The following is a 56,652-nucleotide window of genomic DNA, read 5'->3' on the forward strand; positions in this document are numbered from 1 at the left end:
ATGAAGCTGCGATTAAGGCTGTGTTGAGCTGGACATTTGATCCTGCCAAGCGCGGTAAAACACCGATCGATGGTGTGGTCTCAGTGCCGATTATTTTTAAGATTTAATTTCACAAATTTCCTATTTTATTTTTTACAGAAAGACGCAATAACATGAACGAACATATTCAAAAACTGATCGTCGATGGCACGCTGTATGGCCTGGTATTTTTTTCCGTGATCACCTGGATTTTAATTATCGCTAAAGGCGTCCAGCACTTTCGTCTTGGTCGCCAAAATAGGGTTTTTACCAAACAATTTTGGGGTGCTAGCAATCTCGACGCTGCTGCCAATTTGTCTGATACCACGGGCGCGAAAGCGCGTCTGGCTGCTTCGGGTTTTAGCGCGTTATATGTGGTCGATGGTGAGAGTCCAGATCTTGAACATAGTTGGGATAGGCAAGAGTTGTTGGAGCGTCACCTACGTCAACAGATTCAAAAGGAATACGAGTCTTTGGAATCGGGTCTAGCAGTCTTGGCCTCAATCGGCAGTACTTCGCCATTTGTGGGTTTATTCGGTACCGTGTTCGGTATTATTCACGCCTTAACTGCATTAAGCAAAGCGGCTTCACCAAGTATTGATATTGTAGCTGGACCACTAGGGGAAGCATTGATTGCAACGGGTGTCGGGATTGCAGTTGCGGTTCCTGCTGTGCTTGCCTATAACTTTTATTTACGTCGCTTAAAACTGGCATCGGCTGACTTGGATAGCTATGCGACTGACTTCGTGAATCTGGCGCAGAAAAGTGGTTTCCGCGTAAGCAAACCTGTCGCCAAAGTTAGCGCGACACAAAGTCAAGGTGGTAGTGCCGTTCATGTCAATAATCAAGTCATAGGAGTGGCAGCATAATGGGCTTCTCAACTGGAAAAAGCGCGGGCGATTTGAACAGCGAAATCAACGTCACTCCCATGGTTGATGTGATGTTGGTGCTTTTGGTCGCCTTTATCATTACGATTCCGGCGGTACAAAATGCAGTAAAAATTAATTTGCCAAAAACTGCAGCCACGGCACCTCTCACTGAGATTAAACCGATTACTGTCAGTGTCGATGCCGATGCTAAGGTCTATATCAATAAGCAAGAAGTCACGGTAGAAGGTTTGGAAAGTGATTTGAAATCACGCGTGACGGCGACCCCTGATATTCCGGTTAATTTCCAAGCAGACGAGGGAGTTCCCTATCGTTCGGTAGCAAAGGCGATTGCCAGCATACAGCGTTCAGGTGTCACAAAATTGTCTGTTGTGACTTCACCGACGGGATCGTAATCGCAGTCACAAACTAGCAAGCACAACACACCACCTTGTCGTAGAAAAAGCCAGCTGTCGAGCTGGCTTTTTCTACTTTGAATTTGGACATATTCATTTTTCAATGATCGTTCATCAATTTAATTCGTTTTATGTTGTGATGTATTTCGATACATTGGCACACATTGCTTATGTTGCAGATCACCATCTGCTTAGTTCGAAAGATTTTTATGACGACCTCACAACTTGAACGCCCTAAATCCGATTTTCATCACACGGAAATTATTGTGCCTTTGGGCGTGGAAGACACTACCGTGTTACAAGCACGACAGTTAGCAAAACAACTGGCTTTACCATTTGCTGGCAGTTTGCCGCCTATCGATGCATGGCGTTTGTTTCATGATCAGCAAGCGATCCTTATTGATGTTCGTACCATAGAAGAACGCAAGTTTGTCGGTTACATACCCGATACTTTGCACGTAGCGTGGGCGACCGGTACGGCGATGAATCGTAACCCACGCTTTGTCAAAGAAGTCGAAGCCAAAGTCAAAGATAAGAATGCCTTGATTCTCTTGCTATGTCGTAGCGGTAAGCGTTCTTATCTGGCAGCCGAGGCCTTAAGCAAGGCAGGCTATAGCAATGTCTTTAATATCGACGAAGGCTTTGAAGGTGATTTAAATGACGCGCAACAACGTGGATCTTTAGGTGGATGGCGAGCCCGTTCCTTGCCTTGGATACAGGATTAGGGACATTTCATGAATTCCAGATTTCAATCCATCTCCCCATCGGTGTTAACGCATTCAGCTAAACCATCTCGTACGTCGATTTTTGCCATCGATGAGGTTGTCGAACAATTGTCTCAGGTGCGTCAACAGTGGCGCAGCGCGCAGCAACGTTCGAATGAACCGGGTGGTCGTGAATTGCCCTCACGGGATGCCTTAGGAAAGATCATTACTGATCTGCGCGGTGCCTTGTTTCCTATGCGTTTGGGGCCACCAGAACTCAGGCAAGAGAGCGAAGATTTTTATGTTGGTCATACGCTCGATACGGTCTTACATTCTTTGTTAGCGCAGGTACGTTTGGAGCTCAGTTATGTTGCACGATTTAAGAAATCCGACAAGCTAGAGCATGAACTTCATTTGGAAGACAGCGCAGTTGAAATTGTCCAACAGTTTTCTCGTGCATTACCATCGATACGGCGTTTGCTGGATAGTGACGTGATCGCTGCTTATCAAGGCGATCCGGCGGCGCGTAGCGTTGACGAAGTTTTATTGTGTTATCCCGGCGTGCTGGCGATGATACATCATCGGATTGCCCATCAACTGTATTGCCTAGGAGTGCCTTTGCTGGCGCGCATAGTCGCTGAGATCGCACATGCTCAGACTGGTATCGACATCCATCCGGGTGCAAGTATCGGTGCTGGTTTCTTTATCGATCACGGTACTGGGGTCGTGATTGGAGAAACGACGATTATCGGTGAACGGGTCAGAATTTACCAAGCCGTGACCTTGGGCGCCAAGCGTTTTCCAGCTGATCAAGAGGGCAATTTACATAAGGGCTTGGCACGTCATCCTATCGTCGAAGATGAGGTCGTGATTTATGCTGGTGCCACGGTTTTGGGACGTATTACCTTGGGACGTGGTGCTGTCATTGGCGGTAATGTTTGGATCACGCAAGATGTGGCTGCGGGTAGTCATGTGAGTCAAGCCAATCTCAAGCACGATCAAGCGCAAGCTGAACATGAGGCGAATCGATAATGCAGATTATTTGTGACAGCTTTGGCATCGCGGTTCGGCAGCTCAGAATGTATCAAGCGATTTCTCAAGAAGAGTTAGCAGAAAAAGCCGATCTCAATCGTTCGTACATTAGTGAAATTGAATGCGGCAAAGTCGTTCCATCGATTATCACCATGGACAAACTAGCCGTCGCCTTAGAAACCAATCTCAGTGATCTGATACTTCTTTATGAAAAACTCAGACGCAGACATGGTGCGCATACGAGTTTGATTGCCCTAGCAGCCTAATTTTTAAATTTTATTTTCTTGTCAGGAACTTCGATTTTGATCGAGGTGGGGCGAGCTTTTGCCTAGATTTTTTAACCGCAGTATAAACAGGAGCAACTATGTCAGATTTACCGATTCCGAATCAAGCGCTCAGCGATAACGCCGCGCGTCAACTAGCCAATGCAACTAAGACCGTTGCCCAGCTTTCCACCATTTCGCCACGCTGGCTGGTACATCTTTTGCAGTGGTTGCCAGTAGAGGCTGGTATTTACCGTCTAAATAAAGTGAAGAATCCACGTGATGTAAGAGTGGCTTGCTCACAACGTGATGAATCGGAATTACCGCAAACTTTCGTCGATTACGACGAGCAACCGCGTGAATATTTCCTGAACGCGGTGTCAACCGTGCTCGATGTTCATACCCGAATTTCTGATCTGTATAGCAGCCCACATGATCAGATTAAAGAGCAATTGCGTCTGACTGTCGAGACCATCAAAGAGCGGCAAGAAAGTGAGCTGATCAATAATCCGGATTACGGCTTGTTAGCGAATGTCGCCGATGAACAGCGCATCTCAACTTTGACAGGCGCACCGACGCCTGACGACTTTGATGATTTGATTACTAAAGTGTGGAAAGAGCCAGGTTTCTTCCTTGCGCATCCATTGGCGATTGCCGCATTTGGTCGTGAATGTACGCGTCGTGGTGTGCCACCGCCAACCGTCAGTTTGTTCGGTTCGCAATTTTTGACATGGCGCGGTATTCCTCTAGTGCCTTCCGATAAATTGCCGATCGAAGACGGCAAGACCAAGATCATTTTATTGCGCGTAGGTGAAAAACGTCAGGGCGTGGTCGGTTTGTTCCAACCAGGTTTGGCAGGCGAACAAAGTCCAGGTTTGTCTGTGCGTTTCATGGGCATTAATCGCAATGCGATTTCATCTTATTTGATTTCCTTGTATTGCTCATTAGCGATTTTGACAGACGATGCGATTGCAGTTTTGGATGACGTAGAGATCGGTAAATACCATGACTATCCTGACACCTACAAGTAATCGTAGTGATCACCAAACTGGTGATATAGGCGGGTCGCCGATTGATGAGGCGACCTTGAATCGATTGGCGGGTGAGTTCTTTGCGAATATTCCCGGCGCGGCACAAATGGCGAGTCACTTTATTGGCGGCTCGGCGGCCAGTTCTAGCCCAACTACTCCACGCAGTCATGCTGCCAGTGTTCCCCTTATCGAACCACAGCTAGCTCAATCGGGAACGCCGGCATCTGTCACTACAGCCGCGATTGCGCAAGGCGTACCTGTCGATTTTGCTGCTGCTTTACCACATCACGGACTTGCTGCACACCCCAGCGAGCAGGCCTACTATTTTCTGTCAGCGGACAATCAATACGGTAGCAGCGATCACCAATTAGATACGCTGGCGGGTTTGGCAACAGGGAAAGCTGATCAATCTGTGGTGGCACAAAGTTTTGGTTTGCCTGGGCAGCTTCATTTGCAAGGACAGCCGAGATCAAGGGACGAGTCATCTACACTGGCGCAAACAGCTTATACCCCAACTCTAGTGTCCTTGAAACAAAATCCAGCATCCAGTTTCTATTTTGAGCAGGCTAATCAGTTTTATTGGGATCAAGCACCTGCCATTCGTCTGCAACACAGTGGCGTACAAGCACCGTTTGACATCAATGCGGTACGTAGTGATTTTCCGATTTTAGCGGAACGTGTGAATGGCAAACCATTGGTCTGGTTCGACAATGCGGCGACGACGCAAAAGCCGCAAAGTGTGATTGATCGTATTAGCTATTTTTACGAACATGAAAACTCGAATATTCATCGAGCAGCACACGAATTAGCGGCACGTGCGACCGATGCCTATGAAGCGGCACGTCAAAAGGTCGCGAATTTTCTTGGTGCGGCTTCGACCAATGAAATTATCTTTGTACGTGGAGCAACCGAAGCAATCAATCTGGTCGCACAAACTTTTGGGAAGAAGTTTATTGGCGCTGGCGATGAAATTATCGTTTCACATTTAGAGCATCATGCCAACATCGTGCCGTGGCAACAATTAGCGGCTGAAAAAGGCGCGGTGATTCGGGTGATTCCTGTTGATGATAGTGGACAAATTTTGTTGGACGAGTATCGTAAGTTACTCAACCATCGCACCAAGTTAGTCGCTGTTACGCAAGTATCTAATGCATTGGGTACGGTAACGCCGGTTCAAGAAATTATCGCCATCGCACATAGGGCTGGCGCGAAAGTCTTGATTGATGGTGCGCAAGCCGTGTCGCATTTGGCGGTCAATGTGCAAGCACTCGATGCGGATTTTTATGTGTTCTCCGGCCATAAAGTATTTGGTCCAACAGGCATCGGTGTGGTGTATGGTAAGCAGGCCTTGCTCGATCAATTGCCACCATGGCAGGGTGGCGGCAATATGATTGTCGATGTGACTTTCGAACGCACGCAGTATCACGCTGCACCAGCGCGTTTCGAAGCGGGTACTGGGAATATCGCTGATGCTGTCGGTTTAGGCGCAGCGATTGATTATGTGCAAAAACTGGGATTAGAGAAAATCGCCTTGTATGAGCATGCTTTACTTGAGTATGCGACCCAAGGACTGAAAACGATTCCTGGCGTGCGCCTAATCGGTACAGCGCACGAGAAAGCGAGTGTAGCGTCGTTTGTGTTGGCTGGGTATTCTACCGAAGAGGTAGGTAAGGCTTTGAATGAAGAGGGCATTGCAGTACGTTCTGGACATCATTGCGCGCAACCAATTTTGCGTCGATTTGGGGTGGAGGCGACAGTACGGCCTTCGTTTGCTTTTTATAATACTTGTGAGGAGATTGATCGTTTGATTGCTGTGGTGCGGCGATTGGCTAATGCTCGGAAGTAGGTGGTGTGTTTTTTTGGGGAATCCTTCCAGTTTTTTTGGAGGGATTTTTTTGCATTTGTGGGTTTACAATATTCTTTGAATGTATTTTGTGAAACCAGCGTTTTGGGAGGTATAAGCGTGGACAATTTTTCTGACTATGACTTCATCATACAACCCGGGTGGAAAAACTCGGGTAGCGATCATTGGCAAACGCATTGGGAACGTGTGCTCGATGCCAAACGCGTTGCCAATAAAGATTGGGAAGAGCCAGCACTAAAAGACTGGCTTGATGGTTTGGATACGGCGATTGGGCAATGCGCTAAACCTGTGGTGGTGATCGCTCATAGTCTGGGTTGCGCTACCGTCGCTCATTACGCGGCAAACTTCCCGCAGAAGATTCATGCAGCCTTACTCGTTGCGCCTGCTGATGTCGAAAGAGAGAATGCGCCGAGCACCCTAGGCAGTTTTGCTCCATTACCACAACTGGCATTACCATTTTCAAGCCGTGTGATCGCGAGCACCAATGATCCATTTTGTGATCGAATACGTGCCGAGAAATTTTCGGCTACCTGGGGTTCTAGCGTGGTGTATCTGGTCGCCGCTGGTCACATTAATACGGCATCAGGTCATACTGAATGGAATTCTGGTTTGGAAGAGTTACGTAGCCTCTTGGAGATCGCAGGTCGATCAAAACAGATGGACGCTGCTTAATGAGTTTTTCTAGTAAAGTTATTTTATTGTGCTGATTCTCGTTGCATCAATTCCGCCTTATCAATCCCGGCTTGAATTGAGCGTGCGATATCGGAATCTGGCTCAGCATTTTTAAGAATGTTCTTCCAAGTCGTGATTGCCACGGCATAGTCTTTATGCTCAAATGCAGCACTGCCATAGAGCGCCAAAGCTTGTACATAATTTGGATCGATACGCAAAGCGCGTGCGATTAATTGTTCTGGTTCGCCGACTAGGGTTTGCGAACTAGCCATTGCTAAAGTCACCGCATAATCCGTCCAAATCTCTGCATCATTGGGCTGAATACGCACTAGATTTTTATATGCTTCTATCGCTTGAGGAAAACGGCGCAAGGTCTCATACGAACGCGCCAGCATGCGCCAGCCTTTGGCATCGTCGGGATTGCTTTCCATTTTTTTAGCTAAACCCGCTACCATTGCTTCAATCTTTTCTGGCGTCATTTGTGCGTCGGCTGCCAAGCTGGTGAACGGTGCAATTGCCTCGGTGTCTTTCGCTTTTGCAGCGTCGATAGCTTTCGGATTGCCAACGATGGCGTATAGAAAACTCGCAAGAAAAATCACGCTGATAGTCAGAAGTAAGCAGAGACTTTGTGTTTTGCTGGAAGTGGATTCGTTTGCTACCGTGTCGTCCTCAGAAAAAATGGATTGACCGTTTTCGGCGCGACGTAAGCCAAACACAATAAAGCTCAGGGCTATCAGTAACAGAAATAAAGCGCTTAAGGAAAATAAGGTCATGATCTTTGCTCCTCTGAATTGATGTCTAAGTCACTAACTGAGTCATTCATTGTGTCTTCATCTGATTCAGTTCGCAAACGATGTTGCGCTTGTCTGAACTTGTTCATCAAGACACTAGCAGCAATCAAAAGAAATAGGGCGGGGCCAAACCACAATAGCCAGGTTGAGCTTTGCACCGGTGGTCGATACAGTACGAAATCGCCATAGCGTTGCACCATATAGTCGCGTACTTCCGTGTCGCTACGACCTTGTTTTAGCTGTTCACGCACTTGAGATTTTAATTGCACTGCGAGTTCTGCATGCGAATCTGCAATGCTTTGATTTTGACAAACCAGGCAGCGTAGTTCTTCCGTGATACTTAGCACACGCTGTTCAAGCTTGGATGGTTGTTGTGCAAAAACAGGGCTAGCAACAATGATCAAACTGCATGTTAGAGCACATAGTTGCTTCATGAATGGAGCGAATTTATTCATTTTCTAGCTTCGCAATCAAAGGCAGAAGTTTGTTATTTACAACCGAGTCCGTTAGCACACCGACGTGCTTAAGCCGTATCACACCACGCTTATCAATCACAAAGCTTTCTGGTACGCCATACACACCATAGTCGATGCCGACACGTCCGTCCGCGTCGATGACAGACCACAGATAAGGATTGCCAAATTGATTGAGCCATGCTTCTGCCGCATCCACTTTGTCTTTGTAATTTAGACCAATTAAGGGAACTTGATGCTGCCTAGCGAAGCGCAATAACACTGGGTGCTCTTCACGGCAAGAAACGCACCAAGAAGCCCAGACATTGAGTAGCCAAACTTGACCGGCCAAGTCTTGCGGTGTTGCGATTTTCTCTAGTTGGTCTAAGCGTGGTAATGAAAAGTGAGGTGATGCTTTGCCAATCAACGGAGAAGGCAGTTCTTGCGCATTGTCGCGTGATGAGCTGATCAAACCTAAACCAAGAAAAAAGGCGAGGGATAAAAATATCAGCAAAGGCCAGAGAAAACGTTTCATTTCGTGGTCTCCTTCGCTGATTGCGAGCGACGATAACGTCGATCAGCAGCGGCGATAAAGCCACCAAGTGCAATCAGAATACAGCCCGCCCAAATCCAGCTAATGAAAGGTTTGATCTGTATCTTCACGACCCAACGATCATCTTTCGTCGCTTCGCCCAAAGAGACATACAGATCGCGGAAGAATCCACGATCTATCGCTGCTTCTGTCATCGGCATGTTTTGCACCGTGTAGATGCGTCGTTCAGGTTTCAATGTCGTAATCGATTTCCCTTCCTGCATTACTTTAAAACTGGCACGTACAGCGACGAAGTTCGGTCCGTTCACTTTGCGCAGATCGTCAAAATTAAAACGCAGTCCGGCTATCTCTACGTGCTCGCCAACGCCTAAGCTGAATTCGCGACCTTGTTCCAAACCTTTGACTAAACTAACGCCAGTTAGAAATACCGCAATGCCCAAATGCGCGATGATCATGCCCCAATAGCTAGCGCCGAAACTTTGGCATCGCCGCCATAAGGGCGAATCTGTTTGTGATTGCCGCAGGCGTTGAAGTACATGGTTTAAGGTCGCTAAGCTTATCCAGACCGCCAGACTCAAACTTAGTACAAGGAGCGGTGAATATTTAAGTATCGACCAAATCAAAACTGCAAATATGAGGCTCAGAACAATCATCCACTGTAAAGCCGAAAAGATTTTTCTAATACTCGTTTGCTTCCATGACAAATAGGGTCCCACCCCCAGCAAAAACAAAATCGGTAACATCAATGGCACAAACACGGCATCGAAGTAGGGCGGTCCTACAGACATCTTCCCTAGGTTCAAAGCGTCTAAGAATAGCGGATACAAAGTCCCTAACAAGATTGCCGCTGCGGCTACAAACAGAAACAAGTTATTCAACAATAAACCAGCATCACGCGAGAACCAATGAAAACCTTTGCCACCACCCAGCTGCGGCGCACGCCAAGCATATAGGCTCAGTGAACCACCAACTACTAGCACCAAAAAAACTAAAATGAAAAGACCACGTCGTGGATCTGACGCGAACGCATGCACTGAGGTCAAGACGCCGGAGCGAACCAAGAAGGTGCCCAGCAAAGACAGTGAAAAACATAGTATGGCTAGTAACACAGTCCAGCTTTTGAAGCTGGCACGCTTTTCACTAACCGCTAAACTGTGTATCAACGCGGTGCCTAATAGCCAAGGCATAAACGACGCATTCTCTACGGCATCCCAAAACCACCAACCGCCCCAACCGAGTTCGTAGTAAGCCCAGAAGCTGCCAAGGAAAATGCCTAATGTGAGAAATGCCCATGCCACCAAAGTCCAAGGACGTGACCAGCGTGCCCAAGTTTCATCCAACTGACCACGCAATAAACCAGCGATGGCAAAAGCGAAAGCAACGGAGAAACCAACATAGCCCATGTATAGCAAAGGTGGGTGAAAGATCATGCCAAAGTCTTGCAGCAATGGATTCAGATCGCGCCCATCGAAAGCAGCAGGTATCGTCCGTGAAAAAGGATTGGAGGTGAACAAGGTAAAGCTCAGAAACCCGATGTTAATCCAACCCATCACCGCCAACACACGCGCTACCAAATCTTCACTCAATTGACGACTATAGTGAGCAACTGCCGCCGTCCATGATGTCAGAATTAATATCCACAATAAGAGTGATCCTTCATGTCCACCCCAACTCGCAGCGACACGAAAATACACAGGTAAACGCGAGTTGGAATTGTGTGCGACGTAGCTGACCGAAAAATCATTTTGTATAAAGGCGGTCACCAAAAAAACAAAGGCGAATACGGAAAATAGCCACTGGCCCCATGCCAACGGCCGCGCCAAAGCAAGCAAGTGAGCATCTCCACGCCAAACGCCAATCAAGGGTGCGACGGCTAAAACACTGGCGAGGCAGAGAGCCAAAATTAAAGAGAAATTACCTAGTTCTGGCAGCATATGTTTTTGAATTGAAGGCTAGATTGAGTGAAACTGTTTTGCGGTATTGGATCGATTCAGAAAATTTGTATTGCAATTTCTTAGACTATTTGGTGTCATACAGGACTTGATCTCAATGCTGTCCGGAATAATTTTCTTGACAGTTTTAGTTTGAAACTCCCTTCTCCCGCAAGCGGGAGAAGGGACGGGGATGAGGGAGCTTAAGGTTTGAACAAAATCATTAGAAGGCACCATTTTTTGTCGACGCTTTACATGCTTCAATCTTACAAATACATCGCAGCAGCCGAACCACCCTCACCCTAGCCCTCTCCCGCTAGCGGGAGAGGGGATGTTTAAACACCCAGTTGGTCGCGAATTATTAATTCTTATTCTTTTGAGCCTGCTCAGCCTGATCCAAGGCATATTTAGCTTCCGGCGGCATATAGTTTTCATCGTGTTTTGCTAACACCAAGTCGGCGACGAATATCGATTTCGCATCCAGTTTTCCTTGCGCTACCACGCCCTTACCTTCCTTAAACAAGTCCGGCAAAATGCCACGATACCGTGCCTCGATTTTTTGTACTTTATCGGTAATCACAAATTGCACGGTCACGCCATCCGCCGAGCGCTGCAAACTACCTTGTTCCACCATGCCGCCAATCCGAAACGAACTCTGCTGAGGTGCTTCACCATTGATCACCTGACTTGGCGTAAAAAAGAACACCAAATTTTTTCGAAACGCCGACAAAACAAACCATGCCGCCAATCCCAATAAGCTCAAACCAGCGACCACTAGCAACAGACGTTTATGACGTGTCTTGAGAGGCTTTTTTACCAGATCATTCATCGCAGTTGGCTCGCTTGGTTCTGACTGAGGACATCGTAATGAGTCAAAACTGTTCTTGATTTTTCTGCAGTTGCTGCGACGACTCGCTCAAACGCTTGGTCTTGTTCTAAGGCGCGTTGCGGCGACAATTTTTGCTGTGCGCAATGTAATTTTATGGCTGCCCGATTGCGGGAAAAAACATAGAGTACTTCCCAGATGATGAAGCTAAAGAAGACACTGTACGAGCCCCAAACATAAAGTCCATACCCGCCCATCGCAAAAAAGTCTTGGTAGCTAAGCCAGCTCATGATGTGATCCTTCTGTTCGATATGTACACGAACAAGTTTGCTGTAATGTCTGTGTCAACCAGGGCGCTTGATTTTCTCGCTCTAGAATAATTGCCCGTAATCGCCACAAACTAATGGCAATCGCATAGGCCCATATCGACACAGTCATTACTAACATTCCAGTTAACATACTGGCTGCCATGGTCGGTGCGCTCTTCAAACTTACCGAAGCACCTTGATGCAAGGTGTTCCACCACACTACGGAAAAATAAATAACAGGTACATTCACCACGCCAACGATCGCTAATATGGCGCTAGCCTTATCCGCTCGTCGCTTATCATCAATCGCAGCATGCAAAGCGATGAATCCTAAATACAAAAATAGAAGAATTAATTCTGACGTCAAACGTGCGTCCCAAACCCACCAAGCACCCCAAGTGGGGCGTCCCCACAGAGCACCAGTCCATAAGGCAAGAACCGTCATGAGCGCGCCGGTCGGCGCTAAAGCTTGTGCCATCATGCTAGATAGGCGGGTATTGAGTACCAAGCCCAAGATCGCCCAGAAACACATCGCAAGATAAATCAGCATCGACAGCCATGCCGTTGGCACATGAATGAAAATAATTCGATATACCTGACCCTGTTGGTGATCTTCAGGCGCGACAAAAAAGCCGATATATAAACCGACTATGCCAGCGACCATGGCGATCAAAAAACTGCTAATCACTAAAGGATACAGCCACGGGAAAACAGCTTGTGGTGCAGCAAAGCGTAACCACAAATTGATTTTCGTTGAAGCTGATGGCAATGCTGTTGTCATGACAAATTGAATCCATTCAAAATCGATATATTCATGTACGTTTTTCGCATAAAAATCAGAGCAAAAAAAATAGCCCACGTCCGAAGACATGGGCAAAAACCAATTCTTGGGGAGAACTGGGGGAGACGAAAGAACTATAGCGAAGCGATGAAAAAAAGTATGCGAATTTATTCAAATATGCTTATGCATCAACTTTCGAATATCTGTTCGATAGACATATCATCCATTGAGGTTGTCCTATTAATAGATTCCTGTTGTTTTGATTTGAACAGAGTTAAATTCGCGAAAGCGCAAAAATCAACAGCGCATCCATTTTGGTGCACGGAATTGAACGACATATATTGGAAAAAGATGAAATAGCTTGGTATGGTTTTTGCAGTTTGCAGAGAGGAAAACTTTTTTTACCTCTTTCAACAGTAAGGAACTTCATGAAAAATGCCAAACTCTCTACGCTAGTTGCTGCCGTAACTATTGCACTCTCTAGTCAAATTGTATCCGCCGCTGATCTGCAAACCGCAGCATCGCAACTCAACGCTACTAATACCAAAAACATAGAATTTTCTGGCACAGGCTATTGGTATCAATTCGGTCAGGCACCGCATCCAAAATTAGCTTGGCCACAATTTGATTTAAGTAGTTACAAAGCCAGTATCAATTTCGATGATGCTGCGGCACGCGTGCAAATCGTGCGTAAGCAAAGCATAGAAAAAGGCCGTGATCGCCCGACGCCGGTTGAGCAACGTCCAGATCAATACGTACAAGGCAATTACGCATGGAGTTTGGCGACACCTGTGAACGCGAGTGCGCCAACGGCTAGCGCACAACCTGCAGCTGTAGAAGAACGTACTGCCGAAATTTGGTCAACGCCACAAGGTTTTTTGAAAGCCGCGTTGGTCAATAATGCGACTAGTAAAAATCTCAAATCCGGGGTTGAAGTGTCTTTCAAAGTGAATGAAAAATATCGCTATGTCGGCATCATCAACGCCAAGAATCAAGTCGAAAGTATCAAGACTTGGATCGATAATCCTGTACTCGGTGACACTTTGATCGAGACCAAATTTAGTGCTTACAAAGATTTTTCTGGTGTCTCTTTCCCAAGTCAGATTGTACGTCTGCAAGGTGGATTCCCAGTCCTTAAACTCAATATCGACGAGGTGAAAGCGAACACTGACTTCAATCTCAGTGCGCCGCAGAATGTTGTTGATTTCAAAGCGCCTGCTATCACAGTGAATGCTGTCAAGCTTGCTGACGGTGTGTTTCACTTGACTGGTGGCACCCACAATAGTGTGGCGATTGAACAGACTGATCATATCGTTGTGGTCGAAGCACCATTGAATGAAGCTCGCTCGTTGGCGGTGATCGCAAAGGTGAAAGAAGCCATACCCGGTAAACCAATCAAGTTCTTAGTCAACTCACATGCGCACTTTGATCACGCTGGTGGTTTGCGCACCTACGTCGATGAAGGCAGTATTATTTTGACGGAAGAGCAGAATCTCTCTTACTACCAAAGGATCTGGGCCGCGCCACATAGCATTAATCCAGACAATTTAGATCGCTCTAAGAAAGCTGCACTGTTTAAAACCTTCAAAGGCAAATTGGTGTTGAATGACGGTAAGCGCAAGATTGAAGTGCATTCAATTGCTGGCAACAGTCACAACGATGCTTTCGCTTTAGTTTATCTTCCAGCTGAAAAAATATTGATTCAAGCGGATGCCTTTAATCCACCAGCAGCTGGTACGCCGATTCCGGTTCCAGCGAATCCTTTCTCTGTGAATTTGTACAGTAACATCAAGAAACTGCGTTTAGATGTTGAGACAATTGCTGGCTTACATGGAGCAAAGGCGGTTGGTCTTGCTGATTTACAGGCTTATATCGGGCAACAATAGTAGCTTACAATGTCGTACAGCCTTCGGCATCAATTCGTTTGAGCCGGAGGTTTTTTATTTTTTGAGAGTAGTTACTGTCGGATGATGGAACAATTAATTGTGGTTGAGCATTAGCATAATCATCTAGCTGATATCAACATCCCTAGGATTAGTAGACGAAAGAGTTTGCTGGATTCTATGGTAAATAGTCAGCATCATTCATAATGAATCCGCAATGCTAAAGCAATCAGCCACGGACTGAGCACCAAAGAACCCGTAAATATCGCTGCCAATAAATACAAATACGGTTCGGCTGACAGCCCAATTAAATCCGCATGCACTGCGCCGCTACCAAAAATTAAGACAGGAATAAACAAGGGCAAGATCAAAAGAGAAATCAATATACCACCGCCGCGTAAGCCTAAGGTTAATGCCGCACCTATGCCACCCAAGAGACTAAGGCTGGGCGTACCGAGTAACAAAGCTAGTAGCAGATGCGTGATCGCAATCCCAGGCAAATCAAACAATAAGGCCAACACAGGTGCGATCAAAAGCAAGGGGAGACCTGCAATCAACCAGTGTGCCAATAATTTTCCCAAGACTAGCACGACCAAAGGCTCAGACGATAACAATAAATATTCCAGGCTGCCATCTTCCGCATCTTGGACGAATAAGCGATGCAGTGACAACATCGATGCCAATAATGCCGCCACCCAAATAATGCCGGGTGCGATACCGCGCAATATAGCGATTTCAGAGCCGATGCCTAGTGGGAATAATGTACACACGATTACAAAGAAAAATAGTGATGTCAGCACATCCGAACGTCGTCGGTACGCTAATAGCAGGTCTCTATTTACGATGCTGATAAAGCTTTTCCACATGACTTAGCTTCCCAAATGCAGGCGCTTGCTGGCAACCGATGCGTACTGGTGAAAGTTGAATTCTTGATGACTGGTGTACACCACGATACCGCCTTGATCTACATGTTGAGCCAAGCGCGTCAATAATAAAGTGATGCTGGCATTGTCTAAGGCGCTAAATGGTTCATCTAAAATGAGTAGTGTTGGTAAGTCTGGTAAAAACAAACGGGCTAACGCGACACGTTTTTGCTGGCCTTGCGATAAGACCCGCGCTGGCAAATTGACTTGCGCTGATAGGCCGATCGCAAGCAGCGCGTTGATGATCTGCGCTTGCGTGTCATGACGCGCATTTAGTTGTGAGATGTGGTGTAAATTTTCGAAAGCGTTTAAATCAGCTTTAATACCGTATTGGTGACCGATATACAGTAATTCAGAATGAAAAAAATATCTGTCTTCGTTTATCAAGCGCCCTTTCCACAATATTCCATCAGCCCGCGCTGAACTTAATCCGCATAAGAGGCGCAGTAAACTGGTCTTGCCAGCACCGTTGCTTCCGGTTACCCATAGGCTTTCGCCTGCTTGCAAATCGAAGGAAATATCGGAAAAAAGTTGTCGCTCGCCGCGCGAGTAAGTTAGGTTGTGGACGGTTAAAGCCATAAGTCACTGTCAGTAAACAAAGTGCTAGTGTAAAACGATGATTTTCTGAAGCAAAGGAAGTTAATCATCTATGTTTATCTGCTTGTTGATGAAAGCAGTTTCGTGTTTGTCGATTATCTTTATGCGTTTTCTATCTATGTAAAGAATAAAAAATTCGTTTTCCTAATAAGAGAATCCTAGCAATATGGCAGCTTCATTCTTGAGGAGTCCATTTATGCTTGATCGTCACGCTTTAGCAAAATCTGTCATACAGAAAAATCAAAGTTTACGCCGAGTTAGTTTGATCGCAGCTCTATTAGTCGGGGCTGGCTTGGCTTGGACCACACCTAGTATGGCGCAGGGCAATGGTAATATTTTGAATGCTTCATATGACGTGACCCGTGAATTATTCAAGGATATCAATCCGGCATTTGTCGCTGAATGGAAAAAGAAGACCGGCGAAACCATCGTGATCAATCAATCGCATGGCGGTTCCAGTAAACAAGCGCGTTCGGTGATCGATGGTCTTGACGCTGGTGTGGTAACGATGAATCAGGCTAGTGATATTGATATTCTGGCGGAAAAAGGCTTGGTGCCAGCCACATGGAATAAAGCATTTCCGAATAATTCTTCGCCATTTTATTCGACCATGGTGTTCTTAACGCGTAAAGGAAATCCTAAGAAAATCGCGTCGTGGGAAGATCTGGGTAAGGCCGATTTAAAAATCATTATTCCCAATCCAAAAACTTCTGGCAATGGACGCTATTCTTATTTGGGCGCATGGGGCTCGGTGATTAAAGCCGGCGGTAACGAAGCGCAAGCTCGTCAATTGACGGAACGTATTTTTAAAAATGTTCCTGTGTTAGATGGCGGTGGTCGCGGTGCAACAACCACATTTACGCAACGTGAAATTGGCGATGTACTGGTCACTTTTGAAAACGAAGTGCAATTGATTAAACAAGAATTTGGCGATAACTTTGATGTGGTCTATCCAAAGATTTCCATCCTTGCAGAATCGCCTGTTGCGGTGGTTGATAAAGTCGTTGATAAACTTGGCAACCGTAAGCAGGCGACAGCTTATTTGCAATTTCTGTATTCAGAAGCCGGGCAAGAAATTATCGCAAAACATTACCTGCGCCCACGCTCTGAGCTGGCTGCAAAAAAATATGCGGCCAATTTTAAGCCGGTGAGCTTATTTACGATTGAGGATGTGTTTGGTGGGTGGAAGCAAATTCAGAAGAAGTTTTTTGATGATGGGGCTGAGTTTGATAAGATTTATCAGAGTAAAAAATAGTGTAATTGTTTGCTTGGGGTGAGTTGTCACCTTACTTGAAAACGCAGAGTCTCGTGGGGGTGGCTCTGCGTTTTTTGTTTTTGGTTTTCTGCATTTTTGGGGTCTTTGGTTTTGAATACTTTCTTTGTTTCTTTAAGTTCTGAGGTCGGGTGTGGCCCGACAGCCACTCACTTTCTTTGCTTCGCCAAAGAAAGTGAGCAAAGAAAGGCGACCACGCTGCCACTGCCCTTCGGGTTCCCAATTGTGCAGGACAAAAAATGGGAAAGTGTTGAAACTCGCTTCGCTCAAACAGCAACACTTTCTTTATCCATTTTCTGCCCTGCACAATTGGCAGTGTCAGATGTGGATGAAAGTCAAAAACAACGACCTACAACAGCTGATAGGAAATTGACTGCCCGTTGATACCGATTGTTTTGATGTTGGGGTTGTTTTTGAATTCGCTTTTGACCTACCTCCGTTTGAGACGATGTAATTTGTGCGTCACAGAAAATGGATAAGAAAGTGTTGTTGTTTGAGCCGAAGGCGAGTTTCAACACTTTCCCATTTTTTGTGATGCACAAATTATGCTGGAGCGTAGCGTAAGCACCCCGTAGGGGCGAGTCTACGGTCGCCTTTTTTGGATTACCTTTTTTGGCGAAGCAAAAAAGGTAATTGGCTGTCGGGCCACACCCGACCTGTGAACGATGAGATCGGGAGAAGTTAAAACAAACTCTAAAATTTAGAGGAAGAAAAGTGTCTTAATCCTTAGTCTTAAAATCATCATGACAAGCCTTACAAGTCTTGCCCAAAGCCCCAAACTGCGCCTTCACAGCAGCCTGATCACTATTAGCTGCAACCTTCGCCAATTCATTGGCTTCTTTAATAAAGTTACCCGCCAATTCACCAAAACGCTTATCCGTAAAAGCTTCTGGTTTGGTCGATGTATCATGCCAGCCCTTACCCTTATCACTGCCAGGTGCAAATAAAGAACCTAAACCAGCATTCGCCACCGCAGCAATCGTGTTAGCAGCTTTTACCACTTCCTCTTTGTTATAAGTACCTTCGACGTTTGCCTTAACGCGCCCATTATTCCAAGCAATAACTTGAAACGCTGACTGCCGCCATTTAATTAATTGCTCTGGTTTTGGTGCGTTTTGTGCCACCGCGACAGCCGATCCTGAAAGTATCGCGATCGTCAGCAAAGGTGCGAGGATTTTTTTTAGTTGCGGCATAAGTTCTCCTAATTTGAAATTAAAAAGTGATGAAGCTTGAAAAACACGCCGCGTCTCCACAGCACGACGTGATGGTGAAAATGAGTAAGTGAAGTAGCGATTACTTTGCACGACCACTAAAGCCTGTCGTCAAAGTCTGAATCCGATAAGCAGAGCCGCGACCAACGGCGTACAGAGCATCTTTATTCTTACCAGCGAAGGCGATGTTTTGTGGACTCTTAGGTAGCACGATGACACCCTGCGCTTCACCATGTGGACTGAAGACTTCGATGCCAGCATTCGTCGCGACATACAAGCGACCTGCGCCATCGATAGCCAAACCATCGGCACCGCTGCTAAAGCCATTGTCGGTTCTACGCCAGCCTGCGAGTTTGGCAAAATGGCGGCGTTCGCCTATGCTGCCATCGCTATTGAGTGTATAGGCCAAGACATGTTCACCTAGCGTATTGGCAACGTAGAGTGTTTTTTCATCTGGGCTCAGTTGTATGCCGTTCGGACGCTCAATGTCGCTGGCGATGCGGCTCAATTGTCCTTTCGCATCGATCTTATATACCGCGGGTTTCGCGGTTATCGTTGGGTCTGGCTTGACTGGTCCATTGGCACCAGAATCTGTGAAATAGACAACGCCTTTACTGCTGACCACCAGATCATTTGGGCGGCCAAATTTTAAACCCTCGTAGTTGTCGGCCAAGGTGCGAGCACGCTCTGGCGGATAAACGATACCAACACGTGTTTCCAGAACTTGAACTGCGTACAAATCGCCATTCGCGGTGAATCCTAAACCATTGGATCCATTCGTATTGCTGAGAAAATTACTGGTGCTGCCGTCTTCTGCAATGCGCGTGATGCGATTGTCCTGCGTTTCAGTGAATAAGAAACTGCCATCGGGATGACGCACCGGGCCTTCGGTACCTTTGAAGCCTTCTTTGATCAATTCGATTTTGGTACCTGCATGGACGACGCCTGTGATGGCTGGCGTGACTTCTTGTGCATGGATAGGCGCACCAGCGGCGATGCTAGAAATGACGAAGGCGAGTGCTGCGCGGTTTTTCCAATTGTGAGTATGCATGTCGGGTTTCCTTAAGATTTTTTGGCAGCGATTTTTTGCACAATGGCTAAGCTTTTTTCGACGTTTTCAAATGGCGACACACCACCGACCGTGGCATTAATCTTGCCATCGGGTGTGATGATGAAGGTCGTGCGTTCGGCGAATCCATGGTCTAAATCTTTACCACGACTATCCTTGCGGCCCGCTTGTGCTTCACGAATGGTCAGCTCATAGGATTTAGCGATCTTGCCATCAGCGTCTGAAGCGACGGAGATTTTTCCTGCGCAAAAATCTGGATCAGCCGAGAAATCATTTAAGCGTTCTATGCTGTCTAAGGACACGCCAACGATGCTGGCACCAGCTGCTTTAAATTTCTCGGCACTCTCTGCGAAACTATGTGCCTGAATATTGCAACCGTTGGTGTAGGCCGATGGATAGAAGTAAACGACGACCGTGCCTTTCTTTAATTGCTCTTTTAAGGAATAGCTAAATGCCTTACCTGCGAAGGATGCCTTTGTCGTGAAGTCGGGTGCAGTCTGGCCTTCTTTGAGTGCGGCGATGGCTGAACTAGCGATTGCTAAGCCGACGAGAGTGCTGGTCGCGGTTTTATAGAATAGGGATTTCATCATGTGCTCTTTTTAAAAATGTGGTGAGAATTTCGCTTGTTTTTTCGCTTAACGATTTATCGGGCATTCGCTAAATAACTCGCCAAACTATCAATTTCATGGTCTTTCAGTGCTTGCAGTGATTTATTCATGACACCGCTGTGGTCATTGCGACGTTGACCACTACGCCAGTCCAACATCTGTTTTTGCAGATAGCGCCATTCTTGTCCGTGTAAAAGCGGCGCGCTGCGTCCTGCTGCTTTGCTGTGACAACTGATACAGGCGACGATGCTGCGCTGACTGTCACCTTGTTCAAATAGCTGTTGACCTAGGTTCTGGGACGACTCTTGATTCGCCTCGCCTCGCATGGGTTTTTGTGCAGAGAAGTAAGCAAGAATATCGATGGCATCGTCGTCGCTGATGCTAGTGGCCATCATCTTCATAAAATCATCTTTTCTGGCACCGCTGCGAAAGTCTTGAAGCTGCTTAAACATATACGCGACATCTTGCCCAGCTAGCTTGGCAAATTTAACGATCTTGCCAGCACCGTCTACATGACCGTGGCCTTGTCCATCGACACCATGACATTCCATGCAGCGTTCATTGTCAGCTTTTGCGAAACCTGCCTCTGCATTGCCAACACGTAAGTTTGGTGTGCTAGCCGATGCTTTCGCTTTTGGCGTTGCGTATTTTTTTTGTGCGAGTACGATTTGCGGAAGTAGAACAAGAATCCCGACGATAAAAGAAAAGGCCTGCCATTGCCTGACGATACGCAAGCCCATGTTTATTCTTTCTTGTAAAAAGTGTGGCAGGTGCGGCAAGTTCGCGACAAGTTGGTGGCTGAATCGGTGGCAGCATCAAACTTATTCGCGCTGACCGCCGTGAGAATTTCTACGGTTAAGTCCTTACTTTTCTTGGATAAATCCACGGCATTCTGCGCATCACCGCGTTTGATAAAGTGTTCTTCAACCGTAATAAAAAGGCGATTGAGCTCCTTGGCATCGGCGGTCGATGCTTTAGCATCTTTTAAGGACAAATTGGAAGACAAGCTTTTATTCAAGTCTTCAATGTTTTGCATCAAATCCATGTCTAGATCACCGTCGGCAAAGCAGACACCAGCAAATAAACTACTCACTACAACGAAGCAAACTAAAACTTTACGCATAAATTAATCACAAATTTGAATCATGGTCACAGACCAAAATAACAACGGGCGTTCCTAATCAGGTTCGCCCGATTTTTTATACTTGTCAGGCAAGAATGTCAGTAATGACTTTGCCGTAGACCACCGTTGGACGTTCAGAGCGCCCGTTATTGAGGAAGGTGGTTTTCAAATGATCGAGCCCCATTAATTGCAAAATAGTGGCGTGGAGATCATAGGTATCAACAGCTTTTTCTTTATCCGCTACTTGCAGACCGATGGCATCGGTTTCGCCATAGGTGAAGCCTGCTTTCAAGCCGCCACCTGCCATCCACTGTGTATAGCCCCAAGGATTATGGTCACGACCATTGCCACTTTGACCGTAAGAAGTGCGGGCAAATTCGGAGGTCCAGACGACCAAAGTCGTGTCAAGTAAACCGCGTTGTTTCAAATCTTCCAGCAAGGCACCGATAGGTTTGTCGACCGCTTTCGCCATGATGCCGTGATTCTTTTCCAGATTGTCATGCGCGTCCCAAACGTTTTGTCCCGTGACTTCGGATTGACCTGAAGGTACACCAGTGACCACGTGGACAAAACGCACACCACGTTCGACTAAGCGACGGGCACGCAGTAAGGTGGTTCCGTAGCCGGAAGTGATTTCTTCATTCAAACCGTAAGCGGCGCGCGTGGTTTCTGATTCTTTACTCAGATCGACCGCTTCTGGTGCGGCGACTTGCATACGATCTGCGAGTTCATAAGAACGTAGGCGTGCTTTCAATTCGGTGTCGTTAGGGAATTTCTCCGCACCTAAACCGTTTAGTTTTTTCAGTAAATCGAGTGAGCTACGTTGTTGATTGGCCGTGCGGACATCAGGGCGATCTAAGTACAAAATGGGTGAGTTGCCAGGACGGAAGGCCGTACCTTGATACACAGCTGGCAAGAAACCAGAAGCCCAATTTACGCCGCCAGCGGAAGGCTCACGATCGCCACTATACAAAACGACGTAAGGTGGCAGATCTGGATTGGCAGAACCCAATGCATAACTAATCCATGAGCCTAAAGCGGGGCGACCTGGACTGAGATCACCCGTATTGAGTTTCAAAATAGAGATGTCATGCGTCGCGCCCACCGTGACACTGGATTTGATGAACGTTATCTTGTCCGCGTGTTTAGCGATATTGGGTACCAGATCAGAGAACCAGGCACCGCTCTCACCGTGCTGCTTCCAGGTGCGATTTGATGCATACAGTTTGCCTACACCGCCTTGCGTACTGGTTTTGATGCCTTTCAAAAAGGACGCTGGTACATCTTGACCCGCGAGGCGGATCAATTCTGGTTTGTAGTCGTACAGATCTAAAGTACTTGGCGCACCGTTTTGATGTAACCAGATGACGGATTTAATTTTTGCCGCATGATGTGGTGCTTTTGGTGCTAGAGGGTCGGCCAGTTCTGCCGCAGTGGCAACATTCAAGCCCAAACCTGGCGTTAAGCCAGCGAGAGCAGCACCACTTAACCCGAGACCAGATTTCAAGAGAAAATCGCGACGTGTATTGTTAGTCATAATTGTCTTTCAGATGATGAAAATAATGTAAATTGAATAGGGCTGTATAGATTAAAAGCGACTAAAAGCGATAAGCGAAATCATTCGAATTCGATACGGTATGCACCAGATCAACGAAGGCGGCAGCGCGTACAGGATTAATTTGTATGCCTTGCTTTAAACCGGTTGGTACCGCAACTTCAAACTTGCCGGTCCAGGTACGTTCTTGAATGACTTTTTCTTGGTTATCTAAGAATTGTTTCAAGACATTGCGTTCGTCTTTGCTTGGTTTGCGCGCGAACAAGGTCACATACAATTGATCGAGTTGTGCGTTTTCATCTTTACCAGCCGCAGTGATAATTTTTCCTGCTAAGGCTTGTGACCAGTTACTGACCAGGTCACTGTTAAATAGCGCCAAAGCTTGCAAAGGTGTAGTCGTCACTTCACGTTTGTGATGTGGATTGGATGGATTCGCTGGATCAAACGCTTGCGTTAATGGGTAAGGAATACTGCGACGTACAAACACGTAAATACTGCGGCGATTGTGATCGGCTTCGTCCTTCGATACTTCCCATTGATTGCCTGCATTTAAGCTGGACGGTACTGGTGGAAATACTGCCGGACCACCAATTTTGTTTTCCAATTTGTCGGAGACATACAGTAAAGAATCACGGATTTCTTCAGCATCGAGACGCTTGCGTGGGTACACTGCCAGCAACTTGTTTTCAGGATCGGCTTTTACTACATCGAGACGTTCTGCTGATGCTTGACGATAGACATTTGAGAGCAAAATATCACGTTGCAGTTTTTTGACGCTCCAGCCATTTTTGACGAAATTGCTGGCCAGGTAGTCGATCAATTCTGGATGCGTAGGTTTGGTACCAGCACGTCCAAAATCTTGTACAGTACTGACGATGCCTTTATCAAATAACTGCGCCCAAACGCGATTGACATAGACGCGAGCGGTCAAAGGATTTTTTTCACTGACCAACCAATTTGCCAAAGCAGCACGGCGACCTGTGCCCGTTTTGCTAGCGGTGATTTCTGTTTTGTAATCTGCTGCCCATAAGGCTGGCAGACCCGGCTCTACTGCTTCCAATGGACGTTCATGTATGCCTCCAAAACGTAATTGGGTAGGGATAGGATCTTTACCGATTTCTACCGCAGTCGTGTAGAAATTAGACCCGCCTTTACTTGGACGTTGCTTATCGAATTTGCGTAGTTCCGCAGTGAGCTTTTGATACTCTTTATATTTAGACGCATTTTCTTCTTTGTATTCAGCAGTGTCCTTGTCTTCAGCGGATAAGCGTAAGAAGGCGACGATATCTTGTTCGGAGGCGACCGCATCTTTACGGAAGTTGACCCAACGATCTAGTGCTGTCCATTCTTTTTCTGGTTTGAAAATGGATTCACGACTATCTGTCAGATAGCGTTCGTTGTAATATTTTCGACCCTCTGCGCGTACAGTATCCAAAATCGCTTTCTGTTTCGCACGTAGTTCTTTTGTCAGCTCGTTATAGGCTGCTTGTGCTTTCACATAAGCTTTATCGTCTTCCGTTTCCGTGCCTTTGGCCAAACGTGCGCGTTCGTCGAATTGGGTATTCGAGAAGAAGGCTTGCAACTGGAAGTATTCCTTTTGACTGACCTTATCAGCCTTGTGATTGTGGCAGCGTGCGCAACCGATAGTCGAAGCGAGGAAAGTTTCTCCCACCAAATCGGTCATGTCGGTGGCGATTTGGTATTTGCGTTGTACCAGATCGCGTGAATTGCTGTTATCTGGATAGCCCGCTAAGAAGCCTGTAGCGATCTTGGCGTCTTGGCTGTCAGGATAGAGTTCGTCGCCTGCGACTTGTTCGAGTACAAATTGATTGAACGGTTTGTCTTGATTAAACGCATTGATCACATAGTCGCGATAGCGATAATTGTTGGGACGTGTATTATCGTTCTGGAAGCCAGCGCTATCAGCATAGCGCGCCAGATCTAACCAACGACGTGCCTGACGTTCGCCGAAGTGAGGCGATGCCAATAAGCGATCAACTAACTTTTCGTAAGCGTTTGGTGATTTGTCATTTTCAAAGGCGCGTACTTCTTCCACTGTAGGCAAAATCCCCCAAGCATCTAAAGTCGCACGACGAATATACGTACCACGATCTGTTTCTGGTGAGGGTTTGAGTTTGGCATTTTCCAGTTTAGCTAAGACGAAGGCATCAATCGGATTACGCACCCAGGCCTTTTGTTTTACCGCTGGAATTTCTGGCGCTTTCACTTCGGTATACGCCCAAGCTTTGTTACTGCTTGGATTTGCCTTCGGCGTCGCCTCTTTCTTCTCTTGACCTGTTGCGAATGCCGACAGGCTTAACAGTACGGCGAGATAAATCACTTTCTTTTTCATTGATGGACTCCCATTCCTTGATTTCGTAAACAACATTTATGCGAAAAATATTTTCTGGCACCGTGCGGTGCTGTTCTGATTACTGTTGAAAAGACAGCAAAGTGAACAATACTTTTCTAACCGTAGACAGTAATGGCAAGACCCGTGCCAACTCTTCAGTTGAAACTGTTGGTACTTAATTTTGCTGTCGTAAGTTATTGATTTGACGAGGTAAAACCACGCTTTGCGAATTGATCGTGAGTGCTAAGAACATGCTGTTCATGCATTCAAATAGAGACGCACTGTTGCGCATTAATCAGCTGTTTAGCCTCGCTGTGCGACTTGCAACAGTTACTAGTATTTTTGTGAGATGTCGAAGCTGTTGAATCTGCAGCACTGCATTCATGTTCTTTTTGGAAGGGGCGTGATGAATGTTGGATTCTCAGCACTTACTGTGATTCGAATTCAACTTTCTTCGTCATGAATCTTGAAGTTGGTGTTGTCGTTTTGGCGACGGCAAGCTTGCTGCGCGCCCGCTGATTTGAGCAGTGAGCTAGTCATTTCAAATGTCGAGTTAGGCCTTGGCATACTTGTTGCTGAAAGCTGGACTGATGATCACATCCATTCACGCTTTAATTTTGAGAAAGAAAATTGTATGAACAAGACTAAAACTTTGCTTACACGCTTCCTAACATTGACGCCATTCGTTGTTCTGTTGGCGAGCCAGTCCAGTTTGGCACAGCAATCTGGCACGACCCCGGCAAGTCCTAAGCTTGCAAGTGCGAGCACCTATGTGGCGCCACCTTGGGTGTACCAAACCCGACAATTACAAAGAAATGAAATCGACGCCTTATTGTTCTATCCGGCGCAAGTCGTGGTTATCGATGTGCGTCGTCCTGACGAGCTGATTAAGAATGGTAGCTTTCCTGTGTTCTTGAGCATACAACTGGCCGATTTAGAGAAGAGTTTGGATTTGATTCCCAAAGATCGCACCATCATCACAGTTTCTAATCGCGCGCATCGTGCGGGCGCCGCTGGCGATTTATTGACTGCAAAAGGTTATAAAGTAGCAGGCGCTGCTGGTAGTCTTGACTATGAAGATCAAGGTGGAAAAATTGCGCGTATCGTCGCCCCGCCTCCGCGTAGTGCAACGACGACATCAGCAGCAAACTCGGCGACAACTTCGGCTGTCGCTACTGCAGTGAATCAATAAATCGATCAGCGTTTATTGAGGATGGCAAGATGACTGTTTATCGTAATGAAGTGTTGAATCGCGACCGATTCATTTCAAGATCACCAGCGACTGTTCTAGATGCGGAGCCGTTGGAGCGAGGTGCTCCTGAAGTGAGTGCAGTTCAACGAACAATTGCCGTGCGCTTATGGGATTTGCCGATACGACTTTTTCATTGGAGTTTGGTGATTGCCGTGTTGGTCGCGATCGTCAGTGCAAAAGTGGGTGGAGAATGGATGCGCTTACATGGCCAGGCGGGTGTGGCGGTTGTGGGCTTGCTCATTTTCCGTTTGATATGGGGCGTGGTTGGCAGCAAGTCCGCGCGCTTTATTCACTTTATTCCTAGTGTATCGAGTGTGCGCTCCTACTTACGTGGTCAGTGGCAAGGACGCGGACACAATCCATTGGGCGCGCTCGCGGTTCTTTCTCTACTCGGCCTGTTGCTATTGCAAGCGATAGGTGGCTTGTTCACGGATGACGAAATTAGCTTTACTGGACCTCTAGCGCATTTTCTGGAGAGCGAGACCGCGGTGCAACTCACCGGTTGGCATCATCAATTGTCGAATGTGGTGATTGCTTTGCTACTACTACATATTGCGGCGATTTTTGTATATCGATTTTTTAAGAAAAAAAATCTTGTAAAAGCCATGATTAGTGGCCATGAGCATTTGCCGTTGGAGCAGGCGCTGCAAATCCCTGAAGAAGTGCCAGTGCGAACTTGGGTATTGGTATTGTCGCTAGTCTTCACGGTCGTGCTGACTTACTGGATTGGTACAGGCTTGGCATTGCCTAATACTGAGAGCGCGAATATCAGCACTCCTGCAACGAAAGAAAGTGCGCCTCCGCCCGCGTGGTAAGCCAATAGCCGACTAGAAGAAAATCATATAAAGAACTGAGAAATGATTAGTTCTAGTTTTAAAGCTTTCCACGTATTCTCGATCCTGTAGACAATTCAACACAATGAATACCTGAGCAGGCACATAGTATAAGTAGGAAATGAAGCAAGATATCTAGGTAAGAAATAAGTCATTTTATTAAATCAGCTAAAAAGGAACATCATGAATTTTAAGAAATTAGTGTTAGCCGCATCTTTGTCGGTAAGTAGCGTGTTTGCAGTCAGCGCCTATGCTGGAGACGTGAGTTTGTTAAATGTGTCTTACGATCCAACCCGTGAGTTGTATCAAGAAGTGAACGGTGCTTTCGCTAAATATTGGAAGGCAAAATCGGGAGATAACGTCACGATCAAACAATCGCACGGTGGCTCCGGCAAACAAGCGCGTGCGGTCATTGATGGTTTGGATGCAGATGTGTTGACCTTGGCCTTGGCTTATGACATTGATGCAGTGGCGGAAAAAGGTTTGCTCAACAAAGATTGGCAAAAACGTTTAACGCATAACTCCTCGCCTTACACATCGACGATCGTGTTCTTGGTACGTAAAGGTAATCCAAAAGCGATTAAGGATTGGAACGATTTGGCAAAAGCGGGTGTCTCCGTCATCACGCCAAATCCTAAGACTTCTGGTGGTGCGCGTTGGAATTATTTAGCCGCATGGGGCTATGCTTTGAAACAAAAAGGCGGCACACCAGCGACAGCGAAAGATTTTGTACAAAAAATCTTCAAAAATGTTCCAGTGCTGGACTCTGGCGCGCGCGGCTCAACAGTGACTTTTGCTGAGCGTGGTTTGGGTGATGTCTTGATCACTTGGGAAAATGAAGCGTATTTGGCGATTAAAGAATTTGGTGCTGATAAGGTAGAAATCGTCACGCCGCCTTTGAGTATATTGGCAGAGCCACCAGTGACGGTGGTGGATAAAAATGCAGATAAGCGCGGTACGCGTAAAGTCGCAGAAGCGTATCTGAATTATCTCTACACAGAAGAAGCGCAAGACATCATAGGCAAGAATTTTTATCGTCCCATTTCAGATAAAGCAGCGAAAAAATATGCAGGGCAATTTGGTAAAGTTAATCTGTTCAAGATCGATGATGTCTTTGGCGGCTGGACCAAGGCACAAAAAGATCATTTCGCTGATGGCGGCTTCTTTGATCAAATCTATCAGCCAAAATAAAGCGCTGTCAGAAGACATCGCGTTTATTGGTAATGCCGTTACGTCACTGGATTCCCGCCTTCGCGGGAGTGACAAATCTTAAGCTTATCCGCTTCACTGAACGGCATTACCGCTTATTGGTTCTTTTTGTAAATTTGTAGTAGCTGAGAATGTTCTGATCGCATGTGGAGCATAGTAAGCCGACGGTACTGATATCAGTACACTCACGGTTTCCTGTGTTTCACATGCAAAATCAGTAGAAACTCTAAACATCCTTTTTGATGTGACATCAATCCTCATATAGGCAAACCGATATGAACCTGAGGATGTTTAGAATTTCTCTTTGTTCGATACAGCACACGCCTATTCGCCACCCCTTGTTAGTTCGCTTGAATTTTTTTGCGCAGCGGGCAGCAGATCCACGTTTAAAGAGATGACGACCGTGAACAAACTTCTTACTTTTCCTGAATCGAGCGGCAGCCCTTTATCGATACGGGCGAAGGCAATGTTATTCCATGATAAGCGTTCATCGGCATTGCTAGATCAAGTGGAGAGAATTGCACGTTCAGATGCGACCGCATTGATTATTGGTGAAACTGGTACGGGCAAAGAATTGATCGCCCGTCATATCCATACTTCTAGTGGCCGCAAAGGACCGTTTATTGCAGTCAATTGTGGTGCCTTTAGTGAGACTCTCATCGACGCAGAATTATTTGGACATGAGAGTGGCGCATTTACTGGCGCGACACAATCACGTTCCGGTTGGTTTGAAGCAGCCAATGGTGGCACTTTGTTTTTAGATGAGGTGGGTGATTTGTCACTGGCGCTGCAAGTCAAACTACTACGTGTTCTACAAGAACGCCAAGTGGTGCGTTTGGGATCGCGTAAACCAATTGCTTTAGATGTGAGATTAGTCGCGGCCACCAACGTCGATTTACAAAAGGCGATTGCTGCTGATCGCTTTCGTTCTGATCTGTATTATCGCCTCAGTGTTGCCACTATCGATTTACCTCCACTATGTGATCGGCCTGGAGACATACTGCCATTGGCGCGGCATTTCATTGATATCTACAGCGATCGCTTGCAGTTAAATCGCGTCAGTTTGTCCGCGGATTCTGAATTGGCGCTGCTTAACTATGAATGGCCTGGCAATATTCGTGAGCTAGAAAACGTGGTGCATTACAGTCTGATTGTTTGTCGCAATAATCGAATTGAGGCCGATGATTTACGTCTGGTTGGTGCTCTGCATCGCAATCGTGCAAGTGCAAGTGGGGTGGGGAATTCTGCAATGAATCTACCGACTGTAGATACACCTGATCGTAAAATTGCTCACGACATCAGTCAGCCAGATGCAGATTGTTCGCTAGCGGATGCGGTCGTGAACGAATCTGAAACGGCATTAAGACAAGTTGACTCCTTACAGCAAATTGAGCATTTGTTTCTACGTTTGATGGAGGAAGGGCAGGTGGATTTGTTAGAGACTGTCGAGCAATCATTGATTCTGAGTGCGTTCACTAAGTGCAAAGAAAATCAGGTGCAAACCGCCAAAGTCTTGGGCATCAGCCGCAATATCCTACGTACCTACTTGAAGCGATATGGCTTGATTGGGCAGGAACAGAAAGAACTTGAAAGTCTGAACTCGTCAGAGGAAGACGTGATTTCTGTTTGAGTTGCTTGACATGATTTGATGCCGAATTTTTTCTCATTTATTTCTCATTTATTTCTTGTTTCTTTCGGTCAGTGAGATAGAAAAACTTCAGATAAAGATGCGCGAAATCATTCCTTATCAAAACTGGCAATGGCTTCTATTCTTGTTATCTGGTAACTGTTCAGCCGCTATGAGACACCCACATTTAGAGTAAAACCAAAGCCAATTGACGTCATGCCGGACTTGATCCGGCATCCAGAGTTCACCTTCAAGCCTGTGAAACTGGATTCCGGATCAAGTCCGGAATGACGGCTCAACCGATTTTGTTTGACTTTAACTGTGCTTATCATAGGGACTGAATAGTCACGTTATCTGACAGTGACTTTTCGGTTGCGACCTATAACTATCTTGTGAGCATACCCCATGAATTTTCCCGTATTAAAACACTATTTACAGCAGCTTCAAGCAGGCTTTTCTCCTTCTAGCCATTTAAGTCTGGATCAGCAAGGGCGTGCGCATGGACGTTTTTTTAAGGCACGCCTGAGTAGTGTTTTCCAAGCGATACGAAGTGCAGATGGAACTCAGGTGATTGCTTACGAGGCCTATGCACGCAGTCTTTCTGCAGACGATAGCGGCTTAAGTATTTGGAAGTTGCTTGAACATGTGGCTAGCGACGAAGAGTCGGTAGAGCTAGATCGTTTGTGCCGATTACTACATACCATTAATTATTTTCGCCAAGCGGAATCCTTTACTAAGGATTTATATCTGAGCGTGCATAATCGACTGTTAGTCGCGGTGGCTGGTAATCATGGCGCCGCGTTTCGTCGCGTCTTAGAGAGTCTGGAAGTACCGCAGCATAAGATCATTCTGCAACTTCCCATGATTACTGCCAGTCAGCGTTGGGTGCTAACGCATGTTGCCGAGAACTATCGCCGTAATGGCTTTCGCTTAGGGACGAATGCGAGAAGTGTTGATGAGGCTTTAGATCACCTGAGCCGGATTCGTCCTGCCTCGATTAAATTGGATATCGACAGTGTGAGAGATGCCGCGAGTTTCGATTTTCTATTGAGTAAGGCCGCTGAGATTCATTGCCAGATCATCGTACGTAAGATTGAGCGTGAGAGTTCCTTGCAAGCTTTGTCAGCAGCGCGGCAAACTGGCCTTGCATTTGCGATGCAGGGTTTTCATTTTGATCTGCCAAGGCCGCAGTTGCTTAGTGAAGAAAAGCGCTCAATTGAGACTAATATTGTTGATACTTCAGCAAGCTTCATCAATAAAGAATCTAGCCAAGCACGATGGGATCTTGGCTATCTCGCTTATATGTGAAATCTGAATATGGACATTTGGAAAAAATCGTTTTCCATATAACAGGCCTATGTAATGATATGACTCTCTTAGTCATATCAGTAATAAAGGCATCACATGGCATTCCTTTCAAAAAATCGGGCGAAGGCGCGACGGGTGATTCCCGGCTTTCACCTATCGGTGGGATTTACCTTGTTTTATCTAGGCTTAATTGTCCTGATCCCTTTGTCCGCAGTCTTCATTAAAACCTTCACCATGACTTGGGATGCCTTTTGGCATACCATGACTTCTGAGCGCGTGATGGCATCGTATCGTTTGACCTTTGGCGCATCTCTGCTGGCGGCTTTTATCAATGTGATTTTTGGTGGCATTTTGGCCTGGGTTTTGGTGCGCTATAAATTCCCAGGTAAGCGTTTGATTGATGCTTTTGTCGATCTGCCGTTTGCCTTACCCACCGCCGTCGCTGGTATTACTTTGGCGACTTTGTATGCGCCGAATGGTTGGTTGGGTAAATTACTTGTACCGCTGGGTATCAAAGTCGCCTACACGCCTTTAGGTGTTTTAGTCGCTTTAATCTTTATCGGTTTGCCCTTCGTTGTCCGCACCGTGCAGCCTGTCTTGGAAGAAGCAGAAAAGGAATTAGAAGAAGCGGCAATTAGCTTGGGTGCTAGTCACTGGCAAACCTTCGTGCGGGTGATTTTTCCTACCATTTTGCCAGCAGTGTTGACTGGCTTCGCCTTGGCCTTTGCACGCGCTACTGGTGAATATGGTTCGGTGATTTTTATTGCTGGCAATATGCCGATGATTTCTGAAATCACACCTCTGTTCATGATCACTAAACTTGAACAATACGATTACGCTGGTGCGACTGCGATTGCTGTGGTGATGTTGATTATTTCCTTTATTTTATTGTTGACGATTAATGGGCTGCAAGCCTGGACACGTCGTCGTCAAACTGCCGGGAGAGAATAATGTCTACGCAATCTTTAACCACTAAACGTATAGAACCACCTTTGCAATTGCAGGCGACTTTAGAGCCAGTGTGGGTGAGAATTTTATTATTAACTTTGGCCTTGGCTTTCGTTACGCTGTTCTTGTTTATTCCTTTGGTCGCTGTGTTCTCTGAAGCATTACGTAAAGGGTGGGACGTCTATGTAACGTCGATACAAGAACCCGATGCTTGGTCGGCAATTAAATTAACGTTGATTGCGGCCGGTATTTCTGTGCCTTTGAATTTGATATTTGGCGTTGCTGCGGCGTGGGCGATTGCCAAGTTTGAATTCCGTGGCAAGAACGTATTACTGACCTTGATCGACTTGCCGTTCTCGGTATCACCAGTGATTTCGGGCTTGATTTATGTTTTGCTATTCGGCGCACAAGGCTGGTTTGGCGAATGGTTGCGCGAGCACGATATCAAGATTCTGTTTGCGGTACCGGGAATTGTCTTAGCAACGATCTTCGTCACCTTTCCCTTTGTTGCACGTGAATTGATCCCTTTGATGCAGGCACAAGGTAGCGAAGAAGAAGAGGCGGCTTTGGTATTGGGGGCATCAGGCTGGAAAACTTTTTGGCATGTGACTTTACCGAATATCAAATGGGGTTTGTTGTACGGCGTCATCTTGTGTAATGCACGTGCCATGGGTGAGTTTGGCGCGGTGTCGGTGGTATCTGGGCATATACGCGGCGAGACCAATACCATGCCTTTGCAAGTCGAGATTTTGTACAACGAATATAACTTCACGGCGGCATTTGCTGTTGCTTCATTGTTGACTTTATTGGCGCTAGTGACCTTGGCCTTGAAGACGATTGTGGAATGGAAAACTGACGAGTCTCGTCAGCGTATTCCGCAGGAATAGTCCTTAGTACTTCTTCGACGAGCGGTCGATAGAAGTAGGAATAAAACCCCCTCTCCCGTGGACGGGAGAGGGTTGGGGTGAGGGTGGTTCAGATTTGCGAAATGCTTAATGAGTGCCTTTGACCAAATTGAGCATATGCTTTGAAACATCATTTGGCCTACTTGACGTCCCTCATCCCCAACCCTTCTCCCGCTAGCGGGAGAAGGGAGTACGTTTGTAAATATTTGAAAGATCGGAAAAAACATGAGCATCGCTGTCAATCAATTACAAAAACGCTTCGGTAATTTCACCGCCTTAGATAATGTGTCTTTAGATTTTCCGAATGGCGAATTAACGGCATTATTAGGACCATCCGGCTGCGGTAAAACGACTTTACTGCGCATCATCGCCGGTTTGGAATATGCCGATAGCGGTCAGGTTTTGTTGGATGGCGAAGACGCCTCAAATCAGCATGTGCGTGAACGCCAAGTCGGCTTTGTGTTTCAACATTACGCCTTGTTTAAACACATGACGATTTTTGAAAATATTGCGTTTGGCTTGCGCGTGAAACCGCGTCATTTACGCCCAAGCGAAGCGCAAATTAAAGAGAAGGTCACTAAGCTATTGGAATTGGTACAGCTCGATTGGTTGGCGGATCGTTATCCACCTCAGCTCTCAGGTGGACAACGTCAACGGATCGCTTTAGCGCGTGCTTTGGCGGTTGAACCACGTGTCTTGTTATTGGACGAACCCTTCGGCGCTCTCGATGCAAAAGTCCGTAAAGAATTACGTCGTTGGTTACGTCGCCTGCATGATGAATTACACGTGACCAGTATTTTCGTCACCCATGATCAAGAAGAGGCACTCGAAGTTGCAGATAAAATCGTGGTGATGAATCATGGCAAAGTCGAGCAAGTCGGCGCGCCGAATGAGGTGTATCAACATCCTGCAACGCCCTTCGTTTATGGATTCTTGGGCAATGTGAATCTATTTCATGGTCGCGTGCACGAAGGCGTATTGGATGCCGATGGTGTCGCTTTTGATGCGCCTGGTCATGCCGATACCAAAGATGCAGTTGGCACTGGTTATGTGCGACCACATGAATTAGATATCGATCGTTACACAGCGGGCGCGACTGGCTTGGTGGTGAAACTACGTCGCGTGCATGGCATAGGTCCACTCGCGCAATTGGAATTGGTGCGCGAAGATAATGGGCAAATTGTGGAAGCCATGATTAGCACCGAGCGCGCAGTACATTTGAACCTGCAAGTCGGTGAAGCTTTAATAGTGAAACCAAAACGCTTGCATGTGTTCGTCGATAATGTAAATGCTTAGGAACGATTATGAATTTCCAACAATTACGCTCCATACGTGAAGCCTGCCGTTGCGGTTATAACTTAACCGAAGTGGCGAATGTTTTATATACCTCGCAACCGGGCGTCAGTCGTCAGATTCGCGAAGTTGAAGAAGAACTGGGCGTGGATATTTTTGAACGCAATGGTAAGCGCTTAACGGGTTTAACCGAGCCGGGCAAAGGTATCTTACCCATCATCGAAAGATTGCTACTAGAAGCTGAAAATTTACGTCAAGCGGGTAACGATTACTCCGATCAAGCGCGTGGTACTTTAGCGATTGCAACGACGCATACACAAGCACGTTATGTCTTGCCGAAAGTGGTGCAACAATTTCGTCTCGCATTTCCCGAAGTGCGTATCGCCTTGCAACAAAGTGCACCTGAACATATCGCTGAATGGGTGTTGTCAGGTAAAGCCGACATAGGCATTGCGACCGAAGGCCTGTCGGCATTTAAAGACCTCGTTTCCTTTCCATGCTATGAGTGGAATCACGTGGTGGTGGTGCCGGATGGACACCCATTACTGGCGCATGCAGAGTTAAGTTTAGAAGATCTCGCGCAATATCCTTTGATTACTTACGATGTCGGTTTCACTGGTCGCGGACATATTGACGACGCCTTTAAACGTGCTGGTTTGCGCACGGATATCGTGTTAACTGCGATGGATTCTGACGTGATTCAGCAATACGTGTCGCTAGGATTAGGCGTGGGTTTGGTCGCGTCTATGGCAATCGAATCCGGCAATGAAAACCAACGTGCGCAAGGTTTGCGGACGATCTCGGCTTCGCACTTATTTCAATCGAATGTGACGCGTTTAGCAGTTCGGCGTGGTGCTTATTTGCGTACCTACACTTACGATTTTATTCAAAAGTTTGCACCTAGCTTAAGTCGTGAAGATATTCGTGCGGCGTTAGTCGAGCAGGAAGTTTGAATTTCTGTACATAAGAAAACACCGCTCACTTCGATGAAGCTGAGCGGTGCGATGTGATCCATTACAACTGTGATGTGCTTGGAATAATCAATAGAAACGATGGCGAATTGACGCTTCGATTCCTTCTGCATTCAATCCACATTGGGCTAACAACAGAGCCGGATCGCCATGATCGACAAATTTGTCTGGCAAGCCTAAGATCAGTACCGGCTTTGCAAGTCCAGCTTCTGCCAATGCTTCGGCAACGGCAGAACCAGCACCACCCATCGTACAGCCTTCTTCAACCGTCACAAAGGCATCGTGGCTTGCAGCCATTTCTTTGATCAAGTCTGTATCCATTGGTTTGATAAAACGCATATTGACCAAGCTTGCATCAAGCGCTTCTGCCGCCAACAAGGATGGATGCACCATAGAACCGAAGGCGAGAATCGCGACTTTCTTGCCTTGGCGTTTCAATTCAGCTTTACCGATAGGCAGCGCCGTCAATTCTTTTGCGATAGTAGCGCCTATACCCGCACCACGTGGGTAGCGTATCGCCGCTGGGCCTGGATATTGATAACCCGTCGTCAGCATTTGTCGACATTCGTTCTCATCACTTGCTGCCATCACCACCATATTTGGAATACAACGCAAATAGGCTAGATCATAATTACCTGCATGGGTTGCACCATCTGCACCGACTAAACCAGCGCGATCTAAGGCAAAGGTGACATCCAAATTTTGTAAAGCGACATCATGAATTAATTGATCATAAGCGCGCTGCAAAAAGGTCGAATAAATCGCGACCACTGGCTTTAATCCTTCGGTCGCCAAGCCACCCGCAAAGGTCACGGAATGTTGTTCTGCGATGCCAACGTCGTAATAACGTTGTGGGAAGCGTTGTTCAAATTCCACCATGCCCGAGCCTTCGCGCATCGCTGGTGTAATACCGATCAGCTTGTCATCGACCGCCGCCATATCGCACAACCAATCACCGAAAACCTGTGTGTAGGTTTTCTTCGCTGGAGCAGCGGCGGGTTTGATACCTTCTGCTGGATTAAATTTACCAGGACCGTGATACAAAATCGGATCGGCTTCAGCCAGTTTATAGCCTTGCCCTTTTTTGGTGACCACGTGCAAAAATTGTGGTCCTTTGAGGTTTTTGATATTTTGCAAAGTCGGAATCAAGGATTCCAAATCATGTCCATCAATCGGGCCGATATAGTTAAAACCAAACTCTTCAAACATCGTCGCAGGAACAATCATACCTTTGGCATGTTCTTCAAAACGACGAGCTAATTCCAGCATCGGTGGCGGCAATACGGATTTGCCGACATTGCGTGCTGCTGCGTAAAATTTGCCTGACATCAAACGTGCTAGATAGCGATTTAATGCGCCGACCGGCGGCGAGATCGACATATCGTTGTCGTTCAAGACGACCAGCATATTGATATCGTCGTACACGCCCGCATTATTCAATGCTTCGAATGCCATGCCAGCCGTCATTGAGCCATCGCCAATAATCGCCACCGCATGACGAGATTCTTTTTTGGTGCGTGCTGCCAACGCCATACCTAGCGCTGCGGAAATCGACGTAGAAGAATGGGCAGTACCAAAGGTATCGTATTCACTTTCGACGCGACGCGGAAAACCTGAGATGCCGTCGAGCTGACGCAGGCTATGCATTTGATCACGACGTCCAGTCAGAATTTTGTGCGGATAGGTTTGATGACCGACATCCCACACTAAGCGATCTTCAGGTGTGTTGAATACATAATGCAAGGCAATCGTCAGTTCCACTGTGCCAAGATTCGAGGACAAATGGCCACCAGTTTTTGACACAGAATCAATCACATATTGGCGCAATTCATCTGCCAATGACGCTAATTGATTGCGGTTAAGCTGGCGTAAATCTGCTGGCGAATTAATCGTAGTAAGTAAGGACATTATTATGCTTTCCGCTGAACGATGAGATCTGCTAAATCGTGCAGATATTGGGCGGACTCTCCGAAAATTGATAGCGCTTGATGCGCATCATTACATAGTTTTTCTGCTAATTGGCGCGAAGCTTCCAAGCCTAATAAAGATACGTAGGTCGGCTTATTATCGGCCGCGTCTTTGCCTGCCGTTTTGCCTAGTGTGACGGAATCTGCGGTGGCGTCCAGCACATCATCTACTACTTGAAATGCTAAACCGATTGCAGCGGCATATTGATCTAAGGCCTTGGTTTCGTCACTTGTTAAATGCTTGCCGCTGATCGCGCCTAGTAAAACGGACGCACGCAACAAGGCGCCAGTTTTGAGTCTATGCATCTGTTCTAGTTCTGTGATATTGAGTGCAATACCGACGCTATCCAAATCAATTGCTTGACCACCGCACATACCCAAAGAGCCAGACGCGTGTGCCAGTAATTGCAACATCGGGAGTTTGCGATCGGCTTCTGCTTGTGCTTCACTTAACACTAAAAAAGCCTGTGCTTGTAAGGCGTCACCCACCAATAATGCTGTCGCTTCATCATATTTCTTATGAACGGTTGGTTTGCCACGACGAAGTGCATCATCATCCATGCAAGGCATGTCATCATGTACCAATGAGTATGCATGAATCATTTCGACTGCGCAGGCAGCACGTGATAAAAGTTCGTTTGGCGCATCAAATAAATTACCAGCAGCGAAGACGAGTAGTGGACGTACACGTTTGCCACCATCGAGCACGGCATAAGCCATTGCTTCATGCAGCTTCTGCGGTAGCTGTGAAGGCGCAGGCAAATATTGGGTCAGGGCGATTTCGACAGCGGCTTGGGTGGATTTCATCCATGTCTGGAATTGCTCAGTCATGTCAAATCCTCGTCATGATTACTATCGGATTGAAAAGGTTTTAGCATGCCCGCGTCGAGAATTTTGACTTGTTGTTCTACTTTCTCTAATTGCGAGGCGCAGTATTTGATGAGTTCAGAACCGCGTTGATATGCCGTTACTGATGCTTCTAATGGTAGTTGGCCAGTCTCCATTTGCGACACCAATTCACTCAGTTCCGTCATTGCACTTTCGAACGATGCTGGTGTGACATTTGTTGGTAATTTCTTTGACATAGAATAGTTTGCAAGGTAGATTGCAGGAGTGGCAAGCACGGTAAGGCTGGCGTCCCTCGAAAACCTCGTATTTTAGAGCAAAGGGGCTGTATATGTGGAGATATCCAAGCTTATCAGAAGCTTAATTCTTGATTTAGTCTGGTAGAGTCTCTTCTAATTGAGGTAGATTGAGGCGGATTTGAGAGAAGACTTCATAATTAAGCCAAGTAAAAAGCAAGGTATAAAAACAATAAATAAGTAATGAAACAAGCATTAGTTGAGATTTAGGACAAATTCAAAGCAAAAAATGCTTAAAAAATGAGCGAAATTGCGTTTCGAACATTTCCATGTGGAAATTAATTGAATATAGTCCTCAATATGAAGAAATCAAAGTCAATCATTGTTTCCCCCGCTTTTTCATGTTTTCTGCAAAACTTGCCGTAATTATTCATTTAGTATCATGTTGTTAGCGTAGTTGCTATTAAGGTTCGTGTCGTTAAAAATCTTTTATGTCGATAAATCAAGTACATCAAAAGCAAGCAGATCAGAGTCGTCGTGAGGTGGCGCCAATTCCGTTAGAAAAATTGGACACTTGGCAGGCTTTGGTGCAACACGCCTATCAATTAGTGACGCCACACATCGATGCATTCGCTGCGCGTCTGTCGCATGCACTGTTCGTTAAATCTGAAGAATCGAACGATGCAAAAGAAGCCAACCTCTATTTTCATGGCGCGCAACTCCTGAAAAACAGTACCTATACTTACTACTATCTTTGTTCCGGCACTTTAGAAAAAATTCTTAAAAGTGAATCTGCTGCTTTACGTAGTAATGAGAAAAAAGCACCGGTTAGTTTGTCAGATGAAGGCATGTCCCTGGTCTCTTATGAAGAGATGGACTTGAAGTTGAGCATCAGCCGCGCCAGTCGCACTTTAGAATTAACTCACGCTGAAAGTTTGGCTGCGTTAAATATGCGTCTGGCTAGTTTGCTCGGCGTGGAAACCTTGAATTTGAGTCAGAATCCATTCCGCCCTGAGATATTTTTGAAAGCATTTAACACCGCATGGTGTGAGTTCAATCCAGAAAAATCGGCGCACGATTTTGTATTGCCTTTGCTCAGTGATTTGCTCTTTGATTTAACGCCTGTGTATCACGGCTTAAATGAATTATTGGTGGTGCGTGGTGTGCTACCTGATCTGCAAGAAACCTATCGCCTTAAACGTAAACAAGCCAGCGCAGAAGCTGCCAGAGTTGGCGAGGTGGTGAAGAATGAAGTGACGAAAAAATTAGAGCAATATTTTTCGTCACAATCAGGATTGTCTGGAGCTAGTGAACAGCTACCTGTTGGACATCCCAACGCGGCTGCTGGCACTGGCGCTGGCGGCATGTCTTTCCCAATGGACCGTGGCAATTTTCAACCAGCAAGTTCAGAGCTGTTCCAATATCTGGCAGGTGTACAAAAAAATATGGCGATACACCAGCTGGTTTCTGGTGCGCAGCAAGCAGTTCGTTTGTCGCATCTGAGACAAGAAATGCCGGCGATGTTTCATAGTGGTGTTGAAAAACATACCTTTGACTTGATGTCGCATGTATTTGATGGTGTTTTAAGTAATCAAGAAATTGCTGACCCGATCAAAGACTTAATCAGTGCACTCCAAGTGCCGGTACTGAAAGCAGCCTTGATCGATAAAGATTTCTTCTTTCAAGATGCGCATCCAGCACGTCGCTTGATTGATTTATTGTCGAAATACAGTTCGGCCCTCGATCCTGCGAAAGGGCAGGCCGATCCGCTTTTTCAAGAAATGCAGCGCAATGTCACGCGGGTTCAGAATGAGTTTGATCAACAACTCAGTTTGTTTGATGAAGTTGTGACTGATCTGGAATCTTTCATCCAAAAAGAGGAAGCCGCCACTATTGATGCACTGCAAGCGCCGATTAATCGAGCCTTGCAAAGAGAAAAGTTTGTTCAAGCAAGCATTTCTGCGAATAATGATATCTCGATGCGGATAGGTACCGGCGAAGTGATGGCTTTCGTTGAGACCTTCTTAGAAAACCGATGGACCAAAGTATTAACTTTGGCGTACAGCGTGCAAGATCAAAAACCACACGCAGTCGAAGACGCCATTAAAACGATGGACGATTTGATTTGGAGTATTAAACCCAAGTTCACTTTGGCACAACGCCAAGATATGATCAATCGCTTGCCTGGGATTTTGGCGCGTTTAAATAAGTGGCTAAGTTTGATTAAGTGGGAAGATGCCGATCGCGTGCAGTTTTTTGCTGATCTGGCGGAGTGTCATGCGTCTATCGTACGCGCTCCTTTGGAGTTGTCGCCAGAACGACAAATGGAAATTGCAGTTGAAGCCGCCAAAATTGCAACGGAGCGTCGTTTAGAGCAAAGAGCAAAGGCAGAAGCAGAAACGAAAGCGAAAATAGAAGCGGAAGAAGCAGAAAAAGCACGCTTAGTAGCGCTGGCGGTGGAAAAGGCGAAAGCAGACGCGAAGCTCGCTGCTGAGCAAAAAGCCAAGCAATTGGCAGCAGAAGCACAGGCCACTGATGCGCAAGCTCAGCCAGTTGATATCTACCTACCAGAACTGAATGACGTGATCATTCGCGAAGAAGATTTAATCGCGAAGGTTGAGCAAGCCATAGAAGAAGCGGTTAGTACGGTTGATAATTTGGAGCGCGGAGTGTGGGTACAGTTCCGAATGATGGATGAAAGTGTACAGAGAGTGCGATTGGCGTGGATTAGTCCCATGCGTAGTTTGTTTATTTTTACGTCGAGTCAAAAAGAGAAATCGTTTTCTGTGGCGGTGAATGAGTTAGAGAAAAATTTCCGCGAGGGCCGTGCCAAGGTCGTGTCGGTCGATCACGTGGTTGATCAGGCTTTGTTGAGTGCGCTGAATAAATCGACTTCGCAAGTGCCAACAGAGCCCGTAACTGTTTGACTTGTTTGATTAGATTTTGCAATTTTTTATTTCATGAGGTTCAGCGTTTTTATAAAAAATATTCAGCAATAAATCATCAAATGTCAGCTTAGATTTGAATCCCAGCAGATTCATCAACGATAAAAAAAAGATCGCCTACAAAAGAGGCGATCTTTTTTTTCGTCTCATGATTGGCGGATGCCGAATCGGCCTCGAGAGCGCTCTTGTGGGGGAATTTAATCCATTATTGGAAGAATGGATTTGCTGTGATTTTCTAGTTAATTTTTTAAGTAGGACTGACGTAAAATCACCCCAGCATCGTCGTTGCCACCTCACCTAGCTCGAACAATTTTGCCTAAACCTTATTCGAGTGATTTATGTTTAAAAATATAACTATGCGTGATATGCATAGATAAATGCAAACAAAGCATTGGAGAGTATCAAGCCTCTTGCCTTAAGATGCGCTGCCTTTGATCGGAATAGTTTTATTGCTGAGTGCTTTTCGGTCAAAACGACAATTCAATATTCCAAGAATCAATTTACTCAAAAAAGCGAGACTTACCATGTCTAGTAATCACCAAATCCCGTCCTACCTTACCCCACATGCGACTGGCCCATGGAATGTGTACCTGGAACAAATCGACCGCGTTACGCCTTACCTCGGTAACTTGTCACGCTGGGTCGAAACCTTGAAACGTCCTAAGCGTATTTTGGTGGTGGATGTGCCTATCGAACGTGATGATGGCACGATTGCCCATTTCGAAGGTTACCGCGTACAGCACAATACTTCACGCGGCCCAGGCAAAGGTGGCGTGCGTTTTCACCAAGATGTGACTTTGTCTGAAGTGATGGCGCTGTCTGCTTGGATGACAATTAAAAACTCTGCGGTGAACGTTCCTTACGGTGGTGCAAAAGGTGGTATCCGCGTTGATCCTAAGACTTTGTCTCGTGGCGAATTGATGCGTATGACGCGTCGTTATACATCTGAAATCGGTATTATCATTGGCCCAGACAAAGATATCCCAGCACCAGACGTCAACACCAATGAACAGACCATGGCGTGGATGATGGACACTTACTCCATGAACGAAGGTCGTACAGCGACTGGCGTGGTCACTGGTAAACCAATTTCGCTTGGTGGTAGTTTAGGTCGTCGTGAAGCGACAGGCCGTGGTGTATTCGTCGTCGGTTGCGAAGCTGCAGCGAAAAAAGGTGTGACGATTGCAGGTGCAAAAATCGCCGTACAAGGTTTTGGTAATGTTGGTGGCATCGCGGCACGTTTGTTTGCTGAAGCCGGCTCCAAAGTTGTTGCAGTACAAGACCACGGCGGTACGATTTTCCACTCCAATGGTTTTGATGTACCGAAGTTATTGGAACACGTCGCAGCAAATGGTAGCGTCGCTGGCTTCGCTGGTGCAGAAGCGGTATTGCCGAATGAGGAATTCTGGAAAGTCCAATGTGACATCTTGATTCCAGCCGCTTTGGAACAGCAAATCACTGAAGCAAATGCGAACCACATCACTGCAAAGATTATTCTCGAAGGCGCAAACGGCCCGACGACACCAGAAGCTGACGATATCTTGCGCGACCGTGGTGTCTTAGTTGTACCAGACGTGATTGCGAACGCCGGTGGTGTAACGGTTTCTTACTTCGAATGGGTACAAGATTTCTCCAGCTATTTCTGGACGGAAGATGAAATCAATAATCGTCTAACACGCATCATGAAAGAAGCCTTCCATTCAGTATGGCAAGTGACAGAAGATAAGAAAGTATCTTTGCGTACTGCTGCGTTTATTATCGGTTGTACGCGTGTACTACAAGCGCGTGAAGTGCGTGGCCTCTATCCTTAATTGAGCGTAGCGATAAATTCGATTTTCGGGCGCATAGCAGCGTTGTCTGTCCTCGCAATATTGACATATTGCTGCGGCAGAAGCCTTGCTCTGCATCTCGAGAATCAAATTTCTCTTGACTCAAGATACTCTGTGGGGAATCACGTTTGGCTTGTCAGGTGGCGCTTTCTCCGCTTCTGGCGATGTCAATTGTGCAGAGCAGAAAATGGATAAAGAAAGCGTTGTTGTTGGAGCGAAGCGAGTTTCAACGCTTTCCCATTTTTTGCTCTGCATAATTGGGAACCCGAAGGGAGATTGATGGGGTTGCGCAAAGTATGCTTTGCGCCATTAATCTCTAAGCTGCTCGCAAGCAGCGCAGTGGACGCGACAGCGCGGTCGCCTTCTTTTGCTTACTTTTCTTGGCGAAGTGTATAGACTGGAGACATAGGTAACACCTGTATCGAGACATGGGTAACACATTTAAACGGGGTTTGTGGGTTTTCGCAAGTCTATTTGCAGTATCTTTTGCCGGCAGTAAAACAAATCAAAAACACCGTCAGTTTGATTCACAGGTCGAGCAGCGATAATTTCACGATGTAATGCTGCAGAGACCTTGATAGATTGCTTCTTAAATTTTATCCATCCCTCCCAACCGACTTTGATCACTAGATCAGTCGATAAATATTCCACTGACGGCAGGTGGCTTGGGTAACTAAACGGACTTGATCTATATCGAGTAACTGGCGTTCGCATCTCAATGCCTTCATGAGGCCGTTCTGTATTATAAATTTGACGCCACTCATCAAATGCCATCTGCACTTTTTGTAGATCAGCGAAGTTGTTTCCAGCGATGACCTCACTTTTAAGTGTTCTATGGAAGCGCTCGATTTTTCCATTCGTTTGAGGGTGAGCCGGGCGACTATGACTTACCTGTATGCCTAAACGAATCAGCCACATAGTGAGCTTCGTTATGCCTTGACTCGGTTGTTTTGGTGTACCCCACGGAGGACCGTTATCAGCGTTAATTCTTAATGGCATGCCGTAGCGCTCAAATGTTGATACTAAGGCTGATTGCACTGCATCATGATTAGGCCGACTGCAAGCCTGTAATAATAAGTTGAAACGAGAATGATCATCGAGTAAGGTCAGCGGATAACAGATTCCTTTGAGCGTTTCAAAATAGCCTTTGAAATCGATTTGCCAGAGAGAATTGGGTTCGTCATGCTCAAAACGCTGCCATGGCGTATGCTGCTCAATCGATTTCGGCGTGATTAAATCGTGCCGTCGCAAAATATGAGTCACCGTGCCAGCCTGCGGCAATTGAGCATATCCAATATCTTCGAGTCGCTGCAATATCTTACGTCCGCCCCAACAAGGATGTTGAATGCGTAGATCGACCACGATCTTCTCAAGTTCGGAACTGGTACGCATCGGTGAATGAAGAGGCCTTCGAGATCTATCTTGAAGCCCAGATTCGCCATATTGAGCAAAACGTTCGAGCCACTTATAAGCCGTTTTGGGGCTAATGCCAAAACGACGGCAAAGCTCTCTGCGATTGGCTCCTTCTTGGTTGGCTAGTAGTACAAATTCTAAACGTAGATCCATAGTATCGGCTGTATTCCAGGTCATGTTGATAACTCCCTTTAGGCACCTTTTATGATGTCCTAAATGTGTTACCTATGTCCTGATACACCTGTTACCTATGTCTATAGTCTATACAGCGAAGCAAGAAAAGTGAGTGGCCGACGGGCCACCCCCGGCCAGAGGTAGTAAAGTTTAGCTCAAGAAGTTGAAACCAAACCATCACCCTCCACAACACACAATTCCCTCAAAGTGTAAAATACCACGGCAAACATTCCCCCAAAAAGGAACACCGTGTTTAAGTTGTTAAGTTATGTTTTGATTTTGTTTATCGCAACAGAAGTCCATGCCGTCGACACCTTGGCGCGTATCAAAGAACGCAAAACCATCGTCATCGCGCACCGCGAAGCCAGTATTCCCATTTCTTATTTATCCGAAGACAGCAAGCCCATAGGCTATGCGATGGATATTTGTAGCAAAGTAGTAGAGCGCATTAAACGTGAATTAAAACTCCCGCAACTAGCCGTCAGCTATTTACTAGTGAACCCATCGAATCGACTATTAGCGATACAAGAGGGCAAGGCGGATATGGAATGCGGCATCACGGCGAATACTGCCGAGCGACGTAAACAAATGGCGTTTTCCATTCCTTACTTTTTTTCGGCAACACGTTTATTAGCAAATGCTAATGTCAACATGAAAAATTGGACAGACCTACCGCAAAAGCGTGTGGTCGTCGTTCGCGGTAGCGTTGCGTCAAGTTTGTTGAGACAGCAAATTCAACTGAAATTTTCAGAATTAAAAATCACAGAAGTCAGCTCCTCACGCACAGCGTTCGAATTACTGCAAGGTGGGCAAGGAGATGTGTTGGTCGGTGAAGAAGTGGTTTTGGCAGGACTACGCGCCAGCGCAGAAACACCATCACAATGGAAAATTGTCGGCGACGGCATAGGCATAGAAGCCCAAACTGTCATGTTAGCCAAAGACGATCCTGCTTTGAAATCACTGATCGATAAAGAAATTGCACGAATGATCAATGAAGGTGAACTTAGCAAAGTGTACGAAAAATGGTTTATGCAGCCATTGCCAACGACAGGTGTGAATTACGCTTCGCCTATGAGTTTTTTACTGCGTGATAGTTTGCGTTTTCCGTCGGATAAGGTGTTCAATTAGCTTGAGTGCTAAGCGTTCTCATCGCTCAACAACCAAGTAGGAATGTCACGTTGTTGATGCAAGATGCGCCAGATGTCGATGCAATTCGATTTTTCCAGATAAAAAATAAGATAAGGAAAATGCCTACAAGGCCAGCAACGCAAGCCAGGTAGACTCAGTGTATGAGCGTATCGTGGCGAACCTGATTCAGGGTAAGTTTGAATATGTTGAATTGCGGCTTCTAATTCGGTTATGAATTCAAGTGCTGCTTTGGTCGCCTCTTGCTCTAGGTAATAGCTAAGAATTTCTTGTATGTCGGCATCTGCGCGGACTCGGCGTAACACAGGCTTGCCGCTGATAGATTCGCTCACGGCTAAAACTACTTAGATTTGCTATTCTTGATGATCGAGCGTAAACCATCAAAGTAGTTTTGATCAAATTGCCCAATCACTTGCGATTCTGCTCCTTCAATGAGTAAGGCGCGTAATTGTTGTCGTTCTTGATCTTTTCGAATGAGTTCACGTACATATTCGCTGGATGTGCCGTAATGTCCCTGTGCTACTTGCGTATCAACAAAGTTTTTGAGGGGCTCTGGAAGTGAGATATTCATTGTGCTCATGCGAACATCTTAGAAGTCTTGGCAAAATTTGGCAAGAATTTTATACGTGCTGTTTGATTGTGCATAAGCATCTACACCTTTCAATACGTGGAAAGTGCTTATTCAGGATTCAAAACGGTAAAATAGAGGCTATTTTGATGTTCACAGAATAATCATTACCACTTTATCGTTTTAGCGAGCTTTTATGACCACTACTTCCATCCAAGAATTAAAAATCACCCGCCCAGACGATTGGCATCTTCATCTGCGCGACGGCGATGCCTTAAAAACCGTATTGCCACATACTGCAGCGCAATTTGCGCGTGCGATTGTCATGCCGAATTTGAAGCCGCCTGTGACCACGACTGAGTTGGCTGGTGCTTACCGTCAGCGTATTTTGGCGGCGCTGCCAGAAGGTATGTCGTTTCAGCCTTTGATGACTTTGTATTTGACCGATAACACGCCACCAGATGAAATTCGTCGTGCCAAAGATAGTGGCTTTGTACATGCAGTGAAATTGTATCCGGCGGGGGCGACGACGAATTCTGATGCGGGCGTGACGGATTTGCGTAAGTGTTATAAAACCCTAGAAGTCATGCAAGAAGTCGGTATGCCGTTCTTGGTGCATGGCGAAGTGACTAGTCCCGAAATTGATTTGTTTGATCGCGAAGCCGTTTTTATTGACACTGTGATGAAGCCACTACGTGCGGATATGCCGGAACTGAAAGTCGTGTTCGAACACATCACCACCAGCGACGCAGCAGCGTATGTGGCGGAAGCGAGCGGCCCAATTGCAGCGACGATTACTGCCCACCATTTGCTGTATAACCGTAACGAGATTTTCAAAGGCGGCATTCGCCCACATTACTACTGCCTGCCAGTGTTAAAGCGCGAAACACATCGTCAAGCCTTGGTGAAAGCCGCGACTTCGGGCAATCCACGTTTCTTCCTCGGTACCGATTCTGCGCCACATGCTAAGGGCGTGAAAGAACATGCTTGTGGTTGTGCCGGTTGCTACACCGCTTTGCATGCGATGGAATTGTATGCACAAGCGTTTGATCAAGTGGGTGCATTGGACAAGTTGGAAGGTTTCGCCAGTTTCTTTGGTCCTGATTTTTATCAATTGCCACGCAATGCTGGCAGCATGCGCTTAAAACGCGAAAGCTGGACTTTGCCAAACGAACTCAGTTATCTCGACGGTAGTTTAGTACCTTTGAATGCAGGTGAAACCATCAACTGGAAAGTCGCAGTGTAATTACACGATGACGAAGTTTTATTCGGTTATTGACTGGTCACGTCCTTGGCTGGTGTCTATTCTTCCTGCAGCAGAAAAACTTCTGGCGCAGGAAGATTGGCGTGTCGCTCTAAATCACACAGCGGATGAACGCAAATTGCGCAATCATCGTAACTTGCCACTGTTATTTATTCCGCAAGAAGAATTACCCGAAGGTATTGCCTACGAAAGTCACATCAGCCATGCAGGTAAAGTACCAACGCGTGAAAATCTGCATGACTTTTTTAATGCCTTGGTATGGCTGAGTTTTCCGCTCATCAAACGTCAGCTTAACGCCTTGCAAGCAGCCCAGATTGAAAGCCTAGGTATAGGAAAATCACGTGGCCCTGCGCGTGATGCGGCGACGATTTTTGATGAAAACGCGGCGCTCTTAGTGTTGGAAAATTCTGAGCGCGGACGCAGACTTTTAAATTGTTTGCGTGAACATCAATGGCAACAAGCTTTTATCGAACATCGTCATGATTTTGGTGAAGTGGTGCAGGTGTGGAGTTTCGGTCATGCCTTGATGGAAAAACTGGTGCAACCTTATAAGGGCATCACTGCGCACGCTTGGGTAGTGTGGGTTGAGCCAGATTTTTTTGTGCAAGATCGTCGTCAGCAAGCACAACAACTCGATGCGCAAGTGAGCGCGCAATTGCAATCACATACCTTGACGACTGCCGATTACACACCTTTACCGGTACTTGGTGTACCAGGTTGGTGGGATGGACAAGATCCTGCCTTTTATGCGGATGAGAAAGTTTTTCGTGCAAAGCGCTCAAGCGAAAAAAGTGAATTACGCACCTAAAAAATCATAAAAAAATCACAAAAAAAAGCGAACCGGAGTTGAGCTCGCAGTTCGCTTTAAACTTGCCTTACTAAAACCAAACAACTTAATTCAATCAAACGATACCGCGTGCAATGTGATTGCCACGTGCATTGCGTTTGAATGATTTTTGTAAATTAAGCAGGATGTGCCTGCAATAACTGGAATAATTGATCTTTCAAATGGATGCGTACTTTTTTCAAAGTTTCTAAGGCTGCATCGCCCAAATGTTCTACGCCATTTTCTGCACGATTAATGGCCTTATCTGTGTCAGTATATTCGTCGAACAACTTGGCAAAGTGCGCGTTCGCTAACTTCAGCGTGTGAATTGTTTCTTTGAATTCTGGAAATTCGAGTGCCAGTGGGTGGTGTTCAACTTGCATGGGAAAAGCTCCTTTGGTAATGATTACCAAGTGATGATAGAGCTAATCCCAAAACAAGAACTGATCTAGATCAAGTGTCGCCTACTTTTTACCATGATGCAGCCACGGCAGCATTAATTCCGTCGTTTCCGCCGCGATATCAACTGGCGATTCTGATTGATGTGCCACTGCAGCGCAAATAGCTTCAATCAGGCACAACACAATACCTTCGGAATTAAATTGTGGCTTGGTCGGTGTGTACAGAGTTAAGTCGGCGATCGTTGCGATCGGTGAACCTGGGCGATCTGTCAATGCAAGAATTGGTACGCCGCGTCGTTTGGCTTGGCCTGCCAAGGTCACGACGTCGCTGGAATAGCGTGGGAATGAAATCGCAATCACCAAGTCACGTTCGCTAAATTTATACAAAGTGCGAGCGACTTGTGCCGGTCCGCCAGTACCGATATTCGCTTGCACATTATTGCAGTAATTCGTTAGCGCATGGCACATGATGCCACCTAAATAGGCGCTGGCACCGTAACCAACAATGTAAATGTTTTCTGCTTCCAGAATCATTTTCACAGCGCGGTCGTAGATATCAGATCGAAACTCTCGTCGTGTTGCTTCTAAGTTACTGATGTCGTCCGACAAAGATCGGTTGATTACTTCAGAACTGCTCGATGCCATACTGATTTCTGAACGCAATCCCTCAATCGGTGCCAGCATGGTCTCAAACCCCGAAACCAATTCAGCACGAAATTGTGGATAACCATCAAAGCCCAGTGCGCGGGCGAAGCGGTTGGCGGTTGCGTTAGAAATACCAACGGCATCAGCTAGTTCGTCGATCGACATGGTGGCAGCTCTGAATGAGTTACCAACGACATAGTCGGCTGTGATTTTGTGTGACTTGGATAAAGAACTATAGATCTGGCCTATACGTTCGTTAATTGACCCTCCCTGGGTCTTGCTCTTTTTTGGGCTCATTATCGTTTTCTTGGTATTGCTTATTTTTACCAGCCTGTTCGAGCTGAGCTGGCCCCAAATTTTTGATAGTTCTTATTTATTTGACTATTTAATATCTGGAAAATACCACAGGTCGCTGGCGCTATCAATCGTTCGCGAAAAAACTTTGACTAACTTCGCTTATCTTGATCAATCTGCCTCGATCTTTTTTGATGAATGCGGCTTTTCAACCAAAACCTCATGTTCGTGGTTTTGAGCAAATAGAGGGGAGAGGAGATGGGGATGGGTATTGCAGCGTTTTAAGATCAATGCTGTGCATTGCGCCAGCATTGATCTGAGATGCGTAAAGCTTACTCTTCGCGAACCCAGGTTTGGGTGCGACCAAACATGGGCATGCCAATATAGCCGCGTACTTCCAATTTCTTGTTACTTTCAACTAGTTTGAGTTTGCTGCTATAGAGTTTGCCATTGGCCGGATCAAGAATTTTCCCGCCGCCAAATTCGTCACCTTCTTTTTTGATATTAAATAAAATGGTTAAGCCGATCAATGGCTGGTCTTTGTTACTACCTTCGCACTTATCGCATTTAGGATTTTGATCCTGATCTGCTTCGCGGAATAATTTTTCGATTTTTCCTTGAAATTCACCACCAGATTCGCTGATGCGGACTAAAGATTTTACTTTTCCAGTTTTATCGTCGATGGTTTTCCAAAGACCAGCAGGTGAGCTTTGCGCCACTGCCATTTGTGCTGCGAACAGGCTCAGTATAGCGATACCCGATTTGATCAAGCTAGATTGTTTCATGTTGTCTCCGATTTTTATAAAGAGGGAAAAAACTGCTCTTGGATTGTACGTGCAGTTTTTGCGACAGTGCATGAAATTACTAGAGTGATAACTTTAAAAGACCTAATTACAACAAGTTAGGCAAGTATGTAGCCCAGGTTCTATGCATCGTGAAGTTGTCGCTAAGTGAGTGGTCGTAAGGTGAGGGGGGAGGAAGATAGAGTCAGAATGCAAGCAGGATAAAACGCCCTCTCCCACACGTGGGAGAGGCTTGGGGTGCGGGCAGTCAAGAAAGAAAAAAGCCTTCTAGTTGCTAGACCATGGAGCAATGATTAACAGGCGTTGCGCATACCTTATTTATTTTCTAGAAGTGTCTGCAATTGCGCTTCTAACTTATCAAAGGAACCCGTCCATCCCATCGTCATGCCACCACGCTCTTTCATAAACGCTTGCAACTCTTCCGCAGTGACTGCACCAAATGGCTCCCATGTCACGGTTACGCGGGTACGATTGTCGTCTTCTGCGGTGAACTCAACTTTCGACATCATCGTCTCTGGCCAAATTGGTGCCATAGGATGACGCGAAATGTTTTCATGTTCATCGCAAAACTGTTGGGTGTACACCAAGCGATGCGGCTTGTTCATTTCCAGATAGGCAGCGCGCCCATACATCGTCACATTATGCTCGCTGCTGCCGTTCGTCATTTTGTAAAACGAACTACCGCCAACGCGAATGTCGGCACGAATAAACGACATCGTAAAACCCGTTGGTGGTAGCCATTGAGAAAAATGCTCAGCCTTAGTCCACATGTCGTACATCACCTCAATTGGCGCTGCAAAACTACGATTGATGACAAAACGTTCCTTGTGTTCGATTTGCTCTGCAAGGTATTCAGCAAAGCGATCCCAAGTCGCTTCGCCACCCGCTTGTTTGATGAACTTACGTGTTTCTGCAGCCGCTTCGGCTGTCGCTAAAGCCATCGTCATTTCCATCTGGGTTTTCTTGCCAACCGTAGAGAAAAAAACTGTTACGCGAAACAAGGGAGGACTGATTTCCGTCGCGCCGTGGTCATACACCAGTTTTTTGTGTCGCTCGATTTCATGATAGGTCGCGATATTCGGATAGTCAGTACCATCGGGTCCATGCATGGTGTAACGCCAAGTACCACCGACGCTCAAATCTTTGCTGTGCGTAGTGAGTGTAAAGCCACGCGGTCCCCACCACTGCGCAGCTTGCGCGGGATCAGTCCATGCATCCCATACCATCTCGACAGGTGCGTCATACAAACGCACGAGGTGGATTTCATTTGCTTTTGCCAGTGTCTTTTGATTTGCGGACATTCTTTTTACCTTTCTTTGTAGCGGTGACGGTTTGTAGATATAGATCAAGGCGATCAAAACTCTGTTCCCAAAACACGCGATATTGATCCACCCAGTCCGCCGCCAACTTGAGGTTTTCACCATTGAGCTTACAAGGACGGCATTGCGCATCGCGTGTTTTGGTAATCAGACCAGCTGTCTCGAGCACCTTGAGATGTTTAGTAACAGCAGGCAGGCTCATATCATTCAAAAATGGCCGCGCCAAATCCGACACATTCGCCTCACCCTGTGAAAGCTGCGCCAAGATAGCGCGGCGGGTAGGGTCAGCTAATGCCGAAAACGTTAAACTCAGTTGATCTTGCATAATGTACCGATTGGTTAATTAACCGAATGGTTTAATAATAGTTTTGGTTTGAAGACGCGTCAAGTAATTTTTTGAATCGCAGATATTTGCTGGCAGTAGAATTACCGCGTGGTCGGCGATTTTTGTTACAGCTTTCGCTCTGTTCGCGCCTGTCTCAGCAGGTTTGCTTTTGAACGTGCCAGACCCAATGCGTACCGCAAACGTACTTTGACTTGAGGATAATATGATGATCGAGATGGAGCGTCCTCTGCACCAACTGGCGAGCGGCCATCGTTTGTCACGCGATGCGCAGCTGTGCTAGAACAGCGAGTATCGTAGGGACGAAAATTATGGCGGACCGTAGCTCGTGAAAAAGCACTTGAGATATTTGACTAATTGAGGCTTTCCTTTATGATCCTTCTTCACGACAATTGAAAGCCAGCAGGAGGATCGTGATGCATCCAGAGATAGTTAGCTACAACGAAAATCAAGAACCTAGGTTCAAAGAAATATGCCAGCTTCTTGCCCAAGAGATCGATCAACATTTACCTGGTGCGGAAAGCAAAGTTTGGCACGCACACCCCGTTTGGTTTTTGGACGGAAATCCCGTGGTTGGTTATAGCAAGCAGAAGGCGGGCATACGGCTGATGTTCTGGAGCGGGATGGATTTTGAGGAGCTAGAGTTAAACGTCCTAGGCAAAAAATTCAAAGACGCGTCGGTTTTTTATCAGGATGCTTCAGAAATCAACATTTCTAGTTTGCAGAGATGGCTCAACAAAGCGCGAGAAATTCAATGGGACTATAAGAATATAGTCAAAAGAAAAGGTCGCCTAGAAAAACTGCGATGAGCATTGTAGGTCATTCCATAAGATCATGCCCGTAATTCAAAGTTGCTTCTAACCAAAAGCTAGTCTCGACACTTATCCACTTAACTATTTCGAGGAGCAACACCATGAGCAATTCTATACGCACCTGCCTCTGGTTCCGTGACGGCCGAGGCCAAGAAGCCGCGGAGTATTACTGCTCCTTGATTCCCAACAGCAAAGTCGAAAATGCCTATGTGGGCGATAACGGTTATGGTATGTTTTCTGTGATCGATTTCACGCTAGGCGGCGTGCCTTACCAAATCCTCGATGCAGGGCCGATGTTCACTTTGAGCGAGGCAGTGTCGATTGCGGTGGCAACAGACGACCAAGCAGAGACCGACCGACTTTGGGCTGCGTTCACCAGTAATGGCGGTGAAGAAAGCGTCTGCGGCTGGCTGAAAGATCGCTTCGGTGTATCGTGGCAAATCTATCCTAAGCGCTTGCTTGAATTGACCATGAATGCCGACAAATCGGTATCTAGCAAAGCGATGGCGGCGATGATGAAGCAGAAGAAGATTGATATTGCAGAGATTGAGGCGGCGGTTTTTGGATAGAGTGTCATAGGCGAAGCCGTATTACATCGTTCGATAGTATGATGAAAAACGGCAAAACAATTTATTTGCATGCCTAAGGTATTACAGAAAAAATGTGTGGCCATGATTAACGTTCATGCGGCGCAATACGCTTGCGGCTATTGGCACCCTATCAAAAAATTACGCCTTACTAGGTTAGGATTCCCGTGAATACCACCGATGAAAAAGTAATAGAATTGAGTAAGACAAAAATACTGTTTTTGGTCGCAGTTGCGTGCGGTTTTGTCGTTGGTGGTTTTTGGATGCTTCTGTTGGATTCTGCCGAAATTGCAGTACAACGTCGCTTCAATAGTCCCATCCTTGTTCACGGAATTGGTGTGTTATCGATTGTGTTCTTTGGTCTTTGTGCGGTGTTCGGTGTCAAAAAGATTGTCGATAAGAGGCCGGGGCTTATATTGAGTGCGACTGGAATATTCGATAATTCAAGCGGTGTATCAGCGGGACTTATTCCGTGGTCAGAGATCCTTGGGTTTGACATATTTGAAGTGCAAAAGCAAAAAACGCTGGTCGTCAAAGTAACCAAGCCCGAGCGGTATATCGAGGTAGGTGGTTCTGTGAAGCGCGCGCTTAATAGGATGAACTTCAAACTGTGTGGTAGCCCAATCGCTATCACATCAAACGCATTAGAAATCGACTTCGACGAGCTGCTCGAAGTCTGCGATACGTATTTTAAAAAATATGGAAAAAATGCGTAAATGACGCACGGCCAGAAATCATGCAGGGCGGCTGTAACCTGTGCGGTAGACTGATCTCAAACTATGCACATAACCTAGACGGCGCGGGTTACACACGCTCTAAAAGACTGTCATTGATTAAAGTCAAACCTAGGGCAGAAAACGCAAGAACTGATTCCTGAAAAAACGACAGATTGCGCATACTTGTACAAATGTCGCCGAGGCAAAATCGGGCAAGGCTACAATGAGGTCTAAAGAAAAAATCAGTTCAATTTATGCAGATTTCAGAAAAAACTAATCCAGCTTCGATGTCGAATATGCAGCCAAGCGTGGTGAGCGAAAATGCGCAGCTCGTGCGCATTCTTGCGCGTATCGGTTGGGCTACTTTGATTCTTCTGGCATTGATTGGCGTCGGCATCGTTAGCTTCTACTTTATTAGCGACCAAACCAGTTGGGAGAATGCGATCTATATGACGCTGATCACGATCTCTACGGTTGGGTATGGTGAAGGCGTGCCGCTCACATCGTTTGGAGCCAAAGTTTTTGCAGGACTATTGAGTATTTTTGGTCTGGGTGTGTTGACCTTTTTATTCACCAGTTTGACTGTGTTTTTTCTTGAGAAAGATCTGGATTATTCCCTGCGGAGACGACGAATGGAAAAACGTATCAAAAAATTGCGACAACATTTTATCGTATGCGGCTTCGGGCGCGTCGGTCGTAATGTGACACATGAGTTGCAAAAGACAGGGCGTCAGTTCGTTGCCATTGATCCTGAACAAACGAACTTCGACGAGTATTTAGACAAGTTTCCCAACCTGCTTTATCTGCACGGCGATGCTTCTGACGACGATCTTTTGCTTGGCGCAGACATTACCGATGCGCACGGCTTGTTTGCTGTGACGGGTGATGATTCACGCAACCTAATGATCATTATTACCGCCAAACAGTTGAATCCACAGTTACGCATTGTGGCGCGTTCACATGAACTGCGTAATGTCGAAAAGATGCGTAAAGCCGGTGCCGATGAGGTGATTTGCCCAGACTTTACCGGTGGCATGCGTATGGCGTCGGCGATGGTGCGACCTCATGTGGTGAGTTTCTTAGCTGAAATGTTGAAATCAGAAAAAAATCTGCGGGTGGAGGAAGTCGCGACACCGCATAACTTTCCTATCACAGCAATGGGCAATCTACGGCTTCGTAGTCCAGACTATATTTTGATTGCGGTTCGCTCTGACGGTGATTGGACCTTTAATCCCGATGATCAATATTTGCTGCGTGCAGGTGATGTGATCGTGGCGATGACAAGCACGGAAGGACGCGCCGAGATTGAACGTCATCTGTTGGATATGATTCGAGCCTAGTTTAAACTGGCTTTGATCGTATCTTGATTGCTCAAGCGATGAGTGAGCCGCTTCGATTTTTGAAGGCGGATGGTATGTTGAATGGGTATTCGGAATTGATTGAGTTGGTTTAACATTCCAGAGCGAAGGTTTGACGGCCTTATTGGCTTGTGGCAAGCTATCCTAACTTAGCACTTGCATTGGAAATCATGATGTCGTTACCTGTTGAAATTTTGGAAGCAGAAGTACTGCAATTGCCGCCAGCCGACCGTGCGCATTTAGTTGAAAGGCTGATCGCCAGTTTGGATACAGATCCAGCAGTTGAAGAGGCGTGGGCAGCAGAAGTTGAACGACGCCTCATTGAAATTGAGAGTGGAAAAGTTAGCTTGGTATCAGGTAGTGAAGCACTGACGAAATTAAAGGCCGAGTTTCAATGAATTTTATTTTGCACCCAGAAGCGGAGAACGATCTTCGTGAGGCTGCAGAATTCTACAGGCAACGCGCAGGCAGTCGCTTATCGCGTGCATTGATTGAAGAGTTTGAGCATACAATCAATCTGCTTCTCCAACATCCCAAACTTGGCACGCCGTGGCGCCACGATACACGTATGCTGGTGCTAAAGCGTTTTCCTTATTCTGTCATCTACCGTGAAGTTAGTGACCAGATTGTGGTCGTGGCGGTCGCGCATCCGAGTCGTCGTCCGGGCTATTGGTCGGGTCGAAAGTAGAATAGTGACAACGACGTTGCTAT

Annotated in this window: 59 protein-coding genes (1 of these 59 cut by a window edge); 32 read left to right on the plus strand and 27 right to left on the minus strand. The window is 46.3% G+C overall.

All coding sequences use genetic code 11. The features are described 5' to 3' along the window. The 9 genes from H8K33_RS14425 to H8K33_RS14465 form a co-directional block, all read left to right on the plus strand. Positions 1-107 carry the end of an energy transducer TonB gene (locus H8K33_RS14425; RefSeq protein ID WP_186891752.1) on the plus strand. The gene continues 673 nt to the left of window position 1, outside the view, so the window shows 107 of its 780 coding nt (coding positions 674-780); the start codon falls outside the window, past its left edge; it ends in the stop codon at positions 105-107. A gap of 45 nt (positions 108-152) precedes the next feature. Beyond that, positions 153-887, plus strand: coding sequence for a MotA/TolQ/ExbB proton channel family protein (locus tag H8K33_RS14430; protein WP_186891753.1), 735 nt, complete (start codon positions 153-155; stop codon positions 885-887). Further along, on the plus strand, positions 887-1,300 hold the full coding sequence (locus H8K33_RS14435) for an ExbD/TolR family protein (RefSeq protein ID WP_186891754.1): 414 nt from the start codon (positions 887-889) through the stop codon (positions 1,298-1,300). The genes H8K33_RS14430 and H8K33_RS14435 overlap by 1 nt, the downstream gene beginning before the upstream one ends. Before the next feature lie 209 nt (positions 1,301-1,509). Next, the gene (locus tag H8K33_RS14440; RefSeq protein ID WP_186891755.1) at positions 1,510-2,025 is read left to right on the plus strand and encodes a rhodanese-like domain-containing protein; all 516 of its coding nucleotides are present in this window, start codon (positions 1,510-1,512) and stop codon (positions 2,023-2,025) included. Between the two features lie 9 nt (positions 2,026-2,034). Continuing rightward, the gene (gene epsC / locus H8K33_RS14445) at positions 2,035-3,036 is read left to right on the plus strand and encodes a serine O-acetyltransferase EpsC (RefSeq protein WP_186891756.1); all 1,002 of its coding nucleotides are present in this window, start codon (positions 2,035-2,037) and stop codon (positions 3,034-3,036) included. Continuing rightward, positions 3,036-3,302, plus strand: coding sequence for a helix-turn-helix domain-containing protein (locus H8K33_RS14450; RefSeq protein WP_186891757.1), 267 nt, complete (start codon positions 3,036-3,038; stop codon positions 3,300-3,302). The genes epsC and H8K33_RS14450 overlap by 1 nt, the downstream gene beginning before the upstream one ends. Positions 3,303-3,400: 98 nt before the next feature. Beyond that, the gene (locus H8K33_RS14455) at positions 3,401-4,330 is read left to right on the plus strand and encodes a family 2A encapsulin nanocompartment shell protein (protein WP_186891758.1); all 930 of its coding nucleotides are present in this window, start codon (positions 3,401-3,403) and stop codon (positions 4,328-4,330) included. Continuing rightward, complete coding sequence (locus tag H8K33_RS14460) at positions 4,305-6,176, plus strand: family 2A encapsulin nanocompartment cargo protein cysteine desulfurase (RefSeq protein ID WP_186891759.1); 1,872 nt, start codon at positions 4,305-4,307, stop codon at positions 6,174-6,176. Before H8K33_RS14455 ends, H8K33_RS14460 begins: the two co-directional genes overlap by 26 nt. A gap of 117 nt (positions 6,177-6,293) precedes the next feature. After that, positions 6,294-6,866, plus strand: a complete 573-nt coding sequence (locus H8K33_RS14465; RefSeq protein WP_186891760.1) for an alpha/beta fold hydrolase — start codon at positions 6,294-6,296, stop codon at positions 6,864-6,866. Positions 6,867-6,889: 23 nt separating this feature from the next. Here the strand turns inward: H8K33_RS14465 and H8K33_RS14470 are convergent, their stop codons facing one another. From H8K33_RS14470 to ccmC, 7 genes are all read right to left on the minus strand, one after another. After that, a complete protein-coding gene (locus H8K33_RS14470; protein WP_186891761.1) occupies positions 6,890-7,639 on the minus strand; it encodes a tetratricopeptide repeat protein in 750 nt (249 codons plus the stop codon). After that, a complete protein-coding gene (locus tag H8K33_RS14475; RefSeq protein WP_246443632.1) occupies positions 7,636-8,112 on the minus strand; it encodes a cytochrome c-type biogenesis protein in 477 nt (158 codons plus the stop codon). Before H8K33_RS14475 ends, H8K33_RS14470 begins: the two co-directional genes overlap by 4 nt. Continuing rightward, a complete protein-coding gene (locus H8K33_RS14480) occupies positions 8,105-8,644 on the minus strand; it encodes a DsbE family thiol:disulfide interchange protein (RefSeq protein ID WP_186891762.1) in 540 nt (179 codons plus the stop codon). The genes H8K33_RS14475 and H8K33_RS14480 overlap by 8 nt, the downstream gene beginning before the upstream one ends. After that, positions 8,641-10,596 carry a heme lyase CcmF/NrfE family subunit gene (locus H8K33_RS14485; RefSeq protein ID WP_186891763.1) on the minus strand — a complete coding sequence of 652 codons (1,956 nt, stop codon included), beginning with the start codon at positions 10,594-10,596 and terminating at the stop codon, positions 8,641-8,643. The genes H8K33_RS14480 and H8K33_RS14485 overlap by 4 nt, the downstream gene beginning before the upstream one ends. A 358-nt stretch (positions 10,597-10,954) precedes the next feature. After that, positions 10,955-11,422 (minus strand): cytochrome c maturation protein CcmE, encoded by a 468-nt coding sequence (gene ccmE, locus H8K33_RS14490; protein WP_186891764.1) that lies wholly within the window; start codon positions 11,420-11,422, stop codon positions 10,955-10,957. After that, a complete protein-coding gene (gene ccmD / locus H8K33_RS14495; protein ID WP_186891765.1) occupies positions 11,419-11,709 on the minus strand; it encodes a heme exporter protein CcmD in 291 nt (96 codons plus the stop codon). The genes ccmE and ccmD overlap by 4 nt, the downstream gene beginning before the upstream one ends. Then, a complete protein-coding gene (gene ccmC, locus H8K33_RS14500) occupies positions 11,696-12,508 on the minus strand; it encodes a heme ABC transporter permease CcmC (RefSeq protein ID WP_186891766.1) in 813 nt (270 codons plus the stop codon). The genes ccmD and ccmC overlap by 14 nt, the downstream gene beginning before the upstream one ends. 428 nt (positions 12,509-12,936) lie before the next feature. Between ccmC and H8K33_RS14505 the strand changes: the two genes are divergently transcribed. Beyond that, positions 12,937-14,394 (plus strand): MBL fold metallo-hydrolase, encoded by a 1,458-nt coding sequence (locus H8K33_RS14505; protein ID WP_186891767.1) that lies wholly within the window; start codon positions 12,937-12,939, stop codon positions 14,392-14,394. A 194-nt stretch (positions 14,395-14,588) separates the two neighbouring features. Here the strand turns inward: H8K33_RS14505 and ccmB are convergent, their stop codons facing one another. Beyond that, the gene (gene ccmB, locus H8K33_RS14510; RefSeq protein ID WP_186891768.1) at positions 14,589-15,257 is read right to left on the minus strand and encodes a heme exporter protein CcmB; all 669 of its coding nucleotides are present in this window, start codon (positions 15,255-15,257) and stop codon (positions 14,589-14,591) included. Between the two features lie 3 nt (positions 15,258-15,260). After that, entirely contained in the window at positions 15,261-15,893 is a 633-nt protein-coding gene (gene ccmA / locus H8K33_RS14515; protein WP_186891769.1) for a cytochrome c biogenesis heme-transporting ATPase CcmA, read from the minus strand. A 214-nt stretch (positions 15,894-16,107) separates the two neighbouring features. Between ccmA and H8K33_RS14520 the strand changes: the two genes are divergently transcribed. Then, a complete protein-coding gene (locus tag H8K33_RS14520) occupies positions 16,108-17,166 on the plus strand; it encodes a sulfate ABC transporter substrate-binding protein (protein WP_186891770.1) in 1,059 nt (352 codons plus the stop codon). A gap of 111 nt (positions 17,167-17,277) precedes the next feature. Further along, positions 17,278-17,568, plus strand: a complete 291-nt coding sequence (locus H8K33_RS14525) for a hypothetical protein (protein WP_186891771.1) — start codon at positions 17,278-17,280, stop codon at positions 17,566-17,568. A 335-nt stretch (positions 17,569-17,903) separates the two neighbouring features. Here H8K33_RS14525 and H8K33_RS14530 read toward each other — a convergent pair whose 3' ends face one another. The 7 genes from H8K33_RS14530 to H8K33_RS14560 all read right to left on the minus strand — a co-directional run bounded on the left by H8K33_RS14530 (position 17,904) and on the right by H8K33_RS14560 (position 25,103). After that, positions 17,904-18,377: a c-type cytochrome gene (locus H8K33_RS14530; protein ID WP_186891772.1), complete on the minus strand. Its 474-nt coding sequence runs from the start codon at positions 18,375-18,377 to the stop codon at positions 17,904-17,906. 100 nt (positions 18,378-18,477) lie between these two features. Beyond that, positions 18,478-19,446 carry an SMP-30/gluconolactonase/LRE family protein gene (locus H8K33_RS14535; RefSeq protein WP_186891773.1) on the minus strand — a complete coding sequence of 323 codons (969 nt, stop codon included), beginning with the start codon at positions 19,444-19,446 and terminating at the stop codon, positions 18,478-18,480. A gap of 11 nt (positions 19,447-19,457) precedes the next feature. Continuing rightward, positions 19,458-20,054: a peroxiredoxin gene (locus H8K33_RS14540; protein WP_246443634.1), complete on the minus strand. Its 597-nt coding sequence runs from the start codon at positions 20,052-20,054 to the stop codon at positions 19,458-19,460. A 53-nt stretch (positions 20,055-20,107) separates the two neighbouring features. Further along, entirely contained in the window at positions 20,108-20,812 is a 705-nt protein-coding gene (locus H8K33_RS14545; RefSeq protein WP_186891775.1) for a c-type cytochrome, read from the minus strand. 2 nt (positions 20,813-20,814) lie between these two features. Continuing rightward, the gene (locus tag H8K33_RS14550; RefSeq protein WP_186891776.1) at positions 20,815-21,195 is read right to left on the minus strand and encodes a hypothetical protein; all 381 of its coding nucleotides are present in this window, start codon (positions 21,193-21,195) and stop codon (positions 20,815-20,817) included. Between the two features lie 85 nt (positions 21,196-21,280). Next, on the minus strand, positions 21,281-22,732 hold the full coding sequence (locus tag H8K33_RS14555) for a DUF1501 domain-containing protein (protein WP_186891777.1): 1,452 nt from the start codon (positions 22,730-22,732) through the stop codon (positions 21,281-21,283). A gap of 61 nt (positions 22,733-22,793) precedes the next feature. After that, entirely contained in the window at positions 22,794-25,103 is a 2,310-nt protein-coding gene (locus H8K33_RS14560) for a DUF1549 and DUF1553 domain-containing protein (protein WP_186891778.1), read from the minus strand. Between the two features lie 634 nt (positions 25,104-25,737). Here H8K33_RS14560 and H8K33_RS14565 point away from each other — a divergent pair. From H8K33_RS14565 to H8K33_RS14605, 9 genes are all read left to right on the plus strand, one after another. Further along, positions 25,738-26,295, plus strand: a complete 558-nt coding sequence (locus tag H8K33_RS14565; RefSeq protein WP_186891779.1) for a rhodanese-like domain-containing protein — start codon at positions 25,738-25,740, stop codon at positions 26,293-26,295. A gap of 29 nt (positions 26,296-26,324) precedes the next feature. Continuing rightward, a complete protein-coding gene (locus H8K33_RS14570) occupies positions 26,325-27,170 on the plus strand; it encodes a cytochrome b/b6 domain-containing protein (protein WP_186891780.1) in 846 nt (281 codons plus the stop codon). 201 nt (positions 27,171-27,371) lie between these two features. Next, positions 27,372-28,379, plus strand: a complete 1,008-nt coding sequence (locus H8K33_RS14575; protein WP_186891781.1) for a sulfate ABC transporter substrate-binding protein — start codon at positions 27,372-27,374, stop codon at positions 28,377-28,379. Between the two features lie 412 nt (positions 28,380-28,791). Beyond that, positions 28,792-30,027, plus strand: coding sequence for a sigma-54 interaction domain-containing protein (locus H8K33_RS14580; RefSeq protein WP_222613434.1), 1,236 nt, complete (start codon positions 28,792-28,794; stop codon positions 30,025-30,027). 402 nt (positions 30,028-30,429) lie between these two features. Beyond that, a complete protein-coding gene (locus tag H8K33_RS14585) occupies positions 30,430-31,332 on the plus strand; it encodes an EAL domain-containing protein (RefSeq protein WP_186891783.1) in 903 nt (300 codons plus the stop codon). Between the two features lie 96 nt (positions 31,333-31,428). Then, the gene (gene cysT, locus H8K33_RS14590; RefSeq protein ID WP_186891784.1) at positions 31,429-32,283 is read left to right on the plus strand and encodes a sulfate ABC transporter permease subunit CysT; all 855 of its coding nucleotides are present in this window, start codon (positions 31,429-31,431) and stop codon (positions 32,281-32,283) included. Then, positions 32,283-33,167, plus strand: coding sequence for a sulfate ABC transporter permease subunit CysW (gene cysW, locus H8K33_RS14595; protein ID WP_186891785.1), 885 nt, complete (start codon positions 32,283-32,285; stop codon positions 33,165-33,167). Before cysT ends, cysW begins: the two co-directional genes overlap by 1 nt. A gap of 243 nt (positions 33,168-33,410) precedes the next feature. Further along, positions 33,411-34,481, plus strand: coding sequence for a sulfate/molybdate ABC transporter ATP-binding protein (locus tag H8K33_RS14600; RefSeq protein WP_186891786.1), 1,071 nt, complete (start codon positions 33,411-33,413; stop codon positions 34,479-34,481). An 8-nt stretch (positions 34,482-34,489) separates the two neighbouring features. Beyond that, on the plus strand, positions 34,490-35,431 hold the full coding sequence (locus tag H8K33_RS14605) for a CysB family HTH-type transcriptional regulator (RefSeq protein ID WP_186891787.1): 942 nt from the start codon (positions 34,490-34,492) through the stop codon (positions 35,429-35,431). An 87-nt stretch (positions 35,432-35,518) separates the two neighbouring features. On the opposite strand, the gene dxs is transcribed toward H8K33_RS14605, so the two are convergent. The 3 genes from dxs to H8K33_RS14620 are packed head-to-tail and all read right to left on the minus strand — an operon-like array spanning position 35,519 to position 38,501. After that, positions 35,519-37,357 (minus strand): 1-deoxy-D-xylulose-5-phosphate synthase, encoded by a 1,839-nt coding sequence (dxs, locus tag H8K33_RS14610; protein ID WP_186891788.1) that lies wholly within the window; start codon positions 37,355-37,357, stop codon positions 35,519-35,521. Positions 37,358-37,359: 2 nt separating this feature from the next. Beyond that, positions 37,360-38,247 (minus strand): polyprenyl synthetase family protein, encoded by an 888-nt coding sequence (locus H8K33_RS14615; protein WP_186891789.1) that lies wholly within the window; start codon positions 38,245-38,247, stop codon positions 37,360-37,362. Continuing rightward, positions 38,244-38,501 (minus strand): exodeoxyribonuclease VII small subunit, encoded by a 258-nt coding sequence (locus H8K33_RS14620; RefSeq protein WP_186891790.1) that lies wholly within the window; start codon positions 38,499-38,501, stop codon positions 38,244-38,246. Before H8K33_RS14620 ends, H8K33_RS14615 begins: the two co-directional genes overlap by 4 nt. Before the next feature lie 488 nt (positions 38,502-38,989). Between H8K33_RS14620 and H8K33_RS14625 the strand changes: the two genes are divergently transcribed. Both H8K33_RS14625 and H8K33_RS14630 read left to right on the plus strand, forming a co-directional pair. Continuing rightward, positions 38,990-41,425 carry a DUF1631 family protein gene (locus H8K33_RS14625; protein WP_186891791.1) on the plus strand — a complete coding sequence of 812 codons (2,436 nt, stop codon included), beginning with the start codon at positions 38,990-38,992 and terminating at the stop codon, positions 41,423-41,425. 542 nt (positions 41,426-41,967) lie between these two features. Continuing rightward, positions 41,968-43,254, plus strand: coding sequence for a Glu/Leu/Phe/Val family dehydrogenase (locus H8K33_RS14630; RefSeq protein WP_186891792.1), 1,287 nt, complete (start codon positions 41,968-41,970; stop codon positions 43,252-43,254). Between the two features lie 459 nt (positions 43,255-43,713). On the opposite strand, the gene H8K33_RS14635 is transcribed toward H8K33_RS14630, so the two are convergent. After that, positions 43,714-44,862: an IS481 family transposase gene (locus tag H8K33_RS14635; RefSeq protein WP_186891793.1), complete on the minus strand. Its 1,149-nt coding sequence runs from the start codon at positions 44,860-44,862 to the stop codon at positions 43,714-43,716. 246 nt (positions 44,863-45,108) lie between these two features. On the opposite strand from H8K33_RS14635, the gene H8K33_RS14640 reads away from it, so the two are divergent. Next, on the plus strand, positions 45,109-45,987 hold the full coding sequence (locus tag H8K33_RS14640; protein WP_186891794.1) for a transporter substrate-binding domain-containing protein: 879 nt from the start codon (positions 45,109-45,111) through the stop codon (positions 45,985-45,987). A gap of 8 nt (positions 45,988-45,995) precedes the next feature. On the opposite strand, the gene H8K33_RS14645 is transcribed toward H8K33_RS14640, so the two are convergent. Next, positions 45,996-46,337, minus strand: a complete 342-nt coding sequence (locus H8K33_RS14645) for a type II toxin-antitoxin system RelE/ParE family toxin (RefSeq protein ID WP_343043831.1) — start codon at positions 46,335-46,337, stop codon at positions 45,996-45,998. Positions 46,338-46,345: 8 nt separating this feature from the next. Beyond that, positions 46,346-46,585 carry a type II toxin-antitoxin system ParD family antitoxin gene (locus H8K33_RS14650; protein ID WP_186891795.1) on the minus strand — a complete coding sequence of 80 codons (240 nt, stop codon included), beginning with the start codon at positions 46,583-46,585 and terminating at the stop codon, positions 46,346-46,348. Positions 46,586-46,769: 184 nt separating this feature from the next. Here H8K33_RS14650 and pyrC point away from each other — a divergent pair, with 184 nt between their 5' ends. Both pyrC and H8K33_RS14660 read left to right on the plus strand, forming a co-directional pair. Next, the gene (gene pyrC / locus H8K33_RS14655) at positions 46,770-47,819 is read left to right on the plus strand and encodes a dihydroorotase (protein WP_186891796.1); all 1,050 of its coding nucleotides are present in this window, start codon (positions 46,770-46,772) and stop codon (positions 47,817-47,819) included. 7 nt (positions 47,820-47,826) lie between these two features. Next, positions 47,827-48,645 (plus strand): DUF3025 domain-containing protein, encoded by an 819-nt coding sequence (locus H8K33_RS14660; RefSeq protein ID WP_186891797.1) that lies wholly within the window; start codon positions 47,827-47,829, stop codon positions 48,643-48,645. Positions 48,646-48,800: 155 nt separating this feature from the next. Here H8K33_RS14660 and H8K33_RS14665 read toward each other — a convergent pair whose 3' ends face one another. The 5 genes from H8K33_RS14665 to H8K33_RS14685 form a co-directional block, all read right to left on the minus strand. Continuing rightward, a complete protein-coding gene (locus tag H8K33_RS14665; RefSeq protein ID WP_186891798.1) occupies positions 48,801-49,046 on the minus strand; it encodes a YdcH family protein in 246 nt (81 codons plus the stop codon). Between the two features lie 81 nt (positions 49,047-49,127). After that, positions 49,128-50,006 carry a MurR/RpiR family transcriptional regulator gene (locus tag H8K33_RS14670; protein ID WP_186891799.1) on the minus strand — a complete coding sequence of 293 codons (879 nt, stop codon included), beginning with the start codon at positions 50,004-50,006 and terminating at the stop codon, positions 49,128-49,130. 329 nt (positions 50,007-50,335) lie between these two features. Next, complete coding sequence (locus tag H8K33_RS14675) at positions 50,336-50,788, minus strand: DUF2147 domain-containing protein (protein ID WP_186891800.1); 453 nt, start codon at positions 50,786-50,788, stop codon at positions 50,336-50,338. Positions 50,789-51,120: 332 nt separating this feature from the next. Next, positions 51,121-52,107 carry an SRPBCC family protein gene (locus tag H8K33_RS14680; RefSeq protein ID WP_186891801.1) on the minus strand — a complete coding sequence of 329 codons (987 nt, stop codon included), beginning with the start codon at positions 52,105-52,107 and terminating at the stop codon, positions 51,121-51,123. Further along, the gene (locus H8K33_RS14685) at positions 52,070-52,450 is read right to left on the minus strand and encodes an ArsR/SmtB family transcription factor (RefSeq protein WP_186891802.1); all 381 of its coding nucleotides are present in this window, start codon (positions 52,448-52,450) and stop codon (positions 52,070-52,072) included. Before H8K33_RS14685 ends, H8K33_RS14680 begins: the two co-directional genes overlap by 38 nt. 434 nt (positions 52,451-52,884) lie before the next feature. Here H8K33_RS14685 and H8K33_RS14690 point away from each other — a divergent pair, with 434 nt between their 5' ends. From H8K33_RS14690 to H8K33_RS14715, 6 genes are all read left to right on the plus strand, one after another. Further along, positions 52,885-53,277, plus strand: coding sequence for a DUF1801 domain-containing protein (locus tag H8K33_RS14690; protein ID WP_186891803.1), 393 nt, complete (start codon positions 52,885-52,887; stop codon positions 53,275-53,277). A gap of 104 nt (positions 53,278-53,381) precedes the next feature. Then, a complete protein-coding gene (locus tag H8K33_RS14695; protein ID WP_186891804.1) occupies positions 53,382-53,849 on the plus strand; it encodes a VOC family protein in 468 nt (155 codons plus the stop codon). Between the two features lie 185 nt (positions 53,850-54,034). Further along, positions 54,035-54,583 (plus strand): STM3941 family protein, encoded by a 549-nt coding sequence (locus H8K33_RS14700; protein ID WP_186891805.1) that lies wholly within the window; start codon positions 54,035-54,037, stop codon positions 54,581-54,583. Between the two features lie 254 nt (positions 54,584-54,837). Further along, on the plus strand, positions 54,838-55,923 hold the full coding sequence (locus H8K33_RS14705; RefSeq protein WP_186891806.1) for a potassium channel family protein: 1,086 nt from the start codon (positions 54,838-54,840) through the stop codon (positions 55,921-55,923). Positions 55,924-56,111: 188 nt separating this feature from the next. Further along, on the plus strand, positions 56,112-56,339 hold the full coding sequence (locus H8K33_RS14710) for an addiction module protein (protein WP_186891807.1): 228 nt from the start codon (positions 56,112-56,114) through the stop codon (positions 56,337-56,339). Beyond that, on the plus strand, positions 56,336-56,629 hold the full coding sequence (locus H8K33_RS14715) for a type II toxin-antitoxin system RelE/ParE family toxin (RefSeq protein ID WP_186891808.1): 294 nt from the start codon (positions 56,336-56,338) through the stop codon (positions 56,627-56,629). The genes H8K33_RS14710 and H8K33_RS14715 overlap by 4 nt, the downstream gene beginning before the upstream one ends. Positions 56,630-56,652 lie beyond the last annotated feature (23 nt).

Origin of the sequence: Affinundibacterium amnicola (assembly GCF_014284275.1) — a bacterium.
GTDB lineage: Bacteria > Pseudomonadota > Gammaproteobacteria > Burkholderiales > Burkholderiaceae_D > Undibacterium > Undibacterium amnicola.

Excerpts from the sequence above, each read along its gene's own strand:
- H8K33_RS14430 (WP_186891753.1), top strand. The coding sequence starts at position 153 with ATGAACGAACATATTCAAAAACTGATCGTCGATGGCACGCTGTATGGC.
- H8K33_RS14435 (WP_186891754.1), top strand. The coding sequence starts at position 887 with ATGGGCTTCTCAACTGGAAAAAGCGCGGGCGATTTGAACAGCGAAATC.
- H8K33_RS14440 (WP_186891755.1), top strand. The coding sequence starts at position 1,510 with ATGACGACCTCACAACTTGAACGCCCTAAATCCGATTTTCATCACACG.
- epsC (WP_186891756.1), top strand. The coding sequence starts at position 2,035 with ATGAATTCCAGATTTCAATCCATCTCCCCATCGGTGTTAACGCATTCA.
- H8K33_RS14450 (WP_186891757.1), top strand. The coding sequence starts at position 3,036 with ATGCAGATTATTTGTGACAGCTTTGGCATCGCGGTTCGGCAGCTCAGA.
- H8K33_RS14455 (WP_186891758.1), top strand. The coding sequence starts at position 3,401 with ATGTCAGATTTACCGATTCCGAATCAAGCGCTCAGCGATAACGCCGCG.
- H8K33_RS14460 (WP_186891759.1), top strand. The coding sequence starts at position 4,305 with ATGACTATCCTGACACCTACAAGTAATCGTAGTGATCACCAAACTGGT.
- H8K33_RS14470 (WP_186891761.1), bottom strand. The coding sequence starts at position 7,639 with ATGACCTTATTTTCCTTAAGCGCTTTATTTCTGTTACTGATAGCCCTG.
- H8K33_RS14475 (WP_246443632.1), bottom strand. The coding sequence starts at position 8,112 with ATGAATAAATTCGCTCCATTCATGAAGCAACTATGTGCTCTAACATGC.
- H8K33_RS14480 (WP_186891762.1), bottom strand. The coding sequence starts at position 8,644 with ATGAAACGTTTTCTCTGGCCTTTGCTGATATTTTTATCCCTCGCCTTT.
- H8K33_RS14485 (WP_186891763.1), bottom strand. The coding sequence starts at position 10,596 with ATGCTGCCAGAACTAGGTAATTTCTCTTTAATTTTGGCTCTCTGCCTC.
- ccmE (WP_186891764.1), bottom strand. The coding sequence starts at position 11,422 with ATGAATGATCTGGTAAAAAAGCCTCTCAAGACACGTCATAAACGTCTG.
- ccmD (WP_186891765.1), bottom strand. The coding sequence starts at position 11,709 with ATGAGCTGGCTTAGCTACCAAGACTTTTTTGCGATGGGCGGGTATGGA.
- ccmC (WP_186891766.1), bottom strand. The coding sequence starts at position 12,508 with ATGACAACAGCATTGCCATCAGCTTCAACGAAAATCAATTTGTGGTTA.
- H8K33_RS14505 (WP_186891767.1), top strand. The coding sequence starts at position 12,937 with ATGAAAAATGCCAAACTCTCTACGCTAGTTGCTGCCGTAACTATTGCA.
- ccmB (WP_186891768.1), bottom strand. The coding sequence starts at position 15,257 with ATGTGGAAAAGCTTTATCAGCATCGTAAATAGAGACCTGCTATTAGCG.
- ccmA (WP_186891769.1), bottom strand. The coding sequence starts at position 15,893 with ATGGCTTTAACCGTCCACAACCTAACTTACTCGCGCGGCGAGCGACAA.
- H8K33_RS14520 (WP_186891770.1), top strand. The coding sequence starts at position 16,108 with ATGCTTGATCGTCACGCTTTAGCAAAATCTGTCATACAGAAAAATCAA.
- H8K33_RS14530 (WP_186891772.1), bottom strand. The coding sequence starts at position 18,377 with ATGCCGCAACTAAAAAAAATCCTCGCACCTTTGCTGACGATCGCGATA.
- H8K33_RS14535 (WP_186891773.1), bottom strand. The coding sequence starts at position 19,446 with ATGCATACTCACAATTGGAAAAACCGCGCAGCACTCGCCTTCGTCATT.
- H8K33_RS14540 (WP_246443634.1), bottom strand. The coding sequence starts at position 20,054 with ATGATGAAATCCCTATTCTATAAAACCGCGACCAGCACTCTCGTCGGC.
- H8K33_RS14545 (WP_186891775.1), bottom strand. The coding sequence starts at position 20,812 with ATGGGCTTGCGTATCGTCAGGCAATGGCAGGCCTTTTCTTTTATCGTC.
- H8K33_RS14550 (WP_186891776.1), bottom strand. The coding sequence starts at position 21,195 with ATGCGTAAAGTTTTAGTTTGCTTCGTTGTAGTGAGTAGTTTATTTGCT.
- H8K33_RS14555 (WP_186891777.1), bottom strand. The coding sequence starts at position 22,732 with ATGACTAACAATACACGTCGCGATTTTCTCTTGAAATCTGGTCTCGGG.
- H8K33_RS14560 (WP_186891778.1), bottom strand. The coding sequence starts at position 25,103 with ATGAAAAAGAAAGTGATTTATCTCGCCGTACTGTTAAGCCTGTCGGCA.
- H8K33_RS14565 (WP_186891779.1), top strand. The coding sequence starts at position 25,738 with ATGAACAAGACTAAAACTTTGCTTACACGCTTCCTAACATTGACGCCA.
- H8K33_RS14570 (WP_186891780.1), top strand. The coding sequence starts at position 26,325 with ATGACTGTTTATCGTAATGAAGTGTTGAATCGCGACCGATTCATTTCA.
- H8K33_RS14575 (WP_186891781.1), top strand. The coding sequence starts at position 27,372 with ATGAATTTTAAGAAATTAGTGTTAGCCGCATCTTTGTCGGTAAGTAGC.
- H8K33_RS14580 (WP_222613434.1), top strand. The coding sequence starts at position 28,792 with ATGACGACCGTGAACAAACTTCTTACTTTTCCTGAATCGAGCGGCAGC.
- H8K33_RS14585 (WP_186891783.1), top strand. The coding sequence starts at position 30,430 with ATGAATTTTCCCGTATTAAAACACTATTTACAGCAGCTTCAAGCAGGC.
- cysT (WP_186891784.1), top strand. The coding sequence starts at position 31,429 with ATGGCATTCCTTTCAAAAAATCGGGCGAAGGCGCGACGGGTGATTCCC.
- cysW (WP_186891785.1), top strand. The coding sequence starts at position 32,283 with ATGTCTACGCAATCTTTAACCACTAAACGTATAGAACCACCTTTGCAA.
- H8K33_RS14600 (WP_186891786.1), top strand. The coding sequence starts at position 33,411 with ATGAGCATCGCTGTCAATCAATTACAAAAACGCTTCGGTAATTTCACC.
- H8K33_RS14605 (WP_186891787.1), top strand. The coding sequence starts at position 34,490 with ATGAATTTCCAACAATTACGCTCCATACGTGAAGCCTGCCGTTGCGGT.
- dxs (WP_186891788.1), bottom strand. The coding sequence starts at position 37,357 with ATGTCCTTACTTACTACGATTAATTCGCCAGCAGATTTACGCCAGCTT.
- H8K33_RS14615 (WP_186891789.1), bottom strand. The coding sequence starts at position 38,247 with ATGACTGAGCAATTCCAGACATGGATGAAATCCACCCAAGCCGCTGTC.
- H8K33_RS14620 (WP_186891790.1), bottom strand. The coding sequence starts at position 38,501 with ATGTCAAAGAAATTACCAACAAATGTCACACCAGCATCGTTCGAAAGT.
- H8K33_RS14625 (WP_186891791.1), top strand. The coding sequence starts at position 38,990 with ATGTCGATAAATCAAGTACATCAAAAGCAAGCAGATCAGAGTCGTCGT.
- H8K33_RS14630 (WP_186891792.1), top strand. The coding sequence starts at position 41,968 with ATGTCTAGTAATCACCAAATCCCGTCCTACCTTACCCCACATGCGACT.
- H8K33_RS14635 (WP_186891793.1), bottom strand. The coding sequence starts at position 44,862 with ATGACCTGGAATACAGCCGATACTATGGATCTACGTTTAGAATTTGTA.
- H8K33_RS14650 (WP_186891795.1), bottom strand. The coding sequence starts at position 46,585 with ATGAGCACAATGAATATCTCACTTCCAGAGCCCCTCAAAAACTTTGTT.
- pyrC (WP_186891796.1), top strand. The coding sequence starts at position 46,770 with ATGACCACTACTTCCATCCAAGAATTAAAAATCACCCGCCCAGACGAT.
- H8K33_RS14660 (WP_186891797.1), top strand. The coding sequence starts at position 47,827 with ATGACGAAGTTTTATTCGGTTATTGACTGGTCACGTCCTTGGCTGGTG.
- H8K33_RS14665 (WP_186891798.1), bottom strand. The coding sequence starts at position 49,046 with ATGCAAGTTGAACACCACCCACTGGCACTCGAATTTCCAGAATTCAAA.
- H8K33_RS14670 (WP_186891799.1), bottom strand. The coding sequence starts at position 50,006 with ATGAGCCCAAAAAAGAGCAAGACCCAGGGAGGGTCAATTAACGAACGT.
- H8K33_RS14675 (WP_186891800.1), bottom strand. The coding sequence starts at position 50,788 with ATGAAACAATCTAGCTTGATCAAATCGGGTATCGCTATACTGAGCCTG.
- H8K33_RS14680 (WP_186891801.1), bottom strand. The coding sequence starts at position 52,107 with ATGTCCGCAAATCAAAAGACACTGGCAAAAGCAAATGAAATCCACCTC.
- H8K33_RS14685 (WP_186891802.1), bottom strand. The coding sequence starts at position 52,450 with ATGCAAGATCAACTGAGTTTAACGTTTTCGGCATTAGCTGACCCTACC.
- H8K33_RS14690 (WP_186891803.1), top strand. The coding sequence starts at position 52,885 with ATGCATCCAGAGATAGTTAGCTACAACGAAAATCAAGAACCTAGGTTC.
- H8K33_RS14695 (WP_186891804.1), top strand. The coding sequence starts at position 53,382 with ATGAGCAATTCTATACGCACCTGCCTCTGGTTCCGTGACGGCCGAGGC.
- H8K33_RS14705 (WP_186891806.1), top strand. The coding sequence starts at position 54,838 with ATGCAGATTTCAGAAAAAACTAATCCAGCTTCGATGTCGAATATGCAG.
- H8K33_RS14710 (WP_186891807.1), top strand. The coding sequence starts at position 56,112 with ATGATGTCGTTACCTGTTGAAATTTTGGAAGCAGAAGTACTGCAATTG.
- H8K33_RS14715 (WP_186891808.1), top strand. The coding sequence starts at position 56,336 with ATGAATTTTATTTTGCACCCAGAAGCGGAGAACGATCTTCGTGAGGCT.